Source organism: Anaerocolumna sp. (genome assembly GCF_032079385.1).
Lineage (GTDB): Bacteria > Bacillota > Clostridia > Lachnospirales > Lachnospiraceae > Anaerocolumna.
The window spans coordinates 107,782-148,231 of the sequence record NZ_DAMAUC010000011.1 but is presented as its reverse complement, the minus strand read 5'-3'; the positions used below and the strand labels follow the sequence as shown (position 1 = coordinate 148,231).

The following is a 40,450-nucleotide window of genomic DNA, read 5'->3' as shown; positions in this document are numbered from 1 at the left end:
TTTCCTTGGATGAATACTTTTTCCACAGTGAATTCTTTCAGATTATTTAAGAGAACAATGTCCCCTCTTAAACCAGGAGCAATCGCGCCTCTGTCAGTAAGACCATAACATTCTGCAGAATTAATAGTAGCCATTTGAATAGCTGTTATCGGGTCGATTCCCGCTTCTACACAAATCCGCAAATGATCATCTAAGTCACCTTTTTCAAATATATCTTTAGGTTGCCGGTCATCAGAACACAGTAGACAACGTCGACTGTTTGTTGCTGTTACCCCTTTTAGCAGTGTGCGCAGATTGTGACAAGCAGAACCTTGTCTCAATTGAATATACATACCTAAGTTGATTTTTTCAATCATTTCCTCAACAGTGGAGCATTCATGATCTGTCTTAACGCCTGCTGCAACGTAAGCATTTAACTCATTGCCAGAAAGCCCAGGTGCATGCCCATCGATGATTTTATCTGCATTTTTAGCTATTACTATTTTCTTTGTGACTTCTTCATCATTGAAAATTACACCAGGAAAATTCATTAATTCGCCAATGCCAAAGGCACCTTCATGAGTAGTTAACTTTTCAATAACATCACTGTCAATAATTGCTCCTGAATGCTCAAAGGAGGTGCAGGGAACACAGGATGGTATTTGAATTTTTATATCTAAATCTGTACCTTTTGCAGCTTCAACCATATACTCAAATCCGTCAATTCCGCAAACATTCACGATTTCATGAGGATCGGCAATAATAGTCGTTGTACCATGAGGAACAATCATACAGCCAAGATCTTCTGGAGTCAAGAAAGTGGATTCAATATGCATATGACTTTCAATCAATCCCGGAATCGCATAAGAACCATTTGCATCGACCTCTGCCTCACCTTCATAATCGCCAATACCAGCAATTAAACCACCACAAATTGCGATATTTTTCTCTAAAATAGCACCTGTGTAGACGTTTACCACTTTACAATTCTTAATGACCAGGTCAGCTTTCTTTCTGCCTGCGGCAACGTCAATTAATAGATTTAGATAATTTTTTTCCATATAAACACCTCTTTTCGTTACTTTATTAGTTCTCTATTTACATATTGTTTTTATGAAAGCAATATTTTGCTATTATCAAGAGTCAACAAATCAGGAAGAGCATAGTCTGCTTCTTGAATAAATTAATCACTTTCCAAAAAAGTACAAAAAAAAGATTATAAAACATTTGAACAGGCACATTAACCAAGATTACAATAAATTTCAAGTAATCATGCCACATTCAAAAATTTTATAATCAATTATTTACGGTAATTGGTAGAAACGCCCAACCATATTATGGGCTTATATAAAATTCTCAACATTAGTTACAAAAATGATATATTATAAATAATAGAAAATCAATAGGCAATTTAGATAATATTCCACTATAAGATTTGTTCATTCTTTATATATTTGCTGAGCCTGAATTCCGTAAATTGGTGATGTTCAAAAACAAATAACCCCGTTAAGATCTCTTTAGGAAATGGCTTAAGTAATGGAGGCATCCATTCGACATCCTGAGGAGTTTGTATATATAAACTTCCTTTATAAATATTCTTAACATGAGAATATTAATTATTGGGATATTAGCTGAATGTCTGATATATCCGGTGATACCATCATAGAATAATTAGTATAATAAACCACAAATCCCGGTTTACCTCCAGCTGGTTTTTTCACATTCTTCTTCTCCGTATAATCAATTTCTACTTTGTCACCTTCCCTGCCTTTGGAATAGAAAGCAGCCAGACGACCGGCCTCTTCAAAAGTACGATCCGGTATTTCTTTTCCTTCCGTTTGTAAGACCACATGTGAGCCAGGTATGTTTTTAGCGTGGAACCACCAGTCTCCTCCGGTTGCAAACTTAAAGGTTAATTCATCATTTTGATAATTATTTTTTCCAACATAGATGTGAAAGCCATCGGAAGAGAGATAGTGGAAAGGCCTGCTGGTTATTTTCTGCTTTTTATTGCCTTTATTACCCGGCTTTCCTGAAGTAAACTTGCGTTTCATATAGCCGTATTCCATAAGTTCTTCTTTTAGTTCTACCAAATCTTCTTCTGCTAACGCAATATCTAAGGAGGTGCGGATAGAATCCAGATGTATTAAATCTATTTTGGTTTCTTCTATAAGGGAAGATACCGCATCAAAGGTTCGTTTTAGTTTATTATATTTTTCAAAATACTTCAGTGAATTCTCTTTTGCAGTTAAGGTTGGATCAAGCGGAATGGTAATTTCCTCATTTGTATAGTAATTTAAAGCGGTTAGGGATTTGGCACCTGATTCTAAGTTATAGCCATAGGTATTAATCAGTTCACCATAAACTTTGTATTTATCACGCTTTTCTGTGTCCTTTAACTGTTTTAATTGTAATTCATACTTTTTTGTATTTCTTTCAATGGCATTTGATACAATTTTTCTTAAATCCACTGATTTTTGACGGATTCTTGTAATTGCATTTTTGGAAGCATAATAGTTTTCCAATACCTGAGAAATAGATTCATAATCCCCCTTTTTAAGAGCAGAGTAACAGGTCAGGGGTACACAGGAGAATTCCACAGGTGAATCATCTTCATTATATACGATATTTGGCTCAAACTTAAATTCCCTTATATCACCAATCAGCCTGTCAAAGTTTTTATATAAGTGAACACCTTCCGACTCACTTAAGGAACTGGTAGATGCCTCGGAATCTAAAGAAGCACGGTAACAAATTTCATTTGCAATCAAAGGGCTAATACCGGTTAAAGCAGTATAAATAGCTTTTCCTAAGGGAAGTGGTTTTTTTAAAACATGTTCTGAAAAATCTTCGTAAGTAATGGTTAAAGGGTTTTGTTTATCCCCGGAAACCGGAATGAAATAATCTCTTCCCGGCAATACTTCACGTACGGAGCTTACCAGATGGGATACATGCTTTATACTATCTATAATATGCATAGTATCATCACAAAAAATAATGTTGCTATGTTTACCCATTAATTCTATAATCAAATACTTAACGCAAAGATCTCCTAATTCATTTAGATGTTCAATTTTTATTTGAACAATTCGCTCTAAACCAGGTTGTATAATGTCTAAAATTCTTGCACTGTTTAAATGTTTTCGAAGGAGCATACAGAATCCGGGAGCTGTAAGGGGATTTTGTTTGTTTTCTTCTGTCAGATAAATCAGCGGAAGGCTGGCTCCAGCTGATAAAAATAATTTATAATTTGCTCTATTGTTTTTTATGATTAAAACTAATTCGTCTTTTTCAGGCTGCGATATTTTGCTGATTCTGCCATCCACCAGCTTTTCTTTTAACTCATAAACTACATTAGAGATAACAAGTCCATCCAATGCCATAACAATTTCTCCTTTAAGTATATTAACATATCTTAAGTATTACCTTAATGCTGTTGTGAAAACAAAAATAAAAAGTTTAGGTTGAAAATTAAGTTTTTCGGCAATTTGCATCTGCACACAAAATTGCTGCCGTTATTAAATGGTGCTAAAGCACCGGAATTAGGGTTAATATATTCCTTTCACTGCACTATAGTATAACATTCCAGAGCAACAGGTGCAAACTTTTTTCATTGTTTTTTTAGGTAGTAATCTTGACTTGTATCCCTATTTCAATTATAATGAATTGAAATGCCTATAAATAGAATGTTATATTTTTGAAATAAACTAACCTGAAAAGGCAGTCCTTCCCTTCCCAAGGAAGTGGATTGTAGATATGATATTAGATCTAAAAAATAATAATCAAAATGAAAGAACGTGTGAATTATGTTAAAAAGTATGACTGGCTTTGGAAGGTGTGAAGTATCAACCCCAGAACATAAGGTAATAGTTGAAATTAAGGCAGTAAATCATCGATATTGTGATATTTCTATTAAAATGCCCAAAAAGTTAAGTTTTTTTGAGTCTGGTATCAGGAATGTACTAAAAGAATATATCGGACGGGGTAAAGTGGATGTATTCATTACCTATGAAGACTATACAGAAAAAAATGTATGTGTGAAATACAATGAAGATATAGCCAAAGAATATATGCAAAATCTTATTAGAATGAGTGAGACATTTCACATTGATAATGATATCAGAGTTTCTGCTTTGGCAAGATTCCCGGATGTTTTTACACTAGAGGAACAATCCATTGACGAAGCAGAATTGTGGAAAATGATCGAAGGACCGGTAAGGACTGCGTCAGAACAATTAGTGAATGCCCGTATTACAGAGGGTGAGAATCTAAAAAAAGATATTATCCGTAAGTTAGATGGTATGCTTACATTTGTAACATATATAGAAGAAAGATCACCCCAGATTCTTGCAGAATACCGTCAAAAGCTTACAGCCAAGGTAAATGAGCTGTTAGGAGATACGAAGATTGAAGAAAGTGTCTTAGCTACGGAAGTTATCATTTTTGCAGATAAAATTTGTGTGGATGAAGAAACGGTAAGACTTAGAAGTCATATTCAGAATATGAAGGCCACTTTAGACGATGGTGATGGAATAGGCAGAAAGCTGGATTTCATAGCACAGGAAATGAATCGGGAGGCGAATACTATTTTGTCAAAAGCCAATGATTTAGAAGTATCCAATACAGCCATCAATCTAAAAACTGAAATCGAAAAAGTCAGGGAGCAAATTCAAAATATTGAATAAATGATATTTTCTATTATTATTTGAATGCAGGTTTCGAATAGGCTTAGAAAAGAGGAAAGAAATTGAGCAGGTTAATTAATATTGGATTTGGTAACGTGGTAAATAGCAGCAAAATTGTGGGTATCATAAAGCCGGAAGCAGCACCTATAAAGCGTATGGTTCAGAATTCCAAGGATGCAGGTACTGCCATTGATGCTACCTGTGGGAGAAAAACCAAAGCTGTTATAGTAACAGACAGCGGACATCTGGTTTTATCTGCATTATTGCCGGAAACTATAGCAAACAGAGTAAATGCCAAAGAAAGTATGGATACTGCATCTTTACCGGAAGAATGATGGTAAAATATAGGGAGATTCCCTTTGACTTATATTTAAAATTTATTATGGAAAGAAACCAAAGGTTTCAAGAAAGGAGCTTTTTATGTTACATCCATCCTATACTGATTTAATGAAAGTAGTTAACAGCGAGGTTGAACCAGGAGAGCAGCCAGTAGTTAATAGTAGATATTCCATTGTACTTGCAACTGCAAAGAGAGCAAGACAGCTTATTAATGGAGCAGATGCTTATGTCAGTGCACCTTGTAATAAACCGCTATCTGTTGCTGTTGAAGAGTTGTATGAAGGAAAAGTTAAGATTCTGAATGAAGAAGAAAAGGATAAAGAAGAGTAATATTCTATTACATTTAAATAAATATTATTTATTCCGATGAGCACTTTCGTATGATATTTTATATAATTTTCGAGAGAACATAGATCGAAAGAAAAAGTTCTTCGTATTTTATAAGATACTATGTGAGAGTGCTTTTTTATATCATAAACATAACCTGTTTATGATTTTGGCACACCATTCGAAATATGCAGATGGGTTACTATGCAATAGGAATGGTGGTGCAGGCTTGATACAGTCGGAGGTAAATCATGGAAGAAAAAGAATTCGAGAATTATGGCCAATGGATTAATGAGGAACAAAATACAAAGGAATCCAATAATATGAGTCATATGGAAGAAAATCAAACAAATATGTTTGAAGGTACAAAAGAAGACATTGTTAATAGAACAGCTGATAAAGATTCAGAAGAGAACAATACCAATTATGGAAAAGACATATTGGAAATGATTATTTACTTTGCTATTGTGATATGTTCTGTTTTATTGATTCATCAATTTGTAGGACAGCAAATTGAAGTCAGCGGAAGTTCTATGGAGGCTACCCTTCATGATGAGGATCATTTGATTCTTGAGAAATTATCCTATCATTTTGGTATTCCCAAGAGATTTGATATTATTGTATTTCGTCCATATCCTGATGATAAAGAAGTATATTATATTAAGAGAATTATCGGACTTCCGGGTGAAAAAGTACAGATTATTGGAAGCAACATTTATATAGATGGTGAATTACTGGAAGAAGATTATGGTTATGAAGAAATTGCAGATGGCGGGGGCGCCGGTGAGGGTATTGTACTTAAAGAAGACGAATACTTTGTTCTGGGTGATAACCGTAATAACAGCAAAGACAGCAGAGATCCTAGCATCGGGGCGGTACATAAATCTGCTATTATGGGCAGAGCATGGGTGAGAATATGGCCGTTGAAAAACATTGGAGTTTTAGAGCACCAATAAATAATTGAGTAAGGAGCTGATGGTTTTGAATGAAGAGCAAATGAATGTTGAACAAACAGATGAGGATACAAAAAGAAAAAAAGTACGTGGATTTGTAATAGAAGCTATTATATATGTAGCTATTATATTTATATGTATATTTATTGTACCCAAATACGTAATGCAAAGAACTATAGTGGATGGACCTTCCATGGAAAACACCCTGCATAATGGAGAAAATGTATTAGTAGGAAAAATTAGTCCAAGAATCGGTCGTTTAAACCGATTTGATATTATAGTCTTCTATCCTTACGGAAGAGACATTAACGAATATTATGTAAAACGAATCATTGGTATGCCTGGTGAAACCATTCAGATTATCGGCAGTGATATATACATTAATGGTGAGATATTAGAAGAAAATTACGGAAAAGATCCCATTAGTAAAGCAGGTATTGCGGCGGAGCCTATTGCTTTGGGAGAAGATGAATATTTCGTAATGGGTGACAATCGTGAAATTAGCCAGGACAGTAGAGATATCGGTCCTGTATTAGAAGAAAATATAAGCGGCAAAGTCATGTTAAGGATATGGCCGCTGAATAAATTTGGTTTTGTGGATTAATAAGTACTATCATAAAAAGTTTTATGTAGCTTGAATTAACATTATTGACCGATGGGTCATAATAATTCCCATCCTGGTAGTTCGCTGGATGGGAATTATTGTATAGAGCATGTTTTCCCGCTTCTAATATCGGATTCATCCAGACTTACAAGGTTACGACGAAAATAGAATATGGGATCTGTGCTGCAGTACAATTACTGTCATTATAAAAAAGCGCCATAGCGCTAGAATCGAGGCTTATATGAAATTAGGAAATTTATTGGAAAAAATAGAATATAGCTTATTACTGGGTAAGGATGATGTTGATGTTACAACACTTGTATATGATTCCAGAAAAGTAGAAAAAGATTCCGTCTTTGTATGTATATCAGGAACAGTAAGAGATGCACATGATTTTATAGATGAAGTGATAAAAAAGGGAGCAGGGGCGGTTATTGTAGAAAAGGATATTGCCGATCTTGCTATTGCCAATATAACCGATATTACAGTAGTAAAAGTTCCGGATACCAGAATAGCCTTAGCTTATATGTCAGCTGCCTATTTTGATTATCCGGCGGATAAATTAAAGACTGTTGGTATTACAGGAACAAAAGGAAAGACTACCACTGCTTATATGGTCCGTTCAATCCTTGAAAGTTCAGGAATTAAAACTGGACTAATCGGTACCATTGAAGCAATCGTTGGAGACACTAAAATTCCGGCTAATAACACAACCCCGGAATCTTATGTAATACAGGAATATTTTCATAAGATGGTAGCTGCAGGCTGCCAGTGTGTTGTTATGGAAGTATCCTCCCAGGGATTGATGATGCACCGGGTAGATGGATTTACTTTTGATTTTGGTATCTTTACTAATATTGCACCGGATCACCTAGGTCCTAATGAACACAAGGACTTTGAAGAATACATGGCATGTAAAGGCTTACTGTTTAAAAAATGTAAAGTAGGAATTGCAAATATAGATGATGTTCATGTGTGGAATGTCTTAGAGGGTCACACCTGTAAGCTTGAAACTTATGGAATATCTGAGAAAGCGGATTTAAGAGCCGTTAATGTAGATTTGCACAGTTCTATGGGGGTTCTAGGAGTAAAATACAGAGTAGAAGGTCTGATGAACTTTGATGTAGTAATTGATATACCCGGAACCTTCAGTGTATATAATTCTCTAACTGCCATTGCTATTTGCAGACATTTTAATATACCAATTGATATTGTGCAAAAATCATTATCAGAAGTGAAGGTAAAGGGAAGGGTAGAACTGGTTAACCTGTCAAAAAGTTTTACTTTAATGATAGACTATGCCCATAATTCCATGAGCTTAGAAAGCCTGCTGTCTACCCTCAAAGAATATAAGCCCAAAAGATTAGTCTGCTTATTTGGCTGCGGTGGAAACCGGTCAAAGCTCAGAAGATATGAGATGGGTGAGATATCCTCAAAATTAGCAGACCTGACGGTTATAACTTCGGATAATCCAAGATTTGAAGAACCCCAGGAGATAATAAATGACATTATAGTCGGTGTGAAAAAGGCGAATGGAGATTATGTTGAAGTTATAGACAGAAAAGAAGCCATACGATATTGTATCCAACATGCACAGCATGGGGACGTTATTGTGCTGGCCGGAAAAGGTCACGAAGATTATCAGGAGATTAAAGGTCATAAGTATCATTTGGATGAAAGAGAACTGATTAGAGATATTGTGAAGGAAATGAAGGAAGAAGACATTCCTATTATATAGTTCATATTTATCAAGAAAACTTTGTTCTGTAATTTAGAAGAGTAAGAAGATATAAATCAATAAAAAGATATATAATCCTATATTATGAAAGAAGATAATCATATGGAAGCATTAACAATAAAAGAAATTGCTGAAGCAGTAGCAGGAACTATATTAACCGGCGATGGAAATATGCAGATCACTAATGTGAGTACTAACTCCAAAAAACTGGAAGCGGGTTCATTGTTCGTTCCTATAATCGGTGAAAAAGTGGATGCACATGACTTTATACCGGATGCTTTTGAAAATGGTGCTAGAGCCTGCTTTACAAGCAGACATAAAGAAGTAACTAAGGATATGAACCAGGCTATGGTTTATATTTGTGTGAAAGATACATTGGAAGCGCTGCAGGCACTAGGTACTTATTATAGAAATAAGTTTAATATTCCTATAATCGGAATCACAGGAAGTGTAGGTAAAACCACAACGAAAGAAATGGTAGCAGCAGCATTGGAAACCAGATATAAAGTCCTAAAGACAGAAGGCAATATGAACAGTCAGGTTGGCCTTCCCCTTATGATGCTAAGACTGGATTCCAGCTATGATATTGCGGTTATTGAAATGGGTATGAGTGAATTTGGAGAAATGGCTAAGCTTACTAATATAGCACAGCCGGAAGCTGCGGTGGTAACCAATATTGGTGTATCCCATATAGGACAGCTTAAGACTAGAGAAAATATCAGAAAAGAAAAACTGAATATAATTAATTCTTTCCAACCGGGTTCTGCATTATTTGTCAATGGAAATGATGATTTGCTAAGTGAGATTTATACTGAATCAAAGGCACTACAAACAAGAAAAGATGCAGCAGGTAATTCGGCAGAAGAGAAAGACAAAGAATATTCACAAAATTTTGGTACAATAGATTTAAGCTCTGAAACTTTAGAAAAATTTTATCAATCTAAAGTAGTTGGTTTTGGAATTGAAGATACCTGTGACTATCGCGCAGAGAATATTAAAACCAGTGAAGGTAAAACATATTTTACCTTAAGAAAAACAAAGGCTCAAAACGCTACAGATGGAGATGGTGAAGAAATTGTACTGCAGGTTCTGGGAATTCATAATGTATATAATGCTTTGGTAGCACTTGCTGTTAGTGAACTTTATCACATACCTGTTTCAGTTGCCAAGGAAGGTTTATACAATTATCAGCCTATTGCCATGAGAGGACAGATAAAGGAAATAAATCAGATTCGCATTATAGACGATTCTTATAATGCAAGTCCCGATTCCATGAAGAGCGGAATACAAGTTCTTTTAGAAATGGAAAATATATCTAGAAGAATTGCAATACTGGCAGACATATTAGAACTTGGAGAATTATCCTATCAGTGTCATTATGATGTAGGAACCTATATAGCAGAGCAAAAAATAGATGAAGTAGTTACAATAGGTAAGGAAGCCGCATATATTGCAAAAGGAGTTCAGGATAAAAATTCCGGGATAGTGACCCATTCCTTCTCTTCTAATCAGGAAGCTATCCAGTATTTAGAAGGGCAATTAAAGGCAGGAGACGGAATTCTTGTAAAAGGTTCAAGATCTATGAGAACAGACGAAATCGTAAAGGCTTTCATTGAATAAAAAAGTAAGTGAACTAAAGGCAGGTGATTGGTATGACAATGAAATATGCAGATATTATTGTTGACATTTCTCATGAGAGTTTGGATCGGACATACCAATATTCTATACCTGTAGAATTAGCAGAACAAGCCGTAATTGGTGCATTGGCAGTTGTACCTTTTGGCAAAGGGAATCGTCTGATTAAAGGTTATATTGTACAGGTATCCAATGTGCCGAAGTGGAAGGAAGAGTTAATTAAACCTATACACGAAATTGTTGATGACGGCTTGATTATTGAAAGTCAATTAATTCAATTAGCCTATTGGATTAAGGAGGCTTTCGGTTCCACCATGAACGATGCATTAAAAACCGTTATTCCAGTGAAAAAATCAGTAAAAGCAAAGGAAAAGAGAACGGTTAAACTAACAGTATCCATAGAGAAAGCCAAAGAACATCTGGAATTATTTAAAACCAAGAACAATAAAGGAAGAGTTCGCCTGCTAGAAGAGCTTATAGAAGAGGAAGCTATTGATTATGATGTTGTCCTTCACAAATTAAATATAGCAAGAACCACCATACAGGACATGGAAAAGTTCGGTATCATCACTATTGAAGCAGAGCGATTATATCGAAACCCTATTCAGAAGGATACCATGAAAAAAGAACAGGTCCATTCGACAGAGGAACAACAACGTATAGTGGATAGTATTATAAAAGAATATAGAGAAAACATACGGGATACTTACCTGATTCATGGTGTTACCGGCAGCGGTAAAACCGAAGTGTACATGGAAATTATTTCGGATGTTATTAAACAGGGCAAGCAGGTTATTATGCTGATTCCTGAAATTGCCCTTACTTATCAGACTGTAATGCGTTTTTACAAACGATTTGGTGATAGAATCTCTATTATGAATTCAAGATTATCCCAAGGTGAGAGATACGATCAATATATACGAGCCAAAAAGGGAGACATTGATATTATGATAGGACCAAGATCTGCATTATTTACTCCTTTTAGTAATCTCGGACTAATCATTATTGATGAGGAGCACGAGGGTACTTATAAAAGTGAGAATCCACCAAAATATCATGCAAGAGAGGTTGCCATAAAACGTGGACAATTATCTAATGCAAGTGTTATACTTGGCTCAGCAACTCCTTCTCTGGAATCTTATAAGAATGCCATAGAAGGAAGATATAAACTGTTTACATTACAATCCCGTGTTGGGAAAAGCGTTATGCCTAAGATTTGGATTGTGGATTTAAGGGAAGAATTAAAGAAAAAAAACAAATCTATTTTCAGTACAAAATTAAAAGAGTTAATAGAGGACAGATTAAGAAAAAATCAACAAATTATGTTGTTTATTAATAGAAGAGGATATGCAGGTTTTGTATCCTGCAGAAGCTGTGGTCATGTAATGAAATGTCCTCATTGTGATATATCCTTGACAGCTCATAATAATGGAACACTTGTCTGCCATTATTGCGGATATTCAGAGAAAACACCTGTTAAGTGCCCAAGTTGCAGTTCTCCATATATTGCAGCCTTTGGCACCGGAACACAAAAGGTAGAGGATATGGTAAAAAAAGAATTCCCAGGTGCCAGAGTATTAAGAATGGATATGGATACCACAAAGAATAAAGATAGCCATGAGAAGATTCTTTCGGCCTTTGCCAATGGAGAGGCAGATATTTTAGTGGGAACCCAGATGATTGTTAAAGGGCACGATTTTCCTATGGTTACTTTAGTGGGAATCCTTGCCGCTGACCTTTCATTATATGCAGCCGACTATCGTGCGGCAGAGAGGACCTATCAGCTTCTTGCCCAGGCTTCCGGAAGGGCAGGAAGGGGTGACTTACCGGGAGAAGTGGTGATTCAAAGTTATCAACCGGATCACTATAGTATAAAATCAGCCAGTGAAGATGATTACTTAGGCTTTTATAAACAGGAAATGACATATAGGGAATTATTAAAATACCCGCCGGCTGCACATATTTTGGCAATTTTAATTGCTTCAAAAGATGAAACAAAAGCTATGACAGCAGCAGAATTAATAAACGGTGCCGCCAAAGACTGGACTGCAAAGGAAAAGGTCAAAGAAGAAGTAGTAATCATTGGACCGGCAGCAGCTTCCCTGGCAAAAGCAAATGATATATACCGATTTATGATTTATATAAAGCAGTCCGACTATAATTTATTAATTGGCATTAAGGATTATCTGGAAGGCTATATTAATTACTCAGAACATTTTAACGGCTGTAACGTACAATTTGACTTTAACCCTATGAATAGTTATTAATAAATTTTGAAAGGAATGAATACTATGGCAATAAGAAATATAAGAATAATTGGGGATACTGTATTAAACAAACAATCAAAAGAAGTGAAAGAAATGACCCCTAAAATTAAAACATTAATAGAAGATATGTTAGATACTATGTATGATGCACAGGGTGTTGGCTTAGCCGCACCTCAGGTAGGAATTTTAAAACGTATTGTGGTGATAGATGTATCTCCGGAAGGTGATAATCCGATTGTTTTAATTAATCCGGTTATATTAGAAACCAGCGGCGAACAAACCGGGGAAGAAGGATGCCTTAGTGTACCCGGTAAATCAGGTTCCGTAACAAGACCCAATTATGCAAAAGTAAAGGCATTAAATGAAAGTATGGAAGAAATTATTGTAGAAGGTACCGAACTTTTAGCCAGAGCTTTACTTCATGAGAACGATCATTTAAATGGTGAATTATATGTAGACAAAGTGGTTGGTGAACTTCACAGTGTTAACAGTGATGAAGAGTAAGAAGATATTATATTTGTTATAAATATATGCTCAAGAAAAACAAATTGAAAAGTAACAGAAGAAAATAATCATTATGCTTACTTGAATGAAAGGAATGATAGTAAATGAAAATAGTTTTTATGGGTACGCCGGATTTGGCAGCCACTGTGTTGGATAAATTGTTGCAATCAGAACATGAGATTCTGGCAGTGGTAACACAGCCTGATAAACCCAAAGGAAGAGGTAAACAGATGCAGTATCCGCCGGTAAAGGAACTTGCATTAAAATATCAGCTTCCTGTTTATCAGCCTAATAAAGCAAAAGATGAAGAATTCATAAAGAAATTAGAAGAAATCAATCCGGAATGTATTGTGGTGGCGGCATACGGAAAGATTCTTCCAAAAGCAATTATAGACTTACCAAAGCATGGTTGTATTAATGTTCATGCTTCCCTGCTTCCAAAATACCGGGGAGCAGCACCTATTCAATGGTCTATTATAAATGGGGAAGAGAAAACAGGTATTACCATTATGTACATGGATGTCGGCTTGGATACTGGAGATATGATTATGAAAGAAGAAGTAATCATAGAATCAAAAGAAACTGCAGGCAGTTTGCATGATAAACTGGCTGTGTGCGGTGGACAGCTGCTGATAAAAGCACTTAAAGATATTGAGCATGGAACAGCAATTAGAGAAAAGCAAAAAGATGAAGAATCAACTTATGCAAAAATGCTGGATAAAACTTTGGGGCACATTGATTTTAGTAATTCCGCAGTAGAGATTGAAAGATTGATTCGTGGACTGAATCCCTGGCCAAGTGCTTATACATTCTTAGAGGGCAAGTCATTAAAGATTTGGGAGGCAGCAGTAGAGCAGGAAGAGTCTGAAATATCTAAGGATAGCAATATAGGAAAACCAGGTGAAATCTTAGAAGTTACAAAAGATTCTATTATTGTTCAGACCGGCGGTGGCAGGTTAATCCTTCATGAAGTACAATTGGAAGGGAAGAAACGAATGACAGTAGATGCTTTTATAAGAGGTTTTGACCTTCAAGTAGGAAAAATTTTATCTTAAGATAAGGAGGAAATAGTATGATTTATGGTTTTGGTTATTATGATCCAACATTTATTTTAGTCATTATAGGACTGGTTTTATCTTTACTGGCTTCTTTAAAAGTAAAAACTACTTTTGCAAAATATTCTAAAGTAAGAAGTATGTCCGGTTTAACAGGAGCGGAGGCAGCGGAAAGAATTCTTCATTCCGCAGGTATTTATGATGTAACGATTAAACAGATCAGCGGTGATTTAACAGATCACTATGATCCAAGAGATAAGATATTAAGATTATCAGAAACAGTATACAACAATACTTCTGTTGCTGCAGTTGGTGTTGCTGCCCACGAATGCGGACATGCTATTCAACATAGCAATGGTTATATGCCTCTACGTATAAGAGGTGCCTTAGTACCTGTGGCAAACTTTGGTGCCAGTGTGTCCTGGCCAATGATTTTAATTGGACTTTTTATGGGAGGTTCTCAAACCCTAATTAATTTAGGAATTATTCTATTTGCTTTGGCAGTGCTATTCCAACTAGTGACTTTGCCGGTAGAATTCAACGCTTCCAGAAGAGCGGTGCGAATTGTAGATGAAACCGGAATTCTTCAAACAGAAGAAGTCAGACAAACAAGAAAAGTACTAAGCGCAGCAGCTTTGACCTACGTTGCAGGAGCGGCAGCTTCCATATTACAGTTATTACGATTGGTTATATTATTTGGAGGAAGAAATCGTGACTAATGACCAGGGGTATGCAGAATTGGAAGTAATGGAGGAATAACATGAAAAATCCCAGGGAAATTGCATTAGATGCAGTAATGGATATAACGGGGAATAAACAATATACCCATATGGTGCTTAGTCAGGTTTTAAAACAAAATCAATCATTGGAGAAACAAGATAGGTCTTTTATAACCAGGATATGTGAAGGTACTATAGAAAGACTAATAACAATTGATTATATTATCAATCAATATTCCAGTGTTAAAGTAAACAAAATGAAACCGTTAATACGAAACCTCCTTAGAATTAGCGTCTATCAGATTAAATACATGGACCAGGTACCAGACTCTGCTGTTTGTAATGAAGCAGTAAAATTAGCAAAAAAAAGAGGTTTTCAAAGCTTAAGCGGGTTCGTTAATGGTATTTTAAGAAATATCGTGAGAAACCCGGAAAAAGTGTCTTTCCCTAAAGAAGAGGAAGATCAGGTGGGCTTTTTAAGTTTAAACTACTCCATGCCGGATTGGATCATTAAAGATTGGTTAAGGCAATATAATGTTCAGACTGTAAAAGGCATATTAGAAACTATGTTTAAAGATAAAAAGACGACTATTCGCTGCAATATGAATAAGGTATTACCGGATGAGTTAAAGGAGATATTAGAATCTGACGGGGTTTCTGTAGAAACCGGCGCATATTTACCTTATGCTTTCCATATAGGCAGCTACAATTACTTAAATGATTTAAATGCCTTTAGTAAAGGGTATTTTCAGGTGCAGGATGAAAGTTCTATGTTAGTAGGTGCAGTTTCCGGCATTGGGGAAGGCAATTATGTTATTGATGTATGTGCAGCTCCCGGAGGAAAATCCCTGCATGCAGCAGATATGCTTCATTCTACCGGGCATGTTAGTTCAAGAGATGTTACAGATTATAAAGTTAATTTGATAGCAGATAATATAAATCGTTTGGGTTATACCAATATAATAGCAAAGGTTCAGGATGCATTGATTTTGGATGAGGAAAGCATAGAGAAGGCTGATGTTTTATTAGCAGATCTCCCATGTTCCGGCTTGGGCATTATTGGGAAGAAACCGGATATTAAATACAATGTAACAAAAGAGAAGCAAAAGGAATTGGTTCGCTTACAAAGAGATATATTAAAAGTGGTTCATCAATATGTGAAGAAGGGCGGTACTTTTATTTACAGTACCTGTACCATTAATCCGGAAGAAAATATAGAAAATGTACGCTGGTTTATGAAACAGTATCATTTTCAAGCAGAAAGTTTAAATCCTTATCTTCCGGAGATACTCTGGAGTGACACAACGAAAGAGGGTTATTTGCAATTGATACCTGGAATTCATCAATGTGACGGATTTTTTATTGCCAGATTAAGGAGAGAACACTAACGAATGAATAAAATAGATATCAAGTCATTGGATCTTAAGGAGATGGAAAACTTATTAGTGGAGTTAGGAGACAAACCATTCCGGGGAAAACAGATCTATGAATGGCTCCATGTGAAACTGGTAAGCAGTTTTGATGACATGACAAACATATCAAAGCAATTAAGAGAGCGGCTAAAAGAAGAATGCGAAATTACAAGCCTTTCTGAAATAGACAAATTGGTTTCAAAAGATGGTGACACCAGTAAATTTTTATTTCGATTATATGATGACCGGGTGCTGGAGAGCGTTTTAATGAAATACCATCACGGTAATTCTGTCTGCATCTCTTCACAGGTAGGCTGTAAAATGGGATGTACGTTTTGTGCATCCACTATAGGCGGCTTTGAAAGAAACCTTACCCCTGCCGAGATGCTGGATCAGATTTACCAAATTCAGAAGAACTCCGGTGAAAGAGTATCCAATGTCGTTGTTATGGGAACCGGAGAACCTTTGGATAATTTAGATAATTTAGTGAAATTTATTGGTATGTTAACCGATGAATATGGGTTAAATATCAGTCAAAGAAATATTACGGTATCCACTTGCGGATTAGTTGATAATATAAAGGCTTTAGCTGATAAAAACCTGCAGATTACTCTGGCTATCTCCCTTCATGCTCCTAATGACCAATTAAGGAAACAAATCATGCCTATTGCGGGTAGGTACAGCATAGAATCTATTATGGAGGCCTGTCATTATTATTATGAAAAAACAGGACGAAGAATTACCTTTGAATATAGTCTGATTGAAGGTGTAAATGATTTACCCTTACTTGCCAAAGAACTTTCCCATTTAGTAAAAGGCTTAAATTGTCACATCAATTTGATTCCTATCAATCCAATAAAAGAGCGGAATTATCGGCAATCGGAGTCTAAAAATATTCTAAATTTCAAAAATATACTTGAAAAAAACAGAATAAATGTTACTATTAGAAGAGAAATGGGTACAGATATTGATGCCGCATGCGGCCAATTAAGGAAAAGTTATATGGAAGGGTCTTCTGATGTTAAAATAATGAATTAACTGGGAAGTTGTATGAATTAGCGAATCTGTTTCTTTAACAAGTAAAAGCAAGCTTGGTGTTCAGAAAAGAGGTATGTATGAGAGCATTTTCAATAACAGATATAGGAGAAAAACGACAGATTAATCAAGATTATGTTTTCTGTGAAGAGAACCCCGTTGGAGGTCTGCCTAATTTGTTTATTGTTGCTGATGGAATGGGTGGCCATAAAGCAGGGGATTATGCTTCACGATTTTGTGTGGAGGCCTTTACCGAGAATATAAAAAACAGTAACCAGGATACCCACATTGGGATGATATCAGAAGCATTGCAAAAGACCAATGATTCATTATTAAAAGAAGCGGATGACAATAATGAATTAGAAGGGATGGGTACAACCTTTGTTGTTGCAACTATTTTAGATGATGTATTATATGTAACGAATATTGGTGACAGCAGATTATATATTATTAACGATGATATTAAACAAATTACAGTGGACCATTCTTTGGTAGAAGAAATGGTACAGACAGGTGAAATTGAAAGAGAAGATATGCGTTTTCATCCAAATAAGAATATTATAACAAGAGCTTTGGGAGCAAGTAAAAACGCAATACCTGATTATTTTGAAGTGAATCTAAAGACAGATGATACCATACTTATGTGTTCAGATGGTTTATCCAATATGGTGGGGGATCATGAAATAATGGCTATAGTAAAGGAATATCCTGATAATCTACAGCTTGCAGCAAAAGAACTGGTAAAAAGGGCAAATGAGAATGGTGGAATAGATAATATTTCCATTATTATTGTAAAACTGTAGAGAGAGGTGAAAAGAATGATAAAACCAGGAATGTTTATTAGCGACCGATACGAAATTATAGATAAAGTCGGATCAGGAGGTATGGCTGACGTTTATAAAGCTAAATGTCACAGACTAAACCGTTATGTAGCCATTAAAATTCTGAAACCGGAATACAGTGATGACAAGAATTTTGTTATGAAGTTTAGAGCTGAAGCTCAGTCAGTTGCAGGGTTATCCCATCCAAACATAGTAAATGTATACGATGTAGGTAATGATAACAATTTACACTATATTGTTATGGAGCTTGTTGAGGGTATCACTCTTAAGAATTTTATAGAAAGAAAAGGAAAGTTAGAAGTAAAAGAAGCGGTTGGTATTGCCATTCAGATTGCTATGGGAATGGAGGCTGCTCACGCCAATCATATTATTCATAGAGACATTAAACCTCAGAACATAATTATTTCCAAAGAAGGAAAAGTAAAGGTTACCGATTTTGGGATTGCCAAAGCAACCACTTCCAATACCATTACTTCCAATGCAATGGGCTCTGTTCATTACCTTTCTCCGGAACAGGCGAGAGGCGGTTACAGTGATGAGAAAAGTGATATTTATTCTCTTGGTGTAACTATGTATGAAATGCTTTCCGGAAGGGTGCCCTTTGCCGGTGATAATACAGTATCTGTTGCACTTCTTCACATTCAGGGAGAAGCAGCGTCACTAAGAGATATTGATCCTAATATACCTCTTAGTGTAGATAAGATTGTGCAAAAATGTATGCAAAAGAAGCCGGAGAGACGTTATCTTAGTGCTTCTGAATTAATTGCGGATTTAAAACGTTCCATTACCAATCCAAATGGTGATTTTGTCATAATCCCTGCACCCATTGTAACGGATTCACCTACAATTAATATTTCCGAAGATGAGATGAATCATATTAAATCCGTTTCAAAGGGAGCTGGACTGGGAATTAATGACAATTCAGATACTATGCAGAATACAGATGGCCGTAGAACCAGAGCGGATCGTCAGCCAGTGCCTGTGGAGGAGGAAGAAGAATTAGACACTGTTGATCCCCGTATGGAGAAAATTACTTTAGTTGGAACCATTGCGGTGGCAGTTATTTTAGTGATTATCTTTATTTATATTAGTGTTAAATTCTTTAACTTATTTCCAAACAAAGGTAAGCAAGGTAGCGAAGATCCAATAGAGACAACTTTAACACCAACACCTACGGAAGAGCCAGAAGCAGAAGTTGGAACAATTATTGTGCCTACTGTTGTAGGTTTAACTTTAGAACATGCAGAAAAAAATCTAAAGGAACAATTCGATAAGATACATGTTACTCATACAGAAGATTTTTCTGATACCTATGAAGCGGGTATCGTAATGGATCAGTATCCGAAAAAAAGTGCGGAGATTCCAGCTGATGCGGAGATTCAATTGATTGTAAGTGTTGGACCTGAAAGTTTTAAATTAACAAATGTATATAATCTTACAGATAAAAAAGCAACTGAAACGCTGGAGAGTGCAGGTTTGATTGTTGAACATGATTTTGCTTATAGCGATGAAATTGAAGAAGGAAAAGTAATTGAAACAAATCCTGTCAGAGATACCTATGTTGTAAAAGGTGACACGGTTACTATTATAGTAAGTAACGGACCGAAAAATGAAGAATCCGTTGTTCCGAATCTACTTGACCTGACTCAGGCTAACGCATTAACCAAATTACAAGAAGCAGGCTTGACTTTAGGTACTGTAAGCAATGATTATTCAGATGTATATAAAGTTGGAAAAGTTATGTTTCAAAATTATGAAGCGGGAAGTAAAGTGGCAGGTCAAACGGCAGTTGACATCACATTAAGTTTAGGACCTAAACCTACGACACCTACTCCTGGCCCACAGCAATATATAGGTCAGGTTACAATTACAGATAACCCCTTTGACTATTCAGGGGAAAGTGGAATTATAGTACTTGAAATGGAACAAGATGGGAAAATATATCCTATTTTTAAAGGAGAAAAGTCTTATGACAATTTCCCGATTACAGTACCGGATGTTAAGAGTGATAGTGGTTCCACTGGTACCGTCAAGATGTATGTGGGAAGAGATGCAGAACCTGGTGATCCGGATGCAGTATCGGAAAACGGCCGTTTAGTTGTATATGAGGAATACGATACAATCTGGGCAATTGTATTTACACCGGTGGGACAATAATGCAGGGAAAGATTATTAAAGGCATTGCCGGATTTTACTATGTATATATTGAAGATTTCGGAATATATGAGTGCAAGGCAAAAGGTATATTCCGAAATCAAAAAATAAAACCTCTTGTTGGAGATAACGTTTTGATTGATGTTATTGACGAAGTGAAAAAAGGGGGGAATATAAACGGAATTCTGGAACGTAAAAATGAATTAATACGTCCCAGTGTAGCAAATGTGGATCAGGCAGTAATCATATTTGCTGCAGCAGATCCTACTCCTAATTTAAACTTATTAGACCGTTTTTTAATACTGATGATGAGACAAGAGGTTAATGTAATTATTTGTTTTAATAAAGATGACATTGTTTCAGAAAAGGAAATTAACAGATTGCAAGATATCTATAAGAATTGCGGATATCAAGTGATTTTTACCAGTGCCGTTACAAAGGAAGGCATAGATTCCCTGCAGGAACTGTTAGAAGGTAAAACAACAGTTGTTGCAGGGCCTTCCGGTGTTGGAAAATCCTCTATCACTAATTTAATTCAGCCGGAAGCCAATATGGAGACGGGAAATATAAGTGAAAAGATAAGAAGAGGAAAGCATACAACCAGGCATTCTGAGTTGTTTTATGTAAAACCGGGTACGTATATTATGGATACTCCTGGTTTTAGTTCTCTTTATATCAATGAAGTGGACAAGGAGGAATTAAAAGCTTATTTTCCGGAGTTTCAAGCATATGAAGAAGAATGCAGATTTATTGGCTGCCTTCATTTAAGTGAACCGGACTGCGGTGTCAAACATGCATTGGAAGCTGGGAAGATAAGTCCTGTCCGTTATGAAAGTTATAAAATTCTGTATGAAGAATTAAAGAATATTAAAAAATATTAATAATATTTGTAAGTATGACAAGCAGAGCTTGTCATATGCAGGAAATGAGGAAGGTCTGAAGAAAAGCACTTCAGACTTAGATTAAGGCAGTATGACAAGCAAAGCTTGTCATATGCAGGAAAGAGGAGAATATGATTAAATTAGCGCCGTCTATTTTATCTGCAAATTTTGCAAACTTGGAAAAAGACATAAAACAGGTAGAACAAGCTGGGGCGGAGTATCTTCACATTGATGTTATGGATGGAGCATTTGTTCCAAGTATTTCGTTTGGGGCTCCGGTTATGAAATGTATACGTCCTATATCCAAATTAGTTTTTGATGTACATTTAATGGTGGAGGAACCTATCCGTTACATTGATGATTTTGTTAAAGCAGGTGCAGATATCATAACTGTTCATGCAGAAGCGTGTAAACATCTAAACAGAACCATTGCTAAAATTAAAGAGGCAGGAGTAAAAGTGGGAGTCTCTCTTAATCCTTCTACTTCATTATCTGTACTGGATTATTGTTTGGAAGACATTGATATGGTTCTGATTATGAGTGTAAATCCTGGCTTTGGGGGGCAAAAATTTCTGCCTTTGGCCATAGATAAAATCAAAAGGTTAAAAGAATTAATTCGTGTTAAAAACTTAAACGTTGACATTCAGGTAGATGGCGGAATTAATACTAGCAATGTTACGGAAATTATTGAAGCAGGGGCAAATGTCATCGTAGCAGGTACTGCAGTATTTGGTGGTGATATAATTAACAACATAAATAACTTTAAAGAAATTTTTTCAAAATGCTAATACCACAATTTATCTTACCAGATTATTCACTACTTGGAATGCCATAATGAGGCATTATTTTTTGAGAGAATTTCAAAGGTTGAAAACTGACCTTAGAAGGAGTATGGTTATATTTATGAAACAAAAACGAGTTTTAATTTTAACCGGAGGTACTATATCTGTAGATTTTGCAAAGAAATTTTTGGAGAATCAAGAATTTGATACGATTATCGCTGCAGATAGCGGGTTAAAATCAGTAGAAGCCCTTAATTTGCCGGTGGATTATATTTTAGGAGATTTTGATTCTGTACCTTCTGATATACTAGAAAAATACCGTACTTGCGCAAAAGAAGAACAGCATATTACCATGAAAGAGTATAATCCTGAGAAGGATGAAACGGATACGCAGATTGCTATTATGTTAGCGACAGAATTAGAAGCGGATGAAATTGTAATATTAGGAGCGACGGGAACTCGAATTGATCATTTGCTTGCTAATATACATTTATTATATATACCATTAAAACAAAATAGGAAAGCTTGTATCATAGATGAACATAATAAAGTATATCTGATCAATCAAAATACAACTATCAGCAAAGATAAGATTTATGGACCTTATCTTTCTCTTTTGCCGCTTACAGAAACAGTTAAGCATGTTACTTTAGAAGGATTTAAATATCCTTTGACAAAGAGAACTCTGCATATTGGAGAAAGTATTGGAATCAGTAATGAGGTTGTTAGTTCGAAGGCTGATATTTTATTGGAATCAGGTATATTAATTGTTGTTGAATCAAAAGATTAATACGGGAGGCAACTCCATTTATAATAGGAAAAGGAGCAAGAACATACATGAAACTAGGAATCGTTGGTTTACCTAACGTAGGTAAGAGTACATTATTTAATTCACTAACAAAGGCAGGTGCAGAATCGGCTAATTATCCTTTTTGTACCATTGACCCTAACATAGGTATTGTTTCAGTGCCGGATGAAAGATTGCAAGTCCTTGGAGACTTATATAATTCTGAAAAAGTAATCCCAGCGGTTATTGAATTCGTAGATATAGCCGGTTTAGTAAAGGGTGCATCCAAAGGAGAGGGCCTTGGTAATCAATTCCTGTCCAATATTAGAGAAGTGGATGCCATTGTTCATGTTGTAAGGTGTTTTGAAGACGGCAATATTATTCATGTGGATGGTTCCATTAATCCATTAAGGGATATTGAAACCATTAATTTGGAATTAATCTTTTCAGATATTGAAATATTAGAAAGAAGAATAGCAAGAACCTCTAAAGGCGCTAAAAATGACAAAGCACTTGCTAAAGAACTGGAATTACTGGGACGTTTAAAAGAACATTTAGAAGGCGGTAATCTGGCAAAGAGTTTTAATACGGATGATGAAGAAGAAATTGACTGGCTTGGCAGCTATAATCTATTAACTTATAAGCCGGTAATCTACGCAGCTAATGTATTAGAAGATGATTTAGCAAACGAGGGTGTAAGCAATGAACATGTTCAAAAGGTAAGAGAGTTTGCAAAAGAAGAAAAATCAGAAGTGTTTGTTATATGCGCTCAGATTGAACAGGAGATTGCTGAGTTAGATGATGATGAGAAAAAAATGTTCTTAGAAGATCTTGGACTGAAAGAATCCGGATTGGAGAAGTTGATTCGTGCAAGTTATCATATCTTGGGACTTATCAGTTATTTAACGGCGGGACCTAAAGAAACAAGGGCATGGACTATTACAAAGGGCACAAAAGCGCCTGGTGCGGCCGGTAAGATTCACTCCGATTTTGAAAGAGGTTTCATTCGTGCTGAAATCGTAAGTTATAATCACTTGGTAGAATGTGGCAGTTTTAATGGGGCGAAAGACAAAGGATTAGTTCGTTCAGAGGGTAAGGAATATGTAGTACAAGACGGAGATGTTATTTTATTCCGATTTAATGTGTAGGAAAGTGGTGAATACAAATGGTTTACAACGCAGCTACAAGTATTAAATTCCCTAATTTAGGTATAGAGTTCAACAACCTAGGTTCATCTATTGATGTATTTGGTTTTAAGATAGCGTATTATGGAATTGTCATTGCACTGGGGATGGCAGCTGGTTACTTAGTAGCCCAATGGCAGGCAAAGAGAACTAAGCAGAACCCGGATTTGTATTTGGATTTTGCATTGTATGCGATTATTTTATCTGTTATCGGAGCAAGACTATTTTATGTGATATTTTCATGGGATGAGTTCAGAGATGATCCCATTCAGATTTTGAATATCAGGCAGGGTGGTCTGGCAATCTATGGTGGTATAATAGTAGCTGTAATTACAGCATGGATTTATTCTAAGATCAAAAAAATGTCCTTTGGTTTGCTGGCAGATACAGCATGTCTGGGACTAGTAACCGGGCAGATTATAGGAAGATGGGGTAACTTTTTTAACCGCGAAGTATTTGGAAAGTACACGAACGGATTATTCTCTATGTTACTGGATATCCGGGATGTTGGTTATGATTATACCTCGCCTGTATCTTACATTACTGAAAAGTATGCCGATAAGCCGGATATGCTTAATCGCATTTTGGAGATTAGAGAGAATCCGGTTGTGATAAACGGAATTACTTATATTCAGGTTCATCCTACATTCTTGTATGAATCATTATGGAATTTAATGGTGCTTATTTTGCTAATACTGTATTCCAAGCATAAGAAATTTAATGGTGAAGTATTTATATTATATTTAGCTGGATATGGTTTGGGAAGAGCTTGGATTGAGGGAATCAGATCAGACCAGCTATTCTTATGGGGTACTCCATTTGCAGTTTCACAAGTGCTTTCAGCCCTTTTGGTAATTGTTGCAATTGCAATCATTATCATAAGAAGAAGACAATTGAGAAAGAATGTAAGGTAGGCCTAAATTACTACATTGTAGTAAAACATAATATATTGGCACATTTTGTGCTTATAGACATAAAAATGCTACATCTTGTATAAAATAATTTGCAAATACAAGTTCTAACCTATAAAAGGTAGAACTTGTATTTTTTTTTTCGTTTTTTACTTGATAATTTCCCAGAACTAATATAAAATAGCATTAGAAGTGGAGCAAAGTGGTTGGAAGTGGAGTGAAGTGGTGAATAGGGTGGTGAAAATCCATGTTCATGGGTGAATACAATCATACGATTGATGCCAAAGGAAGAATAATTGTACCATCAAAGTTCAGAGAAGCCTTAGGAGAAGAATTTGTTGTAACTCAGGGTTTAGATGGCTGCTTATTTGTATACCCTAATGATGAATGGATGGAATTCATTGCTCAACTGAAAAACCTTCCGGGAAGTAAAGACGCCAGACAATTGCAAAGATATTTTATGGCAGGAGCTGCCAGTTGTGAAGTGGACAAGCAGGGAAGAATCCTAATTCCTAATAAGTTAAGAGAATCAGCTGCTTTGGAAAAAGAAATTGTATTTGTTGGGGTTTTAAACAAGATTGAAATCTGGAGCAAAGAAAGATGGGAAGGCAATAATGATTATGGCAATATGGATCAGATTGCAGAACATATGTCTGAGCTTGGATTAAGTTTTTAGGAGGTGCTTTGTGGACACTTTTTCGGGAAATATTAATTTTAAACACAAATCTGTACTATTAGATGAAACTATTGAAATGTTGAATATAAAACCTGACGGCATATATGTTGACGGAACCTTAGGCGGAGGAGGCCATTCCTACGAAATATGCAGACGTTTAGGTGATAAAGGACGATTAATAGGAATTGATCAGGATGAAGCTGCAATCTTAGCCGGTAGTAATAAACTAAAAGAATTTGGAGATAAGGTTACCATTGTTCGAAGCAATTACAGTAACATGAAAACCGTTCTTCACAACTTAGGAATCCAGAAAGTAGACGGAATTTTATTAGATTTGGGAGTTTCTTCTTATCAGCTGGATACACCGGAGAGAGGTTTTTCTTATAAAGAGAATGCTCCTTTAGATATGCGGATGGATACCAGAAGCGAAATAACTGCAAAAGACATTGTGAATAATTATAGTGAACACGATTTGTACCGTATTATCCGCGATTACGGTGAAGATAAATTTGCAAAGAATATTGCGAAACACATTGTTAGGGTTCGGAGTGAAAAAACAATCGAAACCACAGATGAGTTAACAGAAGCAATTAAAGCTGCAATACCAATGAAAATACGAATGAATACAGGACATCCGGCAAAAAAGACTTTTCAGGCTATTCGTATTGAATTGAATAAAGAATTAGAAGTATTAAGTAAATCATTAGATGATATGATTGAAATGCTAAATGATAAAGGAAGACTTTGTATCATTACCTTCCATTCCTTAGAAGACAGAATAGTGAAAAGTAGTTTTAGAAAAAACGAAGATCCTTGTACATGCCCACCGAACTTTCCGGTATGTGTATGCGGTAATCAATCCCAAGGTAATATAATTACCAGAAAACCCATTGCACCTTCGGAAGAGGAAGTCTTGAATAATAAAAGATCAAAAAGTTCTAAACTAAGAGTATTTGAGAAGAAAGCATAAGAACAATCTCAGGCGATAGAGATAGAAGCGGGGAGGATATTTCATGGAGGAAAGAAAGAGACGTTATTACAATCATAATGTATACAGTATAGAGGGAAATACAGCAAGAAAGCTGCAAGCAGTACCGGAATACCAGGAATCACAAAGACCGGACCGGAGACAAGAAACCAGAAGAAAAAAACAAAAAAGACAAGAGTTAAATACAGGTATGGATATTGTATCAATGCTTATTCTTACCTTTGCTATTGTTGTAACAGTATATATATGTTTGGAGTATCTAAGTGTACAATCCAATATCTCGCAAATGAACAAGGAAATTGTTAAATTGGAAAGTGATTTAATCAAAAAACAAAATGAAAATGCCTCTGCATTATCAGAAATTGAAACATCTCTGGATTTAAATTATATTTATGAAGTAGCAACCAACGAATTAGGAATGGTATATCCCAGCGATAATCAGGTTATTGCATACGAAAGTAATTTAAGCGATTATGTAAGACAACATGCGGATATTCCAGAAGTGGAAGAACCTACGTTAATAGATAAAATAATGAAATGAGGTGCAGAAGTTGAGAAAAGCAAAAGAAAAGAGAAGAAAGTCTTTTACACCCAAAATGCAAGCAAAATTATTGCTTGTTTTTTGCGTTATAATCATTGCGCTAATTGGTTTGATTAGCAGACTGGTATACTTAAATCAAAAAGATGGAGAGAAATATGCCAAACGTGTTTTATCTCAGCAAACCTATACCAGTAGTATTCTTCCCTATAGAAGAGGAAGTATTTTAGACCGTAAAGGAACTGTATTAGCTACCAGCCAAAAAGTATATCACTTAATATTAGACGTGAAATATATGCTGTCGGAAAAAGAGAATCTGGAGCCAACCATTACAGCACTGGCAGATACATATGAAAGTTTATCCAGGAAAGAATTAATGGAGATTGTTAAAACAAAATCGGACAGCCAGTATGTAAAACTGCTTAAGAATCTGACTTATGAGCAAATGAATGAGTTGAAAAGTAAAATGGAAAAAGACCGCCATATTAAAGGTGTTTGGTTTGAAGAAGACTACATAAGACAATATCCTTACGACTCTTTAGGAAGCCATGTCATTGGTTTTACGGCCAGTGGAAATGTGGGAACCTGGGGGATCGAACAATATTATAATGAAGAATTAAACGGAACAAACGGCAGGGAATATGGCTACATTGATTCTGAATTGAATTTGGAACGAAATATAAAACCAGCAGTAAACGGGAATACCGTAATTACTACGATTGATGCCAATGTGCAAGGCATTGTACAAAAGCATGTAGATGCATTTAATGAAGAACATGGCAGTAAGAATTTAGGCGTTCTTATTATGAATCCGAATAATGGTGAAATTTATGCAATGGTTTCAAATAAAGCTTATGATTTGAATAATCCAACAGATTTGTCTTCCTTTTATACCAAAGAAGAAATTGGTGGTATGACAGAAGAGGAAAAGCTGGAAGCTTTAAATCAGGTATGGAGAAACTTCACCATAAATGATGCCTGGGAACCCGGTTCTACTTTTAAGCCTGCAACAGTAGCTATGGCGTTGGAAGAAGGATTAATATCTCCGGATGAAACCTTCTTTTGCGATGGATATGAAATGGTAGGAGGTTACAGAATCAAATGCAGCAATCGTGCCGGACATGGCAATATTACATTACAGGAAGCGCTTATGAAATCCTGCAATGATGCAATGATGCAAATAGCAGCCAAAGAAGGGAAAAAATTATTCTATAATTATCAAGCCTTTTTTGGCTTTGGAGAAAAAACAGGAATTGATCTCCCAGGTGAAGCAAATGGTATTTTAATGCCTAAAGAGAATCGGGTTGATTCTGCATTAGCAACCAATAGTTTCGGACAGAATTTTACTTCTACTATGGTACAAGCTGCAGCAGCCTATTCTTCTTTAATCAATGGCGGATATTTTTATCAGCCACATGTGGCTAAGGAAATTATCAATGATCAGGGTGCAACGGTTAAATCTTTTGAAAAAAATTTGATACGAAAGACGGTATCAAAGGAAACATCGGACTTTATAAAAGAGGCTATGTTTCAAACCGTAGAAGCCGGAACAGCAAAGTATGCACAAGTACCTGGTTATACGGTAGGCGGAAAAACCGGTACAGCTGAAAAGCTGCCGAGAGCAGATGATACTTATATTGTATCCTTTATTGGAAATGTTCCTGCGGATAATCCGGAAATTGTAATCTACGTTGCTATAGATGAACCTCAAAATGTAGTTAGACAGGCAGATAGTTCCCTTGCAACAAAATTGACCAGCCAAATATTAGCTGAAGTTCTTCCATTTTTAGAAATTTATCCATCCCAGGAAGATGTCTTTACGGATACAAAAGGTGATACCGGAAGTAAGTCCAATAAAGGTTCAGAAAGTACTTCTAAACCGGGAAAAAATAATGGTGATAATAGTACCGAAACAACAAATAATAGTTCTAATACAAATGTGGAAAATAAATCCGAAGAAAATAACGATTCTTTGACTAATCAATCTAATGAAGGCAATAATACAGAGAGCGGACAAGAATCAGAAACGAATTCTGTCGGGTCCGATACCGGTACAGAAGAGGGGTCTGAAATATCAGACGAATTCTATCCGGATGCGCTATCTGGTTTAGAAGAGGAAACAGAAGAGTAATCTATTTAAAGTATTTGGCAAAAGATTAATCATATCCTCATGAATGCTGTAATAAAATAAAGCAATAAGATATATGAGGAAGCTTATGGCAAGAAATAAAACTTTCAATCGTCGTAACGTGCTTATTATCATAAGTTTTGTTATTATAGCGGCCACAGGTCTAACTGTAAGACTTGGGTATTTAATGATTGTAAAATCTGCAGAATATGCGAAAAGGGCAGAAGACTTACACGAAAGAGAGCGTGCCATTAAAGCGGCAAGAGGCATAATATACGACAGAAATGGTATTGCAATTGCTACCAATAAACCGGTATCTACCATATCTGTAATTCATAGTCAGATTAAAGATCCGGAGAAGGTAATTCAAGTCCTGTCTGAACTATTGAACTTGGATGAAGCGAAGGTTAGAAAAAGAGTAGAAAAAATATCTTCCATTGAAAGAATTAAATCTAATGTTGATAAAGAGATAGCAGATGCAATACGAGATTACGATTTAGATGGGGTTATGGTGGATGAAGATTATAAAAGATATTATCCTTATGAGACTCTAGCCTCCAAGGTAATCGGCTTTACCGGCAGCGATAATCAAGGAATCATTGGCTTAGAGGTGGAGTACGAAAAATACTTAAAAGGTATAGACGGCACCATATTGACTCTTACAACAGCATATGGAGTTGAAATAGAAAATGCCGCAGAAGATCGTATCGAACCGAAAGCCGGAAATGATCTATATATCAGTTTGGATGTAAATATACAAAAATATGCGGAACAGGCAGCTTTAAAAGTGCTGGAAGCCAAGCAAGCAAATAATGTGAAATTAATTGTGATGAGTCCAAAGACAGGCGAAATCTATGGTATGGTTAATGTTCCTGAATTTAATTTAAATGATCCATATACGATAACCGATAATATGTTGGAAGGTGTGGATATGACCACCTTAACCAGCGAGAAAAAGAACGATTTATTAAACAATATGTGGAGAAATGCTTCTATTAGTGATACTTATGAACCGGGTTCTTCCTTTAAAATTGTAACTGCTACCGCAGCGCTGGAAGAAAAAGTAGTTTCTTTGAATGACCATTTTTTTTGCCCCGGATATAAGATTGTGGAAGACAGAAGAATACGCTGTCATAAAGCTGGCGGACACGGCAGTGAAACCTTTGTAGATGGAATTAAAAATTCCTGCAACCCCGTATTTATGGAACTTGGTGCCAGAGTTGGACTTACTAATATGTATAAATATTTTAAGAAACTTGGGCTATTCCAAAAGACAGGCATAGACCTTCCCGGCGAAGCAAGATCCATCATGCATAAGCCAGAAAAAGTAGGAGCAGTAGAATTAGCGACTATATCCTTTGGTCAGTCCTTTCAAATTACTCCTTTACAGCTATTAGTTGCTGCAAGTGCAGTGGTGAATGGAGGTAATTTAGTAACTCCCCATTTTGGAATTACTGCAAAAAGTCCGGATGGCGCCACGGTGAAAACCTTTGAATATCCTATTCAATCAGGTGCTGTCACCAAAGAAACTTCTGAAACTATGAAGAATTTATTAGAACTGGTAGTTGCGGAGGGTACAGGTAAAAGGGCTTATTTACCGGGGTTTCGCATTGGCGGTAAGACTGCTACTTCTGAAAAACTGCCAAGAAGCAGTAACAAGTACATATCTTCTTTCATAGGTTTTGCACCAGCCAATGATCCTCAGGTAATGGCAATCGTTTTAATTGACGAACCAGTAGGGATTTACTATGGAGGTACTATTGCGGCTCCTGTGGTAGCCGAAGTTTTTGATAACATACTACCTTATTTAGGCATTGAAGAAAGCTATACGGAAGCAGAGATAAAAGAATACAGTATTGGAACTGTCCAGATGCCGGATTTTATGGGGAAGACAGTAAAAGAAGTGAAAGAAATACTGAAAGAAGTGGATTTAGGAGAAGTTTATTATGCTGGTGAAGGCGATGTTGTTTCTGAACAATTTCCGTTACCGGGTGAGAAGATAGAAAGAAATAGCGACTTGATTCTATATCTTAAATAGAATATAATAAATGAGTTGATTTTACGAAAGAATTATAAGTGAATTCACTTGGGAGGAAATAAACATGGATTTTAAAATCTTAATACCGGTCATTATATCATTTGTAATCAGTGTCATACTTTGTCCTGTTATGATACCTTTCTTAAAAAGGTTAAAATTCGGGCAATATGTACGGGATGACGGGCCGGAATCTCATCTTAAGAAGTCAGGAACTCCTACTATGGGAGGTATCATAATATTATTAAGTATTATCCTTACTTCATTGTTTTACATTGGAAAATACTCGGATATGATTCCGGTGTTATTTGCAACTGTTGGTTTTGGAGTCATTGGCTTTTTGGATGATTATATAAAAATAGTTATGAAAAGATCCATGGGACTAAGAGCTTGGCAAAAATTAGTGGGTCAGATTTTGGTTACCTCTATATTTGGTTACTATCTGGTTAATTACACAGATGTAGGAACTAAGATGTTAATACCTTTTACCGGTGGTGTTTTAGAAGGTAAGTATTTGGAAACTTCATTTTTGTTTGTTCCAATGCTGTTTATTGTTATGCTGGGTACTGTAAATGGAGCCAATTTTACAGATGGACTGGATGGATTAGCAACCAGTGTTACTCTACTTATAGCCACTTTTTTCTCAGTGGTTGCCATTGGAACACAAAGTGGTATATCTCCAATTACTTGTGCAGTAGCAGGAAGTTTATTGGGATTTCTGGTATTCAATATTTATCCGGCAAGGGTATTTATGGGTGATACAGGTTCTCTGGCACTTGGAGGTTTTGTTGCAGCTTCTGCTTATATGCTGCGTATGCCATTATTCATTCTGATAGTAGGTATTATTTATCTGGTAGAAGTTATATCTGTTATGCTGCAAGTTGGATACTTTAAGATATCCGGTGGAAAAAGAATATTTAAAATGGCACCCATTCATCATCATTTTGAATTATGCGGATGGCCAGAAACCAGGGTAGTTGCTGTATTCTCTGTAGTTACTGCTATACTTTGTTTAATCGCATTAATTGGTTTATAAGAAATACTTTTACAATACTTTAAAAGGAAATAACTTTTCTGAAATTACGTATAAGAAAACGGCATATAAAATACCGGAATAATAAAGTAAAGAACTTTGCATATAGGAAAGAAGGAAGTAATATGGACATAAAGCATAAAAAAGTGCTGGTTTTCGGAACAGGTATCAGCGGTATGGCTGCAGTTAAGTTATTACAGCAAACAGAAGCAGATATTACATTATACGATGGAAATGTCAACCTAAATAAAGAGGACATAGCAGCGAAATTGCCTAAAGATTTTAAAGGAAATATAATATTGGGAGAATTGCCGGAGAATTTACTAAAACAATTGGATTTAGCAGTTTTAAGTCCCGGTGTACCAACTGATCTTGAAATCGTGAATAAGATGAGAGACAATCAAATACCCATTTGGGGAGAAGTTGAGTTGGCTTATTATTTTTCTAAGGGTAAAATAGCAGCAATTACCGGAACCAATGGAAAAACAACAACCACTACATTAGTGGGAGAAATCATGAAAACCTATTATAATAGTGTATTCGTTGTTGGAAACATTGGTGTACCATATACGGAGATGGTTCTTAACGCAAAAGAGGATTCCATAACAATTGCGGAAATGAGCAGTTTTCAATTAGAAACCATTCATGAGTTTAAGCCTGATGTAAGTGCTATATTAAATATTACACCTGACCACTTAAACCGTCATCATACCATGGAAAAATATATTGAGGCTAAAGTAAATATTACTAAAAATCAAGATCAAAATGATGTATGTGTATTAAATTATGAAGATAGTACTTTAAGAGAAATCGGAGAAAAACTTAAGACCAAGGTATTCTTTTTTAGCAGCTTACATAGTTTGGATAACGGAATTTACTTAGAGGATGAGAATATCTATTATAGTATAGATAAGAAAAGAGCTTTAATTTGCAATATACATGAATTAAACATATTCGGAAGACATAGTTATGAAAATGTTATGGCTGCAACAGCAATTGGAATATCATTAGGAGTGCCTATTGATAGTATCCGTAAAGCAATTATTAACTTTGTTGCAGTGGAGCATAGAATCGAATTTGTGACTACAAAGAATGGTATAACTTATTATAATGATTCCAAAGGAACCAATCCGGATGCTTCAATGAAAGCGATTGAGTCCATGCGGACACCAACCTTACTGATTGCAGGCGGATATGATAAGGGATCAGATTTTGATGATTGGGTGGAGTCTTTTGGCGGCAAGATACGTTGCTTGGTTTTGCTTGGTCAGACTAAGGATAAGATTGCAGCAACTGCAAGACGTCATGGGTTTAATAATATTATTATGGTAGAGAGTTTGTTAGAAGCAGTAGAAGTTTGTGCTGATAAAGCAAATCAGGGAGATTCCGTATTATTATCTCCGGCCTGTGCAAGCTGGGGAATGTTTCAAAATTATGAAGAGCGTGGACGCCTCTTTAAGGAATATGTGAAGAATCTAAAGAATGTTGAATAAAGATATCTTTGATTGGAATTAAGCAATTTGTGTCGGAACATAAATTTGCTGTCGCATTAAATGGCGCTAAAGCGCCGGAATCGAGGTTTTTATGACCAGGGCAGAACGGGAACAGGGGAAAGTTAAAAAATTTCATAGCTATTATGACTACAGTCTGCTGTTCTTGACTATATTTTTAGTGTGTTTTGGACTGGTAATGATTTATAGTACCAGTTCCTATAATGCCAGCAGAAATTATGGGAAACCAACCTTTTATTTGGAAAAGCAAGCTATATTTGGAGCACTGGGCATAATTATAATGCTTATAGTTTCTAAAATAGATTATCATTTTTACATTAAAAAATTACCTATTTTAAAAATGAGGCCCGTAACTTTGTTATTCTTTTTCTGTATTTTACTCCAGACATATGTATTAATATTCGGTAAAGAAATCAAAGGTGCAAAACGATGGATCGATTTAGGACCTTTGGGAAGCTTTCAGCCTTCTGAATTGTCCAAGATTGCAATTATATTATTTACCGCCTACATAGTGAATTTAGCACCCAGAAAGCTGGATAAATTCGGAGGATTTGTAAGAGTCGTGGTATTTGTAGCGCCTTTAATTGTATTGGTTTTAATTCCTAACTTTAGTACAGCTTTGGTTATGGGATGTATTATGATAGCTATTTGTTTTGTTGCCAGTAGAAAGAAGTTTTACTTTATAGTATCGGGAATCATATCGATAGGACTGGGAGCCATAGCTGTTTTTGGGGTAAGTTATCGAAGTACTCGTATTGATGTGTGGAGAAATGTAGAAACCCATGAAAAAGGCTATCAAATATTACAGGGACTGTATGCTATTGCTTCCGGAGGAATCTTTGGCAGGGGACTTGGAGAAAGTATGCAAAAGCTGGGATTTATACCGGAGTCCCATAATGACATGATTTTTGCAGTTATTTGTGAAGAACTTGGATTATTCGGGGCGGTTGCCATTATCTTAATCTTTGTATTGGTTGTTTGGCGATTGTTTGTTATCGCAATCAACGCACCGGACCTTTACGGGGGATTAATTGCAACTGGGACTTTAACACATATTGCAATGCAGGTGCTTTTAAATATTGCAGTTGTTACCAATACAATTCCTTCTACCGGTATTCCATTGCCATTTATCAGTTATGGAGGCAGTTCTCTGGTAGTTTTACTTATAGAAATGGGTATTGTTTTAAGTGTTTCGAATCAAATAAAATTTGAAAGATAATGAAATAGTAAAATAGGTATTTACTTTTACCAATTCGGCTACAAGCACAAATCATAAGAATTTTCATATAGTAATACTATATTTCTTATTGGTTTGAGGTGAACCATGGCAATTATTCAAATTGTTGGTGGAAATGAGCTGAATGGAGAAGTTAACATACAGGGTTCTAAAAATGCAGTTTTGCCAATATTAGCAGCAACAGTTCTGGTAAACGGAATTTCTAAACTAAATCATTGCCCTAAAATATTAGATGTTTATCATATGATTAATATTTTAGAGAACATAGGCTGTTTAGTGGAATGGGAAGGATCCTCCCTTATTGTTGATACAACAACCCTTAATACTTCAACTGTCCCGGAAGAGTTAGTGAAGAAAATGCGTTCTTCTATTATATTGATGGGAGCCTTACTTGGACGAAGAAAATCTGCAATTGTAACCTATCCCGGGGGATGTTCCATAGGAGCAAGACCTATAGACTTTCATTTGCATGCATTTGCAAAAATGAATATCTCCTTGAAAGAAGAGGACGGGCTGATTTATTGCGATACAGAGGGTGTTATTGGTACAGATATATTTTTGGAATTTCCAAGCGTAGGTGCAACAGAAAATGTAATTCTGGCTGCCATTTTAGCGAAAGGAAAAACCGTAATATACAATGCTGCAAAAGAACCAGAAATTATTGAATTATGTAATTTTTTGAATGCCGCAGGGGCTGATATTGTAGGAGCTGGTTCCGATAAAGTTGAAATACATGGAGTAGAAAGTCTACATGATGTGGAATACACTACAGCGTCAGACAGAATCGTGGCAGGTACTTATTTGGCTGCTGTTGCAGGGGTAGGAGGGGAAGTAATTCTAAGAGGCATTAATTCTAGTTGTTTGGAAGGCGTTATTTTGGTACTCCGCGAGATTGGTAGTCGCATTATATGTGAGGAGGATTATATTCAAATTTCTTCCCATGGCAGGCCAAAGCCCATACCGATTATCAGAACCATGCCATTTCCAGGATTTCCAACGGATATGCAGTCACAAATGATGTCAGTTTTAATGAGGGCAACTGGAACAAGCAAAATAGTGGAAGACATATTTGAAGGCAGATTCCAAAATGTGAAAGAACAAATAAAATTCGGAGCTGATATCCAGATTACCGGCAGAGAAGCAACCATCCGGGGAGTTTCACAGTTACAGGGTGCGGATGTGTATGCCAGTGAATTAAGGGGTGGTGCTGCATTAATTATAGCAGGACTTATGGCTGAGGGAAAAACCAATGTTCATAACCCTATTCATATTCAAAGAGGATATGAGGATATTTGCAGGGATTTAGGCAATTTAGGTGCCGAGATTTCGTATATTTCGGAAGATTAAATAGTGTTTATTTGCATAGCCTATTTTGTGCAGAAAAGAGGGAACATGAGAGAAAAGAGACAAAAAGAAAAGAAAAATGGTATTTTGTCAAAGCTTAAGAAAATACTGATATTTTGCCTCTTCATTGTTGGTTCAACCTTTGTTCTTCTATTTACCAGCAGGTTGGAAACTGTTATTGTGGAAGGGAGTAATCACTATACTTCAGAAGAGTTACAGAAGAAAGTGCTTACAAATAAGACGGATAAAAATACCATATTACTTTATTTGAGATATAAATACGGCGAAACGAACAGCATACCTTTTATTGAACGTGTGGACATAGAAATAGTGAATCTGCATACGGTATCGATTCAGGTCTACGAAAAAGTGGTCACCGGCTGCATCGAATACATGGGTGGATATATGTACTTTGATAAGGATGGAATTATAGTAGAAAGTTCAGATGAAAAACTGTCTCAAGTTCCATTCATTACTGGTTTGAGTTTCAATAAGATGGTACTTTACGAAAAATTAGATACACAAAAAGATGAAATTTTCGACGTTATTCTAAATTTGACACAATTAATAAGAAAGTATGAATTGGATATAGAAACCATTCAATTTAGTCCAGAAATGGAAGTAACATTATATTGTGGTAAAATTCAGGTACTGCTTGGGAAACGAAATACATATGATGAACAAATTGCGGAACTAAAGAATTTATTACCCAAGGCTCCCAATAAAAAACTTACACTGGATATGAGAAACTTTAATGAAGGACAGGATAGAATCATTGCGAAACCTCGGAAATAGAGTTCAAAGAAAGTATGTGTATAGGAAGACGATTATGAATCAATTTTTCCTGCTGCTGATTACTTAAGTCTCAGATCTATAAGCAGATGTGATATGCATTGGGTGCAAAAATAAAATTTTAGGGTTGATTATTTTGTCAATAAAAGCTATTATATACTATAGGATTACAAAAGAATAAACTAGACTTATTGGACTTAAAAATAAGCAACTTCTTTTGTTGATAAGAAACCTGTTTGTTTAATCGGTTATTTACATAGAGGGAAACAAATGGATAATAAATTGGATAAATAATTTTAAAGATTAGTATAGTGAAGGAGGAAGTACCTTGCTTGAAATAAGAACAAATGAAGCTGATTCATCTGCAAAAATTCTTGTAATTGGAGTCGGCGGTGCAGGGAATAATGCTGTTAATAGAATGATTGAAGAAAACATCGTAGGTGTGGATTTTATCTGCGTAAATACGGACAAGCAGCATCTTAAAAACTGCAAGGCACCACAATGTATTCAAATTGGTGAGAAATTGACCAAAGGATTAGGAGCAGGTGCGCAACCTGAAATCGGAGCACAAGCGGCAGAAGAGAGTCGAGAGGAATTAACGAATCTAATTAAAGGCTCTGATATGGTATTTGTTACTTGTGGAATGGGCGGTGGAACCGGTACAGGTGCTGCTCCTGTTGTAGCACAAATTGCTAAGGAAATGGGAATCCTTACAGTAGGTATTGTAACAAAACCATTTAAATTTGAAGCAAAAGCCCGTATGAATAATGCAGTTGGAGGTATTGAAAGATTAAAAGAACATGTGGATACCCTAATTGTAATTCCTAATGATAAATTATTAGAAATTGTAGATAGAAGAACCACAATGCCGGATGCTTTACGTAAAGCAGATGAAGTATTACAACAAGGTGTACAAGGTATTACCGACTTAATCAATGTTCCTGGTTTAATCAATCTTGATTTTGCGGACGTACAAACAGTTATGAAGGACAAGGGTGTTGCTCATATTGGTATCGGTGTGGGCAAGGGCGATGATAAATGTATTGACGCAGTAAATCAGGCTATTACCAGTCCTTTACTAGAGACAACCATCCAGGGAGCTTCTCATGTAATTATTAATATATCCGGTGATATCAGCTTAATTGAGGCCAATGAAGCCGCAACCATGGTACAGGAACTGGCAGGAGAAACTGCAAACATTATCTTTGGTGCTATGTTTGATGATACTGCTCCGGATGAAGCAACTATTACCGTTATTGCAACGGGATTGGATACCAAGGGATCTATTATGGAACAAAAGGGGCCAAGCTTCTTAAAACAAGGCATGGCAAGACCGGATTATAGATTTGGAAGTAACAATACTATGAATTCCAGTTCTTCCTTCGCTAAGTCACAAGCACAGACAGCAGCAACCAGTAATACATATAATCCAAAGCCGTTAAATCAAGGCTATACAAATCCTATGAACACTGGTAATAATCCTTCCTTTAATACAGGAGATACAAGTGGAATTAAGATTCCGGAGTTCTTACAGAAGAATCGTAATAATAAATAGTAGTCAAAAATATATATAAACATTATAATATATGTACCCCCAAATGTTGGATATAAAGACGGCATATGGGGGTACATTTTTTGTATAACCATAGTCGACGAGTGTTCTTTATACGGACACATTTCTTAAACTTCTATACCTAAAAACTAATTCATGTAGGACAATCATCTATATATTAAATGACATGGAAAATAAAACGTAAATTTCTACGAATCTCCGACGGGTCTTATTATTTTACGACAGCATATTCTTAAGAAAAACCAATATAATTACAGATTACATAAAAAATAAGAACTTTTTGTAAGTATGGGTAAATGAAAAAGCCTATTTTCTTACCAGAATGTGACAGGAACTAAACTGAAAAAAATATATAATAGGTAAAGAAAATACAAGTTATGGAAGAGGGGGTGTGCTTGTATCTAGAAGTCTATATTGATGTTATTTTTCTCATTAATTTCGCGATGGATATTTTATTGCTTTTCATTGTAAAAAAAATTGTAAAGTGTAAAAGTTCAAAACTAAGAATTGTTTTCGGTGGGACTGTAGGAGCAATTGGTGCTTGCATTCTTGCAGTGATACCGGATTTAAACGGAATTCTTCAATTTCTATTTTCTTATTGTCTCATCTGTACCGGAATGGTTTATGTATCTTATGTTCAAAAGGGCTGGAAGGCAAGATTGAAAACCATAGCAGTCCTGTACATAGCTACATTCTTTCTGGGAGGCGTATTGAATTCACTTTACTATTATTCAAAGCTGGGAGTATTCTTTCGTGATTTAGTGAACGGTGGATTATTTGGGAATCTGAATAAAACATATTTTGTCATTGCCATATTATTTGGAACTATAGCTATTATAGTTTTCATTCATACATATTACAGTTTTCGAAAAGGGAATTCGAGACTTTATGAGGCAGAATTGTTTTATAGGGAGAACAAGGTTAGGGCAGTTGGTTTATTGGATACCGGTAATGGACTTTATGATCCGATTTATGGGAAACCGGTAATCATAACAGAGTATTCGGTAATTTCTAATCTATTATCGGAAGGTCAGGTACAACTGCTCCAAACATGGTTGGATAATTTAGATGGTAATAGCAGTTCTATTGGCCGGACGGAATTGTCTGAGGACCTTATGAAAGACAGCAGCGAGGAACGACTGAATATTATGATGATACCTTATCATTCTGTAGGCAGAAAAAATGGGATTTTACCTGCTTTTATACTGGATAAGGTAATACTTTGGGAGGAAGATGAACAGATTTGTAACGAGAAGGTTTTAACAGCTGTTTGCGCTGACAGATTATCGAAACAGAACGAATATCAACTGATTTTGCATAAGGATATTATGTGAATCTAAATGTAACTGGAATTCAATGAGATGGTAAAAAGCGAATCAAGTGGAGTTTATGTATAGGGAGGAAAAGTCAAAAATGCTGTTGAAAATAACCATACCAAACAAAATTCAATTCCGCGTAATTCCTGACTTTCGGAGTATACTATTTAATGGACGTGGGGAAATACACTATATTGGTGGAGCAGAGGTGCTTCCAGCACCTTTAGATGCAATTAGAGAAGCTGAAGAAATTGCTAAATTGGGGACTGAATATGATACAGAAGCGAAATCTATACTTGTAGAACATAATCTTAGGCTTGTGGTATATATTGCTAAGAAGTTTGATAATACCGGCGTTGGAGTGGAAGATTTAATTTCCATAGGTACCATCGGACTGATAAAGGCAATCAATACATATAATCCGGATAAAAATATTAAATTAGCAACTTATGCATCAAGATGTATTGAAAATGAAATCTTAATGTA

Annotated in this window: 35 protein-coding genes and 1 riboswitch (1 of these 36 cut by a window edge); of the genes, 33 read left to right on the top strand and 2 right to left on the bottom strand. The window is 35.8% G+C overall.

What is annotated here, in order from left to right; genetic code table 11:
* Both RT261_RS10965 and RT261_RS10960 read right to left on the bottom strand, forming a co-directional pair.
* Positions 1-1,040: amidohydrolase family protein (locus RT261_RS10965; RefSeq protein WP_313132499.1), on the bottom strand; the 1,040-nt coding region annotated here is incomplete at its 3' end.
* 212 nt (positions 1,041-1,252) lie between these two features.
* A riboswitch (purine riboswitch) is annotated at positions 1,253-1,350 on the bottom strand.
* A 245-nt stretch (positions 1,351-1,595) separates the two neighbouring features.
* Complete coding sequence (locus RT261_RS10960) at positions 1,596-3,362, bottom strand: Rqc2 family fibronectin-binding protein (RefSeq protein ID WP_313132498.1); 1,767 nt, start codon at positions 3,360-3,362, stop codon at positions 1,596-1,598.
* Positions 3,363-3,785: 423 nt separating this feature from the next.
* Here RT261_RS10960 and RT261_RS10955 point away from each other — a divergent pair, with 423 nt between their 5' ends.
* The 33 genes from RT261_RS10955 to sigE all read left to right on the top strand — a co-directional run.
* Positions 3,786-4,664: a YicC/YloC family endoribonuclease gene (locus RT261_RS10955; RefSeq protein ID WP_313132496.1), complete on the top strand. Its 879-nt coding sequence runs from the start codon at positions 3,786-3,788 to the stop codon at positions 4,662-4,664.
* Between the two features lie 62 nt (positions 4,665-4,726).
* A complete protein-coding gene (locus tag RT261_RS10950; protein ID WP_313132494.1) occupies positions 4,727-4,999 on the top strand; it encodes a DUF370 domain-containing protein in 273 nt (90 codons plus the stop codon).
* 85 nt (positions 5,000-5,084) lie between these two features.
* Positions 5,085-5,333, top strand: a complete 249-nt coding sequence (gene rpoZ / locus RT261_RS10945; RefSeq protein WP_313132493.1) for a DNA-directed RNA polymerase subunit omega — start codon at positions 5,085-5,087, stop codon at positions 5,331-5,333.
* Positions 5,334-5,776: 443 nt separating this feature from the next.
* The gene (lepB, locus tag RT261_RS10940) at positions 5,777-6,286 is read left to right on the top strand and encodes a signal peptidase I (RefSeq protein ID WP_442871775.1); all 510 of its coding nucleotides are present in this window, start codon (positions 5,777-5,779) and stop codon (positions 6,284-6,286) included.
* A 19-nt stretch (positions 6,287-6,305) separates the two neighbouring features.
* Complete coding sequence (gene lepB, locus RT261_RS10935) at positions 6,306-6,887, top strand: signal peptidase I (RefSeq protein WP_442871773.1); 582 nt, start codon at positions 6,306-6,308, stop codon at positions 6,885-6,887.
* Between the two features lie 241 nt (positions 6,888-7,128).
* Positions 7,129-8,625 (top strand): UDP-N-acetylmuramoyl-L-alanyl-D-glutamate--2,6-diaminopimelate ligase, encoded by a 1,497-nt coding sequence (locus tag RT261_RS10930; protein ID WP_313132487.1) that lies wholly within the window; start codon positions 7,129-7,131, stop codon positions 8,623-8,625.
* 84 nt (positions 8,626-8,709) lie between these two features.
* Positions 8,710-10,245 carry a UDP-N-acetylmuramoyl-tripeptide--D-alanyl-D-alanine ligase gene (locus RT261_RS10925; RefSeq protein ID WP_313132485.1) on the top strand — a complete coding sequence of 512 codons (1,536 nt, stop codon included), beginning with the start codon at positions 8,710-8,712 and terminating at the stop codon, positions 10,243-10,245.
* A gap of 32 nt (positions 10,246-10,277) precedes the next feature.
* Positions 10,278-12,527 (top strand): replication restart helicase PriA, encoded by a 2,250-nt coding sequence (priA, locus tag RT261_RS10920; protein ID WP_313132484.1) that lies wholly within the window; start codon positions 10,278-10,280, stop codon positions 12,525-12,527.
* A 24-nt stretch (positions 12,528-12,551) separates the two neighbouring features.
* Positions 12,552-13,031: a peptide deformylase gene (gene def, locus RT261_RS10915; protein WP_313132482.1), complete on the top strand. Its 480-nt coding sequence runs from the start codon at positions 12,552-12,554 to the stop codon at positions 13,029-13,031.
* Between the two features lie 104 nt (positions 13,032-13,135).
* On the top strand, positions 13,136-14,086 hold the full coding sequence (gene fmt, locus RT261_RS10910) for a methionyl-tRNA formyltransferase (RefSeq protein ID WP_313132481.1): 951 nt from the start codon (positions 13,136-13,138) through the stop codon (positions 14,084-14,086).
* 17 nt (positions 14,087-14,103) lie between these two features.
* Positions 14,104-14,805, top strand: a complete 702-nt coding sequence (locus RT261_RS10905) for a zinc metallopeptidase (RefSeq protein ID WP_313132479.1) — start codon at positions 14,104-14,106, stop codon at positions 14,803-14,805.
* 41 nt (positions 14,806-14,846) lie between these two features.
* Positions 14,847-16,193, top strand: a complete 1,347-nt coding sequence (rsmB, locus tag RT261_RS10900) for a 16S rRNA (cytosine(967)-C(5))-methyltransferase RsmB (RefSeq protein WP_313132477.1) — start codon at positions 14,847-14,849, stop codon at positions 16,191-16,193.
* 3 nt (positions 16,194-16,196) lie between these two features.
* Positions 16,197-17,255 (top strand): 23S rRNA (adenine(2503)-C(2))-methyltransferase RlmN, encoded by a 1,059-nt coding sequence (gene rlmN / locus RT261_RS10895; RefSeq protein ID WP_313132476.1) that lies wholly within the window; start codon positions 16,197-16,199, stop codon positions 17,253-17,255.
* 77 nt (positions 17,256-17,332) lie between these two features.
* Positions 17,333-18,055 (top strand): Stp1/IreP family PP2C-type Ser/Thr phosphatase, encoded by a 723-nt coding sequence (locus RT261_RS10890; RefSeq protein ID WP_313132474.1) that lies wholly within the window; start codon positions 17,333-17,335, stop codon positions 18,053-18,055.
* A 15-nt stretch (positions 18,056-18,070) separates the two neighbouring features.
* A complete protein-coding gene (gene pknB / locus RT261_RS10885) occupies positions 18,071-20,251 on the top strand; it encodes a Stk1 family PASTA domain-containing Ser/Thr kinase (protein WP_313132473.1) in 2,181 nt (726 codons plus the stop codon).
* Complete coding sequence (gene rsgA / locus RT261_RS10880) at positions 20,251-21,129, top strand: ribosome small subunit-dependent GTPase A (RefSeq protein WP_313132471.1); 879 nt, start codon at positions 20,251-20,253, stop codon at positions 21,127-21,129. The genes pknB and rsgA overlap by 1 nt, the downstream gene beginning before the upstream one ends.
* 131 nt (positions 21,130-21,260) lie before the next feature.
* On the top strand, positions 21,261-21,917 hold the full coding sequence (gene rpe / locus RT261_RS10875) for a ribulose-phosphate 3-epimerase (protein ID WP_313132470.1): 657 nt from the start codon (positions 21,261-21,263) through the stop codon (positions 21,915-21,917).
* 115 nt (positions 21,918-22,032) lie between these two features.
* Positions 22,033-22,701: a thiamine diphosphokinase gene (locus tag RT261_RS10870; RefSeq protein WP_313132468.1), complete on the top strand. Its 669-nt coding sequence runs from the start codon at positions 22,033-22,035 to the stop codon at positions 22,699-22,701.
* 47 nt (positions 22,702-22,748) lie between these two features.
* Positions 22,749-23,846 carry a redox-regulated ATPase YchF gene (gene ychF, locus RT261_RS10865; protein ID WP_313132466.1) on the top strand — a complete coding sequence of 366 codons (1,098 nt, stop codon included), beginning with the start codon at positions 22,749-22,751 and terminating at the stop codon, positions 23,844-23,846.
* Positions 23,847-23,863: 17 nt separating this feature from the next.
* Complete coding sequence (lgt, locus tag RT261_RS10860) at positions 23,864-24,796, top strand: prolipoprotein diacylglyceryl transferase (RefSeq protein WP_313132464.1); 933 nt, start codon at positions 23,864-23,866, stop codon at positions 24,794-24,796.
* A gap of 244 nt (positions 24,797-25,040) precedes the next feature.
* Positions 25,041-25,469 carry a division/cell wall cluster transcriptional repressor MraZ gene (gene mraZ, locus RT261_RS10855; protein WP_313132463.1) on the top strand — a complete coding sequence of 143 codons (429 nt, stop codon included), beginning with the start codon at positions 25,041-25,043 and terminating at the stop codon, positions 25,467-25,469.
* A 31-nt stretch (positions 25,470-25,500) separates the two neighbouring features.
* Positions 25,501-26,439, top strand: a complete 939-nt coding sequence (rsmH, locus tag RT261_RS10850) for a 16S rRNA (cytosine(1402)-N(4))-methyltransferase RsmH (RefSeq protein ID WP_313132522.1) — start codon at positions 25,501-25,503, stop codon at positions 26,437-26,439.
* A gap of 43 nt (positions 26,440-26,482) precedes the next feature.
* A complete protein-coding gene (locus tag RT261_RS10845; protein ID WP_313132462.1) occupies positions 26,483-26,998 on the top strand; it encodes a septum formation initiator family protein in 516 nt (171 codons plus the stop codon).
* Between the two features lie 10 nt (positions 26,999-27,008).
* Positions 27,009-29,126, top strand: a complete 2,118-nt coding sequence (locus RT261_RS10840) for a peptidoglycan D,D-transpeptidase FtsI family protein (protein ID WP_313132460.1) — start codon at positions 27,009-27,011, stop codon at positions 29,124-29,126.
* A gap of 85 nt (positions 29,127-29,211) precedes the next feature.
* Positions 29,212-31,161 (top strand): penicillin-binding transpeptidase domain-containing protein, encoded by a 1,950-nt coding sequence (locus RT261_RS10835; RefSeq protein ID WP_313132458.1) that lies wholly within the window; start codon positions 29,212-29,214, stop codon positions 31,159-31,161.
* Positions 31,162-31,225: 64 nt separating this feature from the next.
* A complete protein-coding gene (gene mraY, locus RT261_RS10830) occupies positions 31,226-32,194 on the top strand; it encodes a phospho-N-acetylmuramoyl-pentapeptide-transferase (protein WP_313132456.1) in 969 nt (322 codons plus the stop codon).
* A gap of 122 nt (positions 32,195-32,316) precedes the next feature.
* Positions 32,317-33,684: a UDP-N-acetylmuramoyl-L-alanine--D-glutamate ligase gene (gene murD / locus RT261_RS10825; RefSeq protein WP_313132454.1), complete on the top strand. Its 1,368-nt coding sequence runs from the start codon at positions 32,317-32,319 to the stop codon at positions 33,682-33,684.
* 91 nt (positions 33,685-33,775) lie between these two features.
* Complete coding sequence (locus RT261_RS10820; protein WP_313132453.1) at positions 33,776-34,921, top strand: FtsW/RodA/SpoVE family cell cycle protein; 1,146 nt, start codon at positions 33,776-33,778, stop codon at positions 34,919-34,921.
* Positions 34,922-35,026: 105 nt separating this feature from the next.
* Entirely contained in the window at positions 35,027-36,286 is a 1,260-nt protein-coding gene (gene murA, locus RT261_RS10815; protein WP_313132451.1) for a UDP-N-acetylglucosamine 1-carboxyvinyltransferase, read from the top strand.
* A 45-nt stretch (positions 36,287-36,331) separates the two neighbouring features.
* On the top strand, positions 36,332-37,078 hold the full coding sequence (locus tag RT261_RS10810) for a cell division protein FtsQ/DivIB (RefSeq protein WP_313132449.1): 747 nt from the start codon (positions 36,332-36,334) through the stop codon (positions 37,076-37,078).
* 325 nt (positions 37,079-37,403) lie between these two features.
* Complete coding sequence (gene ftsZ, locus RT261_RS10805; RefSeq protein ID WP_313132447.1) at positions 37,404-38,630, top strand: cell division protein FtsZ; 1,227 nt, start codon at positions 37,404-37,406, stop codon at positions 38,628-38,630.
* A gap of 413 nt (positions 38,631-39,043) precedes the next feature.
* Entirely contained in the window at positions 39,044-39,982 is a 939-nt protein-coding gene (locus RT261_RS10800; RefSeq protein ID WP_313132445.1) for a sigma-E processing peptidase SpoIIGA, read from the top strand.
* Positions 39,983-40,061: 79 nt separating this feature from the next.
* Positions 40,062-40,450 carry the 5' portion of an RNA polymerase sporulation sigma factor SigE gene (gene sigE / locus RT261_RS10795; protein WP_091686242.1) on the top strand. Its footprint extends 352 nt past the window's final position, so 389 of the gene's 741 nt are visible here — the first part of the coding sequence; the start codon lies at positions 40,062-40,064; its stop codon lies beyond the right edge, outside the window.

Excerpts from the sequence above, each read along its gene's own strand:
- rsmB (WP_313132477.1), top strand. The coding sequence starts at position 14,847 with ATGAAAAATCCCAGGGAAATTGCATTAGATGCAGTAATGGATATAACG.
- lepB (WP_442871773.1), top strand. The coding sequence starts at position 6,306 with ATGGTTTTGAATGAAGAGCAAATGAATGTTGAACAAACAGATGAGGAT.
- priA (WP_313132484.1), top strand. The coding sequence starts at position 10,278 with ATGACAATGAAATATGCAGATATTATTGTTGACATTTCTCATGAGAGT.
- mraZ (WP_313132463.1), top strand. The coding sequence starts at position 25,041 with ATGTTCATGGGTGAATACAATCATACGATTGATGCCAAAGGAAGAATA.
- RT261_RS10835 (WP_313132458.1), top strand. The coding sequence starts at position 29,212 with ATGGCAAGAAATAAAACTTTCAATCGTCGTAACGTGCTTATTATCATA.
- lgt (WP_313132464.1), top strand. The coding sequence starts at position 23,864 with ATGGTTTACAACGCAGCTACAAGTATTAAATTCCCTAATTTAGGTATA.
- RT261_RS10955 (WP_313132496.1), top strand. The coding sequence starts at position 3,786 with ATGTTAAAAAGTATGACTGGCTTTGGAAGGTGTGAAGTATCAACCCCA.
- murA (WP_313132451.1), top strand. The coding sequence starts at position 35,027 with ATGGCAATTATTCAAATTGTTGGTGGAAATGAGCTGAATGGAGAAGTT.
- RT261_RS10870 (WP_313132468.1), top strand. The coding sequence starts at position 22,033 with ATGAAACAAAAACGAGTTTTAATTTTAACCGGAGGTACTATATCTGTA.
- rsgA (WP_313132471.1), top strand. The coding sequence starts at position 20,251 with ATGCAGGGAAAGATTATTAAAGGCATTGCCGGATTTTACTATGTATAT.
- RT261_RS10905 (WP_313132479.1), top strand. The coding sequence starts at position 14,104 with ATGATTTATGGTTTTGGTTATTATGATCCAACATTTATTTTAGTCATT.
- rlmN (WP_313132476.1), top strand. The coding sequence starts at position 16,197 with ATGAATAAAATAGATATCAAGTCATTGGATCTTAAGGAGATGGAAAAC.
- RT261_RS10810 (WP_313132449.1), top strand. The coding sequence starts at position 36,332 with ATGAGAGAAAAGAGACAAAAAGAAAAGAAAAATGGTATTTTGTCAAAG.
- rpoZ (WP_313132493.1), top strand. The coding sequence starts at position 5,085 with ATGTTACATCCATCCTATACTGATTTAATGAAAGTAGTTAACAGCGAG.
- murD (WP_313132454.1), top strand. The coding sequence starts at position 32,317 with ATGGACATAAAGCATAAAAAAGTGCTGGTTTTCGGAACAGGTATCAGC.
- RT261_RS10890 (WP_313132474.1), top strand. The coding sequence starts at position 17,333 with ATGAGAGCATTTTCAATAACAGATATAGGAGAAAAACGACAGATTAAT.
- RT261_RS10820 (WP_313132453.1), top strand. The coding sequence starts at position 33,776 with ATGACCAGGGCAGAACGGGAACAGGGGAAAGTTAAAAAATTTCATAGC.
- RT261_RS10960 (WP_313132498.1), bottom strand. The coding sequence starts at position 3,362 with ATGGCATTGGATGGACTTGTTATCTCTAATGTAGTTTATGAGTTAAAA.
- fmt (WP_313132481.1), top strand. The coding sequence starts at position 13,136 with ATGAAAATAGTTTTTATGGGTACGCCGGATTTGGCAGCCACTGTGTTG.
- RT261_RS10930 (WP_313132487.1), top strand. The coding sequence starts at position 7,129 with ATGAAATTAGGAAATTTATTGGAAAAAATAGAATATAGCTTATTACTG.
- RT261_RS10845 (WP_313132462.1), top strand. The coding sequence starts at position 26,483 with ATGGAGGAAAGAAAGAGACGTTATTACAATCATAATGTATACAGTATA.
- def (WP_313132482.1), top strand. The coding sequence starts at position 12,552 with ATGGCAATAAGAAATATAAGAATAATTGGGGATACTGTATTAAACAAA.
- RT261_RS10925 (WP_313132485.1), top strand. The coding sequence starts at position 8,710 with ATGAAAGAAGATAATCATATGGAAGCATTAACAATAAAAGAAATTGCT.
- pknB (WP_313132473.1), top strand. The coding sequence starts at position 18,071 with ATGATAAAACCAGGAATGTTTATTAGCGACCGATACGAAATTATAGAT.
- ychF (WP_313132466.1), top strand. The coding sequence starts at position 22,749 with ATGAAACTAGGAATCGTTGGTTTACCTAACGTAGGTAAGAGTACATTA.
- lepB (WP_442871775.1), top strand. The coding sequence starts at position 5,777 with ATGATTATTTACTTTGCTATTGTGATATGTTCTGTTTTATTGATTCAT.
- mraY (WP_313132456.1), top strand. The coding sequence starts at position 31,226 with ATGGATTTTAAAATCTTAATACCGGTCATTATATCATTTGTAATCAGT.
- rpe (WP_313132470.1), top strand. The coding sequence starts at position 21,261 with ATGATTAAATTAGCGCCGTCTATTTTATCTGCAAATTTTGCAAACTTG.